Source organism: Komagataeibacter xylinus NBRC 15237 (assembly GCF_001571345.1).
Lineage (GTDB): Bacteria > Pseudomonadota > Alphaproteobacteria > Acetobacterales > Acetobacteraceae > Komagataeibacter > Komagataeibacter xylinus.
In genome coordinates this window covers 1-50,457 of record NZ_BCTP01000010.1, presented here as the reverse complement: position 1 = coordinate 50,457, position 50,457 = coordinate 1, and the positions used below count along the sequence as shown (strand labels likewise).

Annotated in this window: 79 protein-coding genes, 1 tRNA gene and 2 pseudogenes (1 of these 82 only partly in view); 56 read left to right on the top strand and 26 right to left on the bottom strand. The window is 61.7% G+C overall.

Going from position 1 to position 50,457, the window contains the following annotated elements:
• Positions 1–138: the end of a DedA family protein gene (locus tag GXY01S_RS06260; RefSeq protein WP_061273289.1), read on the top strand. The gene continues 441 nt to the left of window position 1, outside the view; only the last 138 of its 579 coding nucleotides appear in the window; its start codon lies beyond the left edge, outside the window; the stop codon is at positions 136–138.
• The gene (locus tag GXY01S_RS06255; protein ID WP_061273192.1) at positions 135–1,229 is read left to right on the top strand and encodes a hypothetical protein; all 1,095 of its coding nucleotides are present in this window, start codon (positions 135–137) and stop codon (positions 1,227–1,229) included. The genes GXY01S_RS06260 and GXY01S_RS06255 overlap by 4 nt, the downstream gene beginning before the upstream one ends.
• Before the next feature lie 363 nt (positions 1,230–1,592).
• Here GXY01S_RS06255 and GXY01S_RS06250 read toward each other — a convergent pair whose 3' ends face one another.
• The 3 genes from GXY01S_RS06250 to GXY01S_RS06240 form a co-directional block, all read right to left on the bottom strand.
• The gene (locus tag GXY01S_RS06250) at positions 1,593–2,756 is read right to left on the bottom strand and encodes a pyridoxal phosphate-dependent aminotransferase (protein WP_061273190.1); all 1,164 of its coding nucleotides are present in this window, start codon (positions 2,754–2,756) and stop codon (positions 1,593–1,595) included.
• A gap of 109 nt (positions 2,757–2,865) precedes the next feature.
• Positions 2,866–3,150: a hypothetical protein gene (locus tag GXY01S_RS06245; RefSeq protein ID WP_061273187.1), complete on the bottom strand. Its 285-nt coding sequence runs from the start codon at positions 3,148–3,150 to the stop codon at positions 2,866–2,868.
• 47 nt (positions 3,151–3,197) lie between these two features.
• The gene (locus tag GXY01S_RS06240) at positions 3,198–3,656 is read right to left on the bottom strand and encodes an MlaD family protein (RefSeq protein ID WP_061273184.1); all 459 of its coding nucleotides are present in this window, start codon (positions 3,654–3,656) and stop codon (positions 3,198–3,200) included.
• A gap of 123 nt (positions 3,657–3,779) precedes the next feature.
• On the opposite strand from GXY01S_RS06240, the gene GXY01S_RS06235 reads away from it, so the two are divergent.
• A complete protein-coding gene (locus GXY01S_RS06235) occupies positions 3,780–4,622 on the top strand; it encodes an undecaprenyl-diphosphate phosphatase (protein ID WP_061273181.1) in 843 nt (280 codons plus the stop codon).
• Between the two features lie 15 nt (positions 4,623–4,637).
• Here GXY01S_RS06235 and GXY01S_RS06230 read toward each other — a convergent pair whose 3' ends face one another.
• Complete coding sequence (locus GXY01S_RS06230; protein ID WP_061273178.1) at positions 4,638–5,867, bottom strand: mechanosensitive ion channel family protein; 1,230 nt, start codon at positions 5,865–5,867, stop codon at positions 4,638–4,640.
• Positions 5,868–6,045: 178 nt separating this feature from the next.
• Here GXY01S_RS06230 and GXY01S_RS06225 point away from each other — a divergent pair.
• A tRNA-Met gene (locus tag GXY01S_RS06225) sits at positions 6,046–6,120 on the top strand.
• Between the two features lie 30 nt (positions 6,121–6,150).
• On the opposite strand, the gene GXY01S_RS06220 is transcribed toward GXY01S_RS06225, so the two are convergent.
• The 12 genes from GXY01S_RS06220 to GXY01S_RS19185 form a co-directional block, all read right to left on the bottom strand.
• Positions 6,151–7,299: a tyrosine-type recombinase/integrase gene (locus tag GXY01S_RS06220; RefSeq protein ID WP_061273175.1), complete on the bottom strand. Its 1,149-nt coding sequence runs from the start codon at positions 7,297–7,299 to the stop codon at positions 6,151–6,153.
• Complete coding sequence (locus GXY01S_RS06215) at positions 7,286–7,540, bottom strand: helix-turn-helix transcriptional regulator (protein WP_061273173.1); 255 nt, start codon at positions 7,538–7,540, stop codon at positions 7,286–7,288. The genes GXY01S_RS06220 and GXY01S_RS06215 overlap by 14 nt, the downstream gene beginning before the upstream one ends.
• Positions 7,533–7,760, bottom strand: coding sequence for a hypothetical protein (locus GXY01S_RS06210; protein WP_061273170.1), 228 nt, complete (start codon positions 7,758–7,760; stop codon positions 7,533–7,535). Before GXY01S_RS06210 ends, GXY01S_RS06215 begins: the two co-directional genes overlap by 8 nt.
• Positions 7,757–8,110, bottom strand: coding sequence for a hypothetical protein (locus GXY01S_RS06205; protein ID WP_146222755.1), 354 nt, complete (start codon positions 8,108–8,110; stop codon positions 7,757–7,759). The genes GXY01S_RS06210 and GXY01S_RS06205 overlap by 4 nt, the downstream gene beginning before the upstream one ends.
• A complete protein-coding gene (locus tag GXY01S_RS06200) occupies positions 8,107–8,328 on the bottom strand; it encodes a hypothetical protein (protein ID WP_146222754.1) in 222 nt (73 codons plus the stop codon). Before GXY01S_RS06200 ends, GXY01S_RS06205 begins: the two co-directional genes overlap by 4 nt.
• Positions 8,325–8,783, bottom strand: coding sequence for a hypothetical protein (locus GXY01S_RS06195; protein ID WP_255210372.1), 459 nt, complete (start codon positions 8,781–8,783; stop codon positions 8,325–8,327). The genes GXY01S_RS06200 and GXY01S_RS06195 overlap by 4 nt, the downstream gene beginning before the upstream one ends.
• Positions 8,780–8,917, bottom strand: coding sequence for a hypothetical protein (locus GXY01S_RS18500; protein ID WP_169797730.1), 138 nt, complete (start codon positions 8,915–8,917; stop codon positions 8,780–8,782). The genes GXY01S_RS06195 and GXY01S_RS18500 overlap by 4 nt, the downstream gene beginning before the upstream one ends.
• On the bottom strand, positions 8,914–9,201 hold the full coding sequence (locus GXY01S_RS06190; protein WP_061273160.1) for a hypothetical protein: 288 nt from the start codon (positions 9,199–9,201) through the stop codon (positions 8,914–8,916). Before GXY01S_RS06190 ends, GXY01S_RS18500 begins: the two co-directional genes overlap by 4 nt.
• A complete protein-coding gene (locus GXY01S_RS06185; protein WP_061273158.1) occupies positions 9,198–9,482 on the bottom strand; it encodes a hypothetical protein in 285 nt (94 codons plus the stop codon). The genes GXY01S_RS06190 and GXY01S_RS06185 overlap by 4 nt, the downstream gene beginning before the upstream one ends.
• Before the next feature lie 271 nt (positions 9,483–9,753).
• Complete coding sequence (locus tag GXY01S_RS18005; protein WP_146222753.1) at positions 9,754–10,362, bottom strand: hypothetical protein; 609 nt, start codon at positions 10,360–10,362, stop codon at positions 9,754–9,756.
• Between the two features lie 238 nt (positions 10,363–10,600).
• Positions 10,601–10,957 (bottom strand): hypothetical protein, encoded by a 357-nt coding sequence (locus GXY01S_RS18000; protein WP_146222752.1) that lies wholly within the window; start codon positions 10,955–10,957, stop codon positions 10,601–10,603.
• Between the two features lie 10 nt (positions 10,958–10,967).
• Positions 10,968–11,222, bottom strand: coding sequence for a helix-turn-helix domain-containing protein (locus GXY01S_RS19185; protein WP_370664428.1), 255 nt, complete (start codon positions 11,220–11,222; stop codon positions 10,968–10,970).
• Between the two features lie 103 nt (positions 11,223–11,325).
• Here GXY01S_RS19185 and GXY01S_RS19180 point away from each other — a divergent pair, with 103 nt between their 5' ends.
• Both GXY01S_RS19180 and GXY01S_RS06175 read left to right on the top strand, forming a co-directional pair.
• Entirely contained in the window at positions 11,326–11,550 is a 225-nt protein-coding gene (locus tag GXY01S_RS19180; protein WP_146222751.1) for a helix-turn-helix domain-containing protein, read from the top strand.
• Positions 11,547–11,837: a hypothetical protein gene (locus GXY01S_RS06175; RefSeq protein ID WP_061273152.1), complete on the top strand. Its 291-nt coding sequence runs from the start codon at positions 11,547–11,549 to the stop codon at positions 11,835–11,837. The genes GXY01S_RS19180 and GXY01S_RS06175 overlap by 4 nt, the downstream gene beginning before the upstream one ends.
• Here GXY01S_RS06175 and GXY01S_RS17995 read toward each other — a convergent pair.
• On the bottom strand, positions 11,812–12,333 hold the full coding sequence (locus GXY01S_RS17995) for a hypothetical protein (RefSeq protein WP_156470291.1): 522 nt from the start codon (positions 12,331–12,333) through the stop codon (positions 11,812–11,814). The genes GXY01S_RS06175 and GXY01S_RS17995 overlap by 26 nt on opposite strands.
• Before the next feature lie 48 nt (positions 12,334–12,381).
• On the opposite strand from GXY01S_RS17995, the gene GXY01S_RS06160 reads away from it, so the two are divergent.
• Both GXY01S_RS06160 and GXY01S_RS06155 read left to right on the top strand, forming a co-directional pair.
• Positions 12,382–12,978 carry a hypothetical protein gene (locus tag GXY01S_RS06160; protein WP_061273143.1) on the top strand — a complete coding sequence of 199 codons (597 nt, stop codon included), beginning with the start codon at positions 12,382–12,384 and terminating at the stop codon, positions 12,976–12,978.
• Between the two features lie 220 nt (positions 12,979–13,198).
• A complete protein-coding gene (locus GXY01S_RS06155; RefSeq protein WP_061273140.1) occupies positions 13,199–13,543 on the top strand; it encodes a helix-turn-helix domain-containing protein in 345 nt (114 codons plus the stop codon).
• Between the two features lie 23 nt (positions 13,544–13,566).
• On the opposite strand, the gene GXY01S_RS17990 is transcribed toward GXY01S_RS06155, so the two are convergent.
• Positions 13,567–13,776 (bottom strand): hypothetical protein, encoded by a 210-nt coding sequence (locus GXY01S_RS17990; protein ID WP_061273138.1) that lies wholly within the window; start codon positions 13,774–13,776, stop codon positions 13,567–13,569.
• Between the two features lie 52 nt (positions 13,777–13,828).
• On the opposite strand from GXY01S_RS17990, the gene GXY01S_RS06145 reads away from it, so the two are divergent.
• The 26 genes from GXY01S_RS06145 to GXY01S_RS18885 all read left to right on the top strand — a co-directional run bounded on the left by GXY01S_RS06145 (position 13,829) and on the right by GXY01S_RS18885 (position 31,542).
• Positions 13,829–14,143 (top strand): hypothetical protein, encoded by a 315-nt coding sequence (locus GXY01S_RS06145; RefSeq protein ID WP_061273136.1) that lies wholly within the window; start codon positions 13,829–13,831, stop codon positions 14,141–14,143.
• Positions 14,140–14,373 (top strand): hypothetical protein, encoded by a 234-nt coding sequence (locus tag GXY01S_RS06140; protein WP_061273133.1) that lies wholly within the window; start codon positions 14,140–14,142, stop codon positions 14,371–14,373. The genes GXY01S_RS06145 and GXY01S_RS06140 overlap by 4 nt, the downstream gene beginning before the upstream one ends.
• 43 nt (positions 14,374–14,416) lie before the next feature.
• A complete protein-coding gene (locus GXY01S_RS06135; RefSeq protein WP_061273131.1) occupies positions 14,417–14,662 on the top strand; it encodes a hypothetical protein in 246 nt (81 codons plus the stop codon).
• Positions 14,659–14,904 carry a hypothetical protein gene (locus GXY01S_RS06130; RefSeq protein ID WP_082770741.1) on the top strand — a complete coding sequence of 82 codons (246 nt, stop codon included), beginning with the start codon at positions 14,659–14,661 and terminating at the stop codon, positions 14,902–14,904. Before GXY01S_RS06135 ends, GXY01S_RS06130 begins: the two co-directional genes overlap by 4 nt.
• Positions 14,901–16,433, top strand: coding sequence for a replicative DNA helicase (locus GXY01S_RS06125; protein ID WP_061273125.1), 1,533 nt, complete (start codon positions 14,901–14,903; stop codon positions 16,431–16,433). The genes GXY01S_RS06130 and GXY01S_RS06125 overlap by 4 nt, the downstream gene beginning before the upstream one ends.
• Positions 16,433–16,621 carry a hypothetical protein gene (locus GXY01S_RS06120; protein WP_061273122.1) on the top strand — a complete coding sequence of 63 codons (189 nt, stop codon included), beginning with the start codon at positions 16,433–16,435 and terminating at the stop codon, positions 16,619–16,621. The genes GXY01S_RS06125 and GXY01S_RS06120 overlap by 1 nt, the downstream gene beginning before the upstream one ends.
• Before the next feature lie 7 nt (positions 16,622–16,628).
• Positions 16,629–16,913 (top strand): hypothetical protein, encoded by a 285-nt coding sequence (locus tag GXY01S_RS06115; RefSeq protein WP_061273119.1) that lies wholly within the window; start codon positions 16,629–16,631, stop codon positions 16,911–16,913.
• Between the two features lies 1 nt (position 16,914).
• On the top strand, positions 16,915–17,865 hold the full coding sequence (locus GXY01S_RS06110) for a hypothetical protein (RefSeq protein WP_061273117.1): 951 nt from the start codon (positions 16,915–16,917) through the stop codon (positions 17,863–17,865).
• A complete protein-coding gene (locus GXY01S_RS06105; RefSeq protein WP_061273115.1) occupies positions 17,862–18,344 on the top strand; it encodes a DUF6362 family protein in 483 nt (160 codons plus the stop codon). Before GXY01S_RS06110 ends, GXY01S_RS06105 begins: the two co-directional genes overlap by 4 nt.
• A gap of 243 nt (positions 18,345–18,587) precedes the next feature.
• Complete coding sequence (locus GXY01S_RS06100; protein ID WP_061273113.1) at positions 18,588–19,223, top strand: hypothetical protein; 636 nt, start codon at positions 18,588–18,590, stop codon at positions 19,221–19,223.
• Positions 19,189–21,330 carry a terminase gpA endonuclease subunit gene (locus tag GXY01S_RS06095; protein WP_061273111.1) on the top strand — a complete coding sequence of 714 codons (2,142 nt, stop codon included), beginning with the start codon at positions 19,189–19,191 and terminating at the stop codon, positions 21,328–21,330. The genes GXY01S_RS06100 and GXY01S_RS06095 overlap by 35 nt, the downstream gene beginning before the upstream one ends.
• A gap of 487 nt (positions 21,331–21,817) precedes the next feature.
• Complete coding sequence (locus tag GXY01S_RS06085) at positions 21,818–22,567, top strand: hypothetical protein (RefSeq protein ID WP_061273105.1); 750 nt, start codon at positions 21,818–21,820, stop codon at positions 22,565–22,567.
• On the top strand, positions 22,564–22,842 hold the full coding sequence (gene gpW, locus GXY01S_RS06080) for a gpW family head-tail joining protein (RefSeq protein WP_061273103.1): 279 nt from the start codon (positions 22,564–22,566) through the stop codon (positions 22,840–22,842). The genes GXY01S_RS06085 and gpW overlap by 4 nt, the downstream gene beginning before the upstream one ends.
• Positions 22,839–24,527 (top strand): phage portal protein, encoded by a 1,689-nt coding sequence (locus GXY01S_RS06075; RefSeq protein ID WP_061273100.1) that lies wholly within the window; start codon positions 22,839–22,841, stop codon positions 24,525–24,527. Before gpW ends, GXY01S_RS06075 begins: the two co-directional genes overlap by 4 nt.
• Complete coding sequence (locus GXY01S_RS06070) at positions 24,527–25,321, top strand: S49 family peptidase (RefSeq protein WP_061273098.1); 795 nt, start codon at positions 24,527–24,529, stop codon at positions 25,319–25,321. Before GXY01S_RS06075 ends, GXY01S_RS06070 begins: the two co-directional genes overlap by 1 nt.
• Positions 25,322–25,384: 63 nt before the next feature.
• Positions 25,385–26,014: a hypothetical protein gene (locus tag GXY01S_RS06065; protein WP_061273095.1), complete on the top strand. Its 630-nt coding sequence runs from the start codon at positions 25,385–25,387 to the stop codon at positions 26,012–26,014.
• Positions 26,015–26,026: 12 nt separating this feature from the next.
• A complete protein-coding gene (locus GXY01S_RS06060; protein ID WP_061273092.1) occupies positions 26,027–26,449 on the top strand; it encodes a head decoration protein in 423 nt (140 codons plus the stop codon).
• A 13-nt stretch (positions 26,450–26,462) separates the two neighbouring features.
• Positions 26,463–27,539 (top strand): major capsid protein, encoded by a 1,077-nt coding sequence (locus GXY01S_RS06055; protein WP_061273089.1) that lies wholly within the window; start codon positions 26,463–26,465, stop codon positions 27,537–27,539.
• A gap of 2 nt (positions 27,540–27,541) precedes the next feature.
• Complete coding sequence (locus tag GXY01S_RS06050) at positions 27,542–27,745, top strand: hypothetical protein (protein WP_061273085.1); 204 nt, start codon at positions 27,542–27,544, stop codon at positions 27,743–27,745.
• The gene (locus tag GXY01S_RS06045) at positions 27,742–28,104 is read left to right on the top strand and encodes a head-tail joining protein (protein WP_061273082.1); all 363 of its coding nucleotides are present in this window, start codon (positions 27,742–27,744) and stop codon (positions 28,102–28,104) included. The genes GXY01S_RS06050 and GXY01S_RS06045 overlap by 4 nt, the downstream gene beginning before the upstream one ends.
• Positions 28,070–28,594, top strand: a complete 525-nt coding sequence (locus tag GXY01S_RS06040) for a hypothetical protein (protein ID WP_255210371.1) — start codon at positions 28,070–28,072, stop codon at positions 28,592–28,594. The genes GXY01S_RS06045 and GXY01S_RS06040 overlap by 35 nt, the downstream gene beginning before the upstream one ends.
• Positions 28,595–28,611: 17 nt before the next feature.
• Positions 28,612–28,851 carry a DUF2635 domain-containing protein gene (locus GXY01S_RS06035; RefSeq protein ID WP_061273077.1) on the top strand — a complete coding sequence of 80 codons (240 nt, stop codon included), beginning with the start codon at positions 28,612–28,614 and terminating at the stop codon, positions 28,849–28,851.
• Entirely contained in the window at positions 28,848–30,335 is a 1,488-nt protein-coding gene (locus GXY01S_RS06030) for a phage tail sheath subtilisin-like domain-containing protein (RefSeq protein ID WP_061273074.1), read from the top strand. Before GXY01S_RS06035 ends, GXY01S_RS06030 begins: the two co-directional genes overlap by 4 nt.
• 9 nt (positions 30,336–30,344) lie before the next feature.
• Positions 30,345–30,728, top strand: coding sequence for a phage tail tube protein (locus GXY01S_RS06025; protein ID WP_061273071.1), 384 nt, complete (start codon positions 30,345–30,347; stop codon positions 30,726–30,728).
• Positions 30,725–31,393: a phage tail assembly protein gene (locus tag GXY01S_RS06020; RefSeq protein WP_061273068.1), complete on the top strand. Its 669-nt coding sequence runs from the start codon at positions 30,725–30,727 to the stop codon at positions 31,391–31,393. The genes GXY01S_RS06025 and GXY01S_RS06020 overlap by 4 nt, the downstream gene beginning before the upstream one ends.
• Positions 31,394–31,407: 14 nt before the next feature.
• A complete protein-coding gene (locus GXY01S_RS18885; RefSeq protein ID WP_255210370.1) occupies positions 31,408–31,542 on the top strand; it encodes a hypothetical protein in 135 nt (44 codons plus the stop codon).
• Between the two features lie 119 nt (positions 31,543–31,661).
• Here the strand turns inward: GXY01S_RS18885 and GXY01S_RS06015 are convergent, their stop codons facing one another.
• Positions 31,662–31,967 (bottom strand): hypothetical protein, encoded by a 306-nt coding sequence (locus GXY01S_RS06015; RefSeq protein WP_061273065.1) that lies wholly within the window; start codon positions 31,965–31,967, stop codon positions 31,662–31,664.
• Here GXY01S_RS06015 and GXY01S_RS17985 point away from each other — a divergent pair.
• The 6 genes from GXY01S_RS17985 to GXY01S_RS05990 all read left to right on the top strand — a co-directional run bounded on the left by GXY01S_RS17985 (position 31,966) and on the right by GXY01S_RS05990 (position 38,283).
• On the top strand, positions 31,966–32,403 hold the full coding sequence (locus GXY01S_RS17985) for a hypothetical protein (protein WP_146222748.1): 438 nt from the start codon (positions 31,966–31,968) through the stop codon (positions 32,401–32,403). The genes GXY01S_RS06015 and GXY01S_RS17985 overlap by 2 nt on opposite strands.
• Complete coding sequence (locus GXY01S_RS06010; protein WP_061273062.1) at positions 32,400–33,137, top strand: BRO-N domain-containing protein; 738 nt, start codon at positions 32,400–32,402, stop codon at positions 33,135–33,137. The genes GXY01S_RS17985 and GXY01S_RS06010 overlap by 4 nt, the downstream gene beginning before the upstream one ends.
• A 175-nt stretch (positions 33,138–33,312) precedes the next feature.
• Positions 33,313–35,295 carry a lytic transglycosylase domain-containing protein gene (locus tag GXY01S_RS06005; protein WP_061273060.1) on the top strand — a complete coding sequence of 661 codons (1,983 nt, stop codon included), beginning with the start codon at positions 33,313–33,315 and terminating at the stop codon, positions 35,293–35,295.
• 1 nt (position 35,296) lies between these two features.
• Positions 35,297–36,595 (top strand): DNA circularization protein, encoded by a 1,299-nt coding sequence (locus GXY01S_RS06000; protein WP_061273058.1) that lies wholly within the window; start codon positions 35,297–35,299, stop codon positions 36,593–36,595.
• Entirely contained in the window at positions 36,592–37,773 is a 1,182-nt protein-coding gene (locus GXY01S_RS05995) for a phage baseplate assembly protein (RefSeq protein WP_061273055.1), read from the top strand. The genes GXY01S_RS06000 and GXY01S_RS05995 overlap by 4 nt, the downstream gene beginning before the upstream one ends.
• Positions 37,774–37,782: 9 nt before the next feature.
• Positions 37,783–38,283: a phage baseplate assembly protein domain-containing protein gene (locus GXY01S_RS05990; RefSeq protein ID WP_061273053.1), complete on the top strand. Its 501-nt coding sequence runs from the start codon at positions 37,783–37,785 to the stop codon at positions 38,281–38,283.
• Between the two features lie 3 nt (positions 38,284–38,286).
• On the opposite strand, the gene GXY01S_RS05985 is transcribed toward GXY01S_RS05990, so the two are convergent.
• Positions 38,287–38,487 carry a DUF2283 domain-containing protein gene (locus GXY01S_RS05985; RefSeq protein WP_061273285.1) on the bottom strand — a complete coding sequence of 67 codons (201 nt, stop codon included), beginning with the start codon at positions 38,485–38,487 and terminating at the stop codon, positions 38,287–38,289.
• Between the two features lie 81 nt (positions 38,488–38,568).
• Between GXY01S_RS05985 and GXY01S_RS05980 the strand changes: the two genes are divergently transcribed.
• The 12 genes and pseudogenes from GXY01S_RS05980 to GXY01S_RS16960 all read left to right on the top strand — a co-directional run bounded on the left by GXY01S_RS05980 (position 38,569) and on the right by GXY01S_RS16960 (position 45,455).
• Complete coding sequence (locus tag GXY01S_RS05980; RefSeq protein ID WP_061273050.1) at positions 38,569–39,069, top strand: phage GP46 family protein; 501 nt, start codon at positions 38,569–38,571, stop codon at positions 39,067–39,069.
• 1 nt (position 39,070) lies between these two features.
• Complete coding sequence (locus GXY01S_RS05975) at positions 39,071–40,198, top strand: baseplate J/gp47 family protein (protein ID WP_061273049.1); 1,128 nt, start codon at positions 39,071–39,073, stop codon at positions 40,196–40,198.
• Complete coding sequence (locus GXY01S_RS05970; RefSeq protein ID WP_061273045.1) at positions 40,192–40,788, top strand: YmfQ family protein; 597 nt, start codon at positions 40,192–40,194, stop codon at positions 40,786–40,788. The genes GXY01S_RS05975 and GXY01S_RS05970 overlap by 7 nt, the downstream gene beginning before the upstream one ends.
• A gap of 3 nt (positions 40,789–40,791) precedes the next feature.
• Complete coding sequence (locus tag GXY01S_RS18880; RefSeq protein ID WP_255210369.1) at positions 40,792–41,967, top strand: hypothetical protein; 1,176 nt, start codon at positions 40,792–40,794, stop codon at positions 41,965–41,967.
• A gap of 191 nt (positions 41,968–42,158) precedes the next feature.
• Complete coding sequence (locus GXY01S_RS05960; protein ID WP_146222747.1) at positions 42,159–42,413, top strand: hypothetical protein; 255 nt, start codon at positions 42,159–42,161, stop codon at positions 42,411–42,413.
• Positions 42,414–42,478: 65 nt separating this feature from the next.
• Positions 42,479–42,787: a hypothetical protein gene (locus GXY01S_RS05955; RefSeq protein WP_061273038.1), complete on the top strand. Its 309-nt coding sequence runs from the start codon at positions 42,479–42,481 to the stop codon at positions 42,785–42,787.
• Positions 42,788–42,841: 54 nt separating this feature from the next.
• Positions 42,842–43,144 (top strand): annotated as a pseudogene (locus tag GXY01S_RS05950) (structural protein); the annotation flags it as partial.
• A 1-nt stretch (position 43,145) separates the two neighbouring features.
• Positions 43,146–43,484, top strand: coding sequence for a hypothetical protein (locus GXY01S_RS05945; RefSeq protein WP_061273035.1), 339 nt, complete (start codon positions 43,146–43,148; stop codon positions 43,482–43,484).
• Between the two features lie 75 nt (positions 43,485–43,559).
• The gene (locus tag GXY01S_RS05940; protein WP_255210368.1) at positions 43,560–43,889 is read left to right on the top strand and encodes a hypothetical protein; all 330 of its coding nucleotides are present in this window, start codon (positions 43,560–43,562) and stop codon (positions 43,887–43,889) included.
• Positions 43,890–44,049: 160 nt separating this feature from the next.
• Positions 44,050–44,676 (top strand): hypothetical protein, encoded by a 627-nt coding sequence (locus GXY01S_RS05935; protein WP_061273028.1) that lies wholly within the window; start codon positions 44,050–44,052, stop codon positions 44,674–44,676.
• A 94-nt stretch (positions 44,677–44,770) separates the two neighbouring features.
• Positions 44,771–44,905, top strand: coding sequence for a hypothetical protein (locus tag GXY01S_RS18875; protein ID WP_255210367.1), 135 nt, complete (start codon positions 44,771–44,773; stop codon positions 44,903–44,905).
• Positions 44,906–45,074: 169 nt separating this feature from the next.
• A complete protein-coding gene (locus GXY01S_RS16960; protein WP_165399193.1) occupies positions 45,075–45,455 on the top strand; it encodes a nuclear transport factor 2 family protein in 381 nt (126 codons plus the stop codon).
• Between the two features lie 260 nt (positions 45,456–45,715).
• Here the strand turns inward: GXY01S_RS16960 and GXY01S_RS05925 are convergent, their stop codons facing one another.
• Together GXY01S_RS05925 and GXY01S_RS05920 are read right to left on the bottom strand one after the other, a co-directional pair.
• Positions 45,716–46,057, bottom strand: a complete 342-nt coding sequence (locus tag GXY01S_RS05925) for a helix-turn-helix domain-containing protein (RefSeq protein WP_174520922.1) — start codon at positions 46,055–46,057, stop codon at positions 45,716–45,718.
• The gene (locus tag GXY01S_RS05920) at positions 46,045–46,323 is read right to left on the bottom strand and encodes a BrnT family toxin (protein ID WP_061273023.1); all 279 of its coding nucleotides are present in this window, start codon (positions 46,321–46,323) and stop codon (positions 46,045–46,047) included. The genes GXY01S_RS05925 and GXY01S_RS05920 overlap by 13 nt, the downstream gene beginning before the upstream one ends.
• Positions 46,324–46,459: 136 nt before the next feature.
• Here GXY01S_RS05920 and GXY01S_RS05915 point away from each other — a divergent pair, with 136 nt between their 5' ends.
• Together GXY01S_RS05915 and GXY01S_RS05910 are read left to right on the top strand one after the other, a co-directional pair.
• The gene (locus GXY01S_RS05915; protein ID WP_061273020.1) at positions 46,460–47,278 is read left to right on the top strand and encodes a hypothetical protein; all 819 of its coding nucleotides are present in this window, start codon (positions 46,460–46,462) and stop codon (positions 47,276–47,278) included.
• Positions 47,275–47,886, top strand: coding sequence for a hypothetical protein (locus GXY01S_RS05910; protein WP_061273017.1), 612 nt, complete (start codon positions 47,275–47,277; stop codon positions 47,884–47,886). The genes GXY01S_RS05915 and GXY01S_RS05910 overlap by 4 nt, the downstream gene beginning before the upstream one ends.
• A 249-nt stretch (positions 47,887–48,135) precedes the next feature.
• On the opposite strand, the gene GXY01S_RS18870 is transcribed toward GXY01S_RS05910, so the two are convergent.
• Together GXY01S_RS18870 and GXY01S_RS18865 are read right to left on the bottom strand one after the other, a co-directional pair.
• Positions 48,136–48,387 carry a tyrosine-type recombinase/integrase gene (locus GXY01S_RS18870; protein ID WP_061273015.1) on the bottom strand — a complete coding sequence of 84 codons (252 nt, stop codon included), beginning with the start codon at positions 48,385–48,387 and terminating at the stop codon, positions 48,136–48,138.
• A gap of 229 nt (positions 48,388–48,616) precedes the next feature.
• Positions 48,617–48,742: a hypothetical protein gene (locus GXY01S_RS18865; RefSeq protein ID WP_255210366.1), complete on the bottom strand. Its 126-nt coding sequence runs from the start codon at positions 48,740–48,742 to the stop codon at positions 48,617–48,619.
• 98 nt (positions 48,743–48,840) lie between these two features.
• Between GXY01S_RS18865 and GXY01S_RS05900 the strand changes: the two genes are divergently transcribed.
• Positions 48,841–49,158 carry a hypothetical protein gene (locus GXY01S_RS05900; RefSeq protein ID WP_061273012.1) on the top strand — a complete coding sequence of 106 codons (318 nt, stop codon included), beginning with the start codon at positions 48,841–48,843 and terminating at the stop codon, positions 49,156–49,158.
• Positions 49,159–49,270: 112 nt separating this feature from the next.
• Here the strand turns inward: GXY01S_RS05900 and GXY01S_RS17980 are convergent, their stop codons facing one another.
• Both GXY01S_RS17980 and GXY01S_RS17975 read right to left on the bottom strand, forming a co-directional pair.
• Entirely contained in the window at positions 49,271–49,639 is a 369-nt protein-coding gene (locus tag GXY01S_RS17980; RefSeq protein WP_146222746.1) for a DUF6232 family protein, read from the bottom strand.
• Between the two features lie 83 nt (positions 49,640–49,722).
• On the bottom strand, positions 49,723–50,049 hold the full coding sequence (locus GXY01S_RS17975) for a hypothetical protein (RefSeq protein ID WP_061273009.1): 327 nt from the start codon (positions 50,047–50,049) through the stop codon (positions 49,723–49,725).
• A gap of 92 nt (positions 50,050–50,141) precedes the next feature.
• Here GXY01S_RS17975 and GXY01S_RS05890 point away from each other — a divergent pair.
• Positions 50,142–50,457 (top strand): annotated as a pseudogene (locus GXY01S_RS05890) (IS21 family transposase); the annotation flags it as partial.

Sequence of the window (50,457 nt, the reverse complement as noted above, 5' to 3'; positions counted from 1 at the left end):
CTTGTCTCGCTGCAGGTGGGGCAGTTCCTGATTGATCATCTGGGAACATGGAAATGGGCGGGCATGGGTGGTTTTGTCCTGACCATCCTTCTGATAAGCCGCATGATCGCACGTTTGCAGGGTAACGAGACCAGATGACCGACACCACCACCACCGTGAACGGCCGGCCCGATGCGCAGCCTGCTGCCCCCACGGTTTCCGCCTTCGAGTTCTGGCCCGGCTGGATCTTCTATACCCCCATCGTGCTGTACTGGATCATGCTCGGGCTGCGCTACCGCGATTTCAGCCTGCCCACCGCCGCCAACCCCCGCATCGAGACCGGCGGGCTGTGTGGCGAGAGCAAAAGCTCGATCCTGGACATGGCGGGCGACGAGGCCCGGCAGTGGATCGCCCCCTACGCGGTGCTGACCACGGGCGAGAATGACACCGCCCGCGCGCTGGCCGCCATGGAGCGGGCGGGGCTGTCCTTTCCTGTCGTGCTCAAGCCCGATGTGGGCTGCAACGGCACGGGCGTGCGCATCATGCGCGATGCCGACAGCCTGCGCGAGGGGCTGGCGGCCTTTGGCCGTGGGGTTGCGGTCATGCTCCAGCACCTGATCCCCTACGGGCATGAGGTGGGCATATTCTATATCCGCCACCCTGATGAGGCGGAGGGGCGCATCACCTCGCTGACCTACAAGGAAGTGCCCTGCCTTACGGGCGATGGCCAGTCCACGGTGGAAGAGCTGCTTCATGCCGACCCGCGCACCCGCCTTGTGCCGCACATCTACATCCCCCGCCTCAGGCCCCGCCTGAACGAAGTGCCGCCTGCCGGGCAGTCACTGCCGCTGGTCTTTGCGGGCAATCACTGCAAGGGCTCGATCTTTCATGACTGCGCCATCGACATCACGCCGGAACTGACGGCACGGGTGAACGCGATCATGCGCGATATTCCCGATTTTCATTTTGGCCGCATCGATGCCAAGGCCCTGAGTCTCGCCCATCTGCGCGAGGGCAAGGATTTCCAGATCATCGAGATCAATGGCGTCGGCTCCGAGGCCACCCATATCTGGGATGCGCGCACCACCCTGCGCGAGGCCTACGCCACGCAGTTCGAGCATTATGGCGAGACCTTCCGCATCGGCGCCAAGAAGCGCCGCGAGGGCTGGAAGAGCAGCGGCGCGATGGCCATGCTGCGCGCTTGGCTGCGCCAGCGCAAACTCATGGCCGCCTATCCACTCAACGACTGAGCACACGTGCTGCACACCGGCCATATGTGCCGGAGGTCGTCAGCCCGTGTTTGGAAATACATGATCCGGGGCGCTGGCTTTTCAGGTAAAGCCGCGCTCTTCTGAAGCTTTTTGAAAAAAGCTTCACCAAAAACTTTTGAGGCTGGCATAATTCACAATACATTTTAAAAAATTATAGAAAATATCGTGATTTTTTAAAAGATTATCCTGCAGCAGCGCACCTGCGCAACAGCCTGCTTGCCAACCAGATAGACCATAGAATTATAATAAAAATTTAATAATACCAGAACCAATTCTTGCGCTTTTCTCTACCAGCAGGGCCACCCCCCAACATCGGGCGGCCGCGCGGCAGGCCAGGCTGCATCAGGCCGTATGAGGGGCGTTCTGCACCTTTCCGGCCTGCGTGCGAAACCACGGGACCATGCGGCGGATGGCTTCCTCGATCAGGTCGGTTGCCACGGCAAAGCTGAAGCGGATGAAATGTCGCCCGTCCACGGGGTCGAAATCGACACCCGGCGCGGTGGTCACGCCTGTATCACGCAGCAGTTGCGTGCAGAAGCCGATGCTGTCATCGGTCAGGTGGCGGATATCGGCATAGATGTAAAACGCGCCATCGGGCGGGGCGATATGGGTCAGACCCATTTCAGGCAGGGCCTTGAGCAGCAGGTCACGATTGCGGCGGTAGGTGGCCAGGTGCCCATCAAGTTCGGCCTTGCAGTCAAACGCCACGAGGGCCGCATGCTGGCTCAGTGCCGCAGGGGTCAGGAACAGGTTGCCCATGCGCGCGCGGGCAGCCTCCACTTTTTCAGGCGGCACGACAAGCCAGCCCAGCCGCCACGGGGCCATGCTGAAATATTTGGAGAAACTGTTCACCACCAGCGCCTGCGGGTCATATTCCAGCACGCTATGGGCAGGTTCGCCATAGCTCAGGCCGTGATAGATCTCATCGGAGATGATGCGGATGCCGCGCGCGCGGCACACCGCGATGATGGCCTGCATCTCGCTGGCTGAAAGGATGGTGCCGGTCGGGTTGGCGGGGCTGGCCAGGACCAGCCCGTCGGGAGCCGGGTCAAGGGCGGCGATGGCCTGCGCGCTGATCTGGAAACGCTCGGCCTCCCCACACGCAATCTCGACAGGTTCCATGTGCAGTGCGCGCAGCACGTTGCGATAGGCCACGTAACCCGGCCGCGCCATGGCCACGCGCGCACCCGGCACGAAGCTGACGGTCATGGCCAGCACCAGCGCAGGCGATGCGCCACAGGTCAGGATGACCTGATCGGGTGCCAGGGTGACGCCATAGGTATCGTGATAATGCCGGGCGATGCGGGCCTTGAGCGCCTGGCTTTCCCAATACCCCATGGGGTCGGTGGCGAGCACGTGCTGGGCGCGTTCGATCGCGGCACGGGGCGCGCCGGTTGAAGGCTGGCCGAACTCCATATGAATGATGCTGCGCCCCTCGCCTGCCAGTTCATGCGCCAGCGCGCTGATGGTCATGGCATGGAAGGGATCAATCCGGGGCACAGTCATCACGACCTCAAGACAGGAAAAGCGGTTTCAGATCATGCCTGCCATACAAGACAATACCGTGCCCCGTAAGGGTAATCTGGCCAGAACCATGGTGAATGAAGCGTTACTGCTACGGTGATGGCCGCCAGATCAGGTAACGGGCGGCGTCTGACAGATACTGGTCATAACCGGGGGAGAAAGGTTCAGGCGGCACACGCCCAAGGGCACCACGCCGTTCATCAAAGGCCCAATATTCTGCATCAGGATTGCCAGGAACCTGAAATTTTCCACATTCAGGGTGGTTCAATTCCCGTAACAGAATTTCAAACAGGATCCGTGTTTCTGCCCTGCCGAGTTTGATGCAGACAGTCCCTGCCATATCATCGTTTTTTTTCAGGAACGACTGCCAATACATGACCTCCTGAATGATTTTTTTACGCCATGCCGCCGCAACAGGACCATTTAATTACTGGGCAGGCCACCATTGCCGAAGATGTAGTTGCTCACCTGCTGTTCAAGGCTGAGCGGCTCGCGCGTATTGGTAATGACCGTGCCCGGCGCAATCCGGTCGGGGGCCTGCCCGGCCTCGACCATCAGGGCGGTATCGGCCGTAAGCGTGGGGCTGCCGATTGAAATGACTGTATCTGTCGGTAGCAACACGGCGCGGTCGAGTGTAAACCCCACATTGGCCATGTAGCTGGCGGGATCAAGCGCAATGGAGGTCACGCGTCCCACGGGCACGCCATCCATGTCAACATCCGCGCCCACTTTCAGCCCGTTGGCCGAAACGAAACGCGCCACGACGGGATAGCGATCATGTGATCCACCGCTTTGTGAGGCCCGCGCGTAAATACAGAACCCGCCCGCCACCAGAAGGACCAGCCCGCTGCATATGATCGCCCCACTTCTCTGCCGTGCCATGCTGGCTCCCTGCCCGCCTGTGCGCCACACCGTCCCGAAAGCTGCCGCAATGCAGTGCGAGGGGGATACGGCGCAACACCTTGCCTTATCTTTTCATTCTACTGCGTCATGGACGGGGGGACAATGACACTCCTACAGGCTATCATTATTGCCATCATTCAGGGGGCGACCGAACAGTTCCCCATCAGTAGCCTCGGGCATGCGGCCATCGTGCCGGCCATGCTGCACTGGCCACTCGACCTGCATGGGGAGATGTTCCTGCCCCTGCTGGTCATGCTGCACCTGGGCACCTGTGCTGCCCTTCTGGTCTTTTTCTGGCGCGACTGGGTGGCCCTGTTCACGGGGGCTGCGGGCCGTCATGGCGAGACATGCCAGATGGACAGCATCCGCATCCTTGCCCTGTTGTGCGTGGCCACCGTGCCCGCCGTGCTGATTGGCGGCCTGTTCGAGCACGCCATCCGCAACCTGTTCGGCACGGCGCGTTACGCCGCCGTTTTTCTCACCCTCAATGGCGTCATGCTGCTGGTGGTCGACCGCATGCGCGCCACCCTGCGCCACCATAACGACCGCCCGCTTGCAGCCCTCGGCTTTGGTGAGGCGCTGGTGATCGGACTGTTCCAGTGCCTCGCCTTCTTTCCCGGCCTGTCGCGCTCGGGCGCGTGCATCGTGGGCGGGCTGCTGCGCGGCCTGTCGCATGAGAATTCGGCGCGCTTCTCCTTTCTCATGGCGCAACCGGTCATTCTGGCCGCCACCGTGCTCGAGGCGCTGAAGCTGCGCCATGCCCCGCCCCAGCCCGAGCAGATGCACATGGCCATCATTGCCGCCATCGTGGCGGGTGTTGTGGCACTGGTCTGCACGGGCATCCTCATGCGCTACTTCCGCGACCATGAGGACTGGGCACTGCGCCCGTTTGGCTGGTACTGCATAGGGGCCGGCGTGGTCGCGTTCCTCTACCTGTCGTTCTGACCGGCCTGCATGGGCTCAGCCATGGCCCTGCCCGCCATCGCTGTGCCCCATGCCACCACCACCCGCGCCATTGCGCGGGCCAAGATAGGCCCCCGGCGGTGGCCGCCTGACCGGGGGCGACAGCGTGGCCGGGTCCGTCATCACATCCAGCCCCGAGGTGGATGCCACATGCGACAGGCGCTCACGCGGCAGCGCCTCGGGGCATTCATCACGCAGGAAGGCGATGATCTGTTCGCGAATTTCGCACCGCAGATCCCAGCTCTGCATGGCCGAGCGCGCGCTGGCAATCACGCGCACGGTCATGACCTGAGCATTGCAGTCGGCTACCTGAACGGCGAATTCCTTGCCATCCCACAATGGTGCTGAATGCACGATCTCGCGCAGGCGCTCGCGGATGCGGTCCATCGGCGCGTTGAAATCAAGATGCAGGAACACCACCCCGATCAGCGCTGCCGAATTATGGGTCCAGTTCTGGAACGTGTTTTCAAGAAAATACGAGATCGGCACGATATGCCGCCGCCAGTCCCACACCCGCAGCACGACATAGGTGGAGGTGATTTCCTCCACCCATGCCCAGTCCCCGTTGATGATGATGAGGTCTTCCATGCGGATGGGCTGGGTCATGGCGATCTGCATACCCGCGAACAGGTTGGTCAGCAGCGGGCGGGCGGCCAGACCCACGACCAGCGATGCCGCACCGGCAGAGGCGAACAGGCTCAGCCCGTACTGCCGCACCGGCTCGAATGTCATGAGTGCGGCCCCTATGGTGAGCAGGCCGATCAGCAGGTCGCTCGTGCGGCGCAGCACGCGCACCTGTGTCATGTGGGTGCGCAGCAGGATGTCGTCCTTGTCATCCTTGCCGTTGATGCGCTTGAGGTAGGCATCGGACAGGATGCGGGTGGCCACCACGGCGGCATAACCCAGCATGAGCACGAACAGCACCACCAGCGCGTGGGTGGTGGCCTGCATGATATCATACGGCAGGCCCGACACCGGCAGCGCGGTGCCGACAAACACGATGACCAGCATGATGCGCACCGGGCGCTGCATGGCCATGGTGAACGAACGCACGAAGGCCCCGCGCTTCTGCCCCGGTATGCGCACGATGAGTTTCGTGATGAACCGGCTGAACATTTCCGCCACCAGCCCGGCCACACACAGCATGAGGATGGAGGACAGCAGTCCCGGCAGCCATCCGAACAGGTGCCTGATCTGGGTCAGAAGTGTAAGGAATTCGGTTTTCACGAAGGATGCGCAGCCTTTTGCTGGTTGTTGCCGTTTTAGGGGGTGGGTCTGCCTTAGTACCCCCTATCGGGTGGATGTACCAAATCCGGGGCTTTTTTATGTGTTTTGCAATCGAATGCGAAAACACGGGTTGACTTGCCCCATAAGCGCGGGTATCTCGCTCTCATCCTAACGCGATGGCGGTGTAGCTCAGCGGTAGAGCAGGGGAATCATAATCCCTTGGTCGGCGGTTCAAATCCGTCCACCGCTACCATCTGCGTTAGGATTGATTTCCCTACATTTTTTATGCTTTTTCAGGGTCACTAGCAGCCTCTGCTTTGCTGTGGTTTGGCACTCCATTTTCCCCCGGTTTGGCAATCCCCTGTTTCAAGCGATACTCGGCCACCTTTGTTGCCGCACTTCGCGCCTGGCGTTTCTGGCTCGCTTCGCGCACATAGCGACCGACCATGGCCGAGCTGGTGTGCCCGGTGATCGACATGATTTCTCGCTCCGAGCATCCAGCTTCAGCCATCCACTTGGCGGCTGTGGCACGCAGGCCGTGCGTGACGATTCCCTTCAGTCCAGCCGCACGGATCTGCCTGCCCATCTCATGCCGGAAATGATCGATTTTCCATGGTCTGCCATCTGCCCTGGTCAGAATTGTTTCTGCATTATGCCGTGGCATTGCGTTCAGCATCTCGCGGGCACGCTCATGAAGCGGTATCCACACGCGCGCATTGGTCTTGAGCTGGACAACATAAATCCCCTCCCCATCATAATCTGACCATTTCATCTGGATCAGGTCCTGCCCTCGCTGCCCCGTGGTGAAGGCCAGAACTACGGCCGTCCGGATATCAACCGTCGTCGTTCGGGCTCTGAGCATCTTATCCAGTTCGCTATCCGACCACGCGCGATAGCCCTCGCCCGTTTTCAGTTTAGGCACTCGCTGGGCCGGGTTGTCTGGCCGCCATTCGCGGTTGACGGCCCAACTCAGCAAAATAGACAGGACTGTGACAATGCGGTTGGCTCGCCTAGGCGTAGGCACCGGTGCAGAATGTTCTGTTTCACCCGGCCTGGTTGCGTAGCGATCACGCAGCCAAAAGACGAATTTGCGAGGCATTTCAGCGATAGATAGATGGCCAAACTCACTTTCAAGCGGTGCAAGGGCCTTGGCGTAATCCACTTTCGTGGCGGGCGCGGTCCCATACCACTCGGGTGATGCCCGATAGGCTGCGATCAGGGCTGCGAGAGAGCCCGGAGTAACTCGTGGCCTGTTGTCAGCTTTGACTTCGGCATGAAGGGCAGCATGGTGAAGGCGGGCGTATTCCTGATGGAAGAGCGGGTCCTCGGGGTTGCCCTTGATCCTCCGCCGCAACTTCCCCCTGCGATAGTAATAATAGGTCTTCCCCTTCGCCTTTACTGTATCGACATAGGGCAGATCAACGCGTCCCATAACCACCCATCAGTTGCTCGTATGCGTTGCCTCCAAGCTCCTCGCGCGCAGCACCAGTACGCCCGGCACGCACGTCAAGCCAGCGGTCAAGGTCCTCGCGCAACCATATCTGCCGCCTAACCGTCAATTTGACGGGAGGCACCTGGGGTGCCACCTGGGCAAGAAACGTGCTGACCGATAGCCCGACGTAAAGCGCGGCCTGCTCAACCCGCAAGCCGCGCGGTATCCAGGCCTCACTCATGGCTCCCCTCCTTGATCCATGCCTGCGTACCGCGTGCGCGGATGAGCTTGCGGCCGCCTTCGGTCACCAGCGGGCCACGGAATACGATGCAGCACGGGCCATCATCCTCGCGCACGATGCCCACGTAATCGCCCCGGCCGTTGCCGTGGATCTCGATGCTGTAGATCTCGCGCCCGAACTCGAGGCCCTGCAGGATCGGATGGCTGGCAAGGTCGCTCATGCCCGCCCCTCCCCGTTCAGGGCCGCATCGGCCAGGCGCATGGCTCTCATGCCAGCGGCGACCATGCTGTTGGCTGGCGTCGGTCCTTCGGCTGCCTGCAGGCAGGTTGCGCGGATATTGGCCAGACAGATTTTGAGCTGCTCTATCCTGTTGTTGAGCGCGGCGACCTGCGCCTCCATGTCGGTGCGGCGGACCACGTCCGTCCATTCGCCTTCGGGCAGCAACCTGCTGTTGAAGGTTGACCAGTCCAGATCACTGCCATCTTCGAGGTTTCGGATGCAGGCGGCTGTTTCCACGTCTTTGCAGGACGGGATGGGCACAGGATGCATCGGCATTCTGGTCTGGCTCATGCCACGCCTCCCGCTGTCCGGACGCGGATGGTGGGCCTCGTTCGCACATGCCGCATACAATCCTGGACAGCGTTGCCCCGCCGCCGGCACGCGGCGTAGTCCGGGTTGCTGAAATTGTCGTCGTGCGGGATGCCGAAACACGCCATCCCGGCTGCGCAGGCTATCGGGATAAAGGCAATCCCGATGGTGGACGCGACCTCTATTTTCATCTCGGTCATGACTGTTCCTCTGCCAGCGCACGCAGCTGCTGCGACACGGCTGTCCGGTCGGCGTGCTGCTGGGCAAAGCGGAAGGTGTTGGTGAGGCCGGTGCCGGGGGCTTCCTCCAGGCACCAGCGTTCGTGGATGCGGATGGCGCTGGCGGCTGTCATCAGGATCAGGCGGCAGGGCTCGGGCCAGATGAGGTCGGGCGGCACGTCGTCGGATCTGATCTTGCCGGTGGCGAACAGCAGGTCACCGCGCCCGTCCTCGCGCAGCTGCTCCATCACAACCCGGGTCCAGGTCGTGGAGATGCTGATGCGGACATCCTCGGCCGGAACGTGGGCGACCAGGCGCTCCCATGCCTTGGGGCGGCGTGGAAGCAGATCGAGCGGGTTGATCTGCGGTGCTGCCGCAGGCGGCACGGAGATGCCTGCAAGGTAGTCGACAAGATCGAGCTGGCGGGTTTCCATCATGGCAGGGCCTCCAGCACGATCAGGACAAGGCCACCCCACACCACGCAGCACAGCGCCGTGCAGGCTATGACTTCCGGCACGGTGGGCAGATGATCGCGGATGCGGTTGACCTGGTGAGCGGGGATCTGGATCACGACTGCACCCTCCCCGCCTGCGCCTTGCGGTACAGGTCGGCCTCGATCTCGGGGCCTTCGGCCATGAACGGGGTCATCACGATGCGCTCAAGGTCTTCCAGTCGCGCATCGGCAATGCGGGCGGCGAAGCGGGCTGCGGTCAGGCTGCCCTGCTGGCGGTAGGTCTCGGCCGCCATGAAGTTGGTGCGGAACTGCTGGTGCATGTTGATGGCCGCATCCTGATCCCTGCTGGCCAACAGGCCGACAAGATGGCTGGGCGGGATGGGCGTGAAGTCCTGCGTCATGCCACACCTCGCCCGGTGCTGGTGAGGTGGTGGGACACATGGCGGCGGGCAATGCGGTTGAGTTCCGCTTCCTCGGCATCCATCTGCCGGTTAAGTTCGGCTGTAGCGGCACGCAGGGCGCGGCGTTCGGACATGAGCAGGGCAATGCCCGCGCCCTGGCGCGGCAGGGCATTCAACACGGCGCTTTCGGCCATCTGGCGGCGGACGATTATGTCCTGCAGGGCATCAGGGGTGCCTGCTAGCGGGCCTCTCCTGATGGGAATGATCGTGATTTTGGACATGGAAATTCTCCATTACTGGACGCGGGTCAACAGGCCCGGCGATGCGGGGGAGCGCGAACAGCTTGAAAATTGGAATGTCTGGTTTCAAATGCGGGAACGGCTGTTGTCAGCCATCCCCGCACTCTCCATCATCGGGGTTGTACAGACTCGATGAGGAAACTTATGGTAAAACCACCTATGGCCCCGTCCGCAGCTCCAAGGCGTCCCACAACCAATCGTGGTGGCATGGTAGGAGATTCAGCGCCGAAGCCCGTCCCCCCTAAACCAGTCTCTAGCGGTGCAACGTCCAAGAAATAACGATAGCAGACCAGATCGCTCCGAGGACGGGTGTGAGCAAAAACCATGCCCGTCCTCTTTGTAATTTTTTCATTGAGTAATCCAGAACGGTTTCGTTTTCTTGAACACCATCGAGATAGACCGAAACAATACTCTCGATACATTCTACTTCGCTGGGATTGTCCCAGTCCTGCATAAGCCACTCGGCATCCGCGCCTACAACGGTCCACACTTTTTTCTTGAAAACACGAGATAGGTAAATGGCTGATATTACCATTGGTAATATAAAGCCGACAGAACCTAGCATCCATATCTTGGTGGTTTCCCAATGCGATGCATCTAGGCCGCCCGTTCGAGAAATAACTGCGCCGACCGTAGCTAATGCCTCGGCACTCAACCAGCCCAGTAACGACGATGTTCGTGTTTCGTAAGCCGATAATGTAGTGGTCTGTGATGACAGGCGCTTTTCCACTTGTGCAAGCGCTTCTTTCGCGCGCCAAAGACGAAAATCGTGTCCAGTAGCGCCCCAATTCGGTTCCGTCGCATCTTCCTTTGAGCACAGTCTGATTTCGAATGTGCCAGACTGACCTACTTTCTCGGACATGCGACCCTCCCTGTCTGGATGCAATCATAGCAGTGATCGGGAGGCCAGGCATCGATGGATCGCGGTGCGTTACGCGCGGAACCTCATAGAGCTTGGTGAGCATGAAAAACCTCCATCACGTGGTATGATGAGAGATTAATCCAACATTTTGTTTTTCATGTAAACAACAAAATGTTGGATAGTGTCTGCTTTTTGTTCGACTCTCCCCTTCCGGGAGAAAGAAAGGGGCGCTTACAAATTAGGGAATCATGCTGAGTAAGCTATCGATGCTATCTTCTTTTGTGGGCAGAAATCGGTCTTGTAGATCGTGTGTATCTATGTTCGTAAGGGTTGCCTGGGCTGTAATTTGATATTCATCAATTTGCATAAGTGCTCGATTTAGGGACTTTCCATCAATGCCGACATCAATAATGAGCATCTCTATAATTGAATACATAAAAATTGTATTTTTAAAATTAGAATTTTGACCATTATATCTATTAAAAGAAAAACTTTTTGGATATTCTTCAGTTTTTTCTTTTATTTGATCCCACTCGCCAACTAAAAATTCTTTTGTATCGGCATTCCAAACAATGCCAGCATCTTCGATATACATTTTAATTACCCTATGCGGCTTTATCGATATCGCCAGCAATTAAGCCATTTAAATTAACGCTGGTTAGCGCTCTGATTGATGCCAAAACGCTTAGGGGCGGCTCGCGTGTTCCCCGTTCATAAGTGGAATATCGCTCTGTTTCTAACCCAAGCATTTCTGCAAATTCTCGCTGCGTAAGGCCGGGGATACCGATCTCACGACCATAAGCTTCTCGGAGCATGCGGAGACGGACAGCAAAGGCTGACCGCGTCTCTGATGCTGTCATGTGCCTTGAGCGTTTCATGTGTAAGAGTCTGGCAAACATGCGCTTTCATTTCACGTGACAAGATGCACTTGCCTTATCCAACGTTTTGTTGGATAAGGCTGATATGAGAGCCCTAGACGAACTGCTGAAACGGAAAGTCCTAACCTCTCGGCAGATAGCTGAAGAGGCAGGGGTATCCACGGAAACTGTCCGGTTATGGCGCTCCGGGAAAAGAAAGATTGCCGTAGGACGATTAGGCCAGGTTGCACGTATTACCGGCCTTACTCTTCATGATCTCCGTCCCGATGTTTTTGGCCCCGAAACAACACAAGAGCGAGGTGCGGCGTGACTGATAAATCCCCTTCTCTCGAAAGCCCGGTCCAGTGCGCGCTGGACCGGGTAGACGCTGCGAAAGCTGAAATTGCCAAGGCCGAGAAAGGTCTGGCCCAGGCAAAGGTGGACCTTCTCAATGAGAAACTGCGTGAGATCGAGGCGCTGCGCTGTGATCTGGAGTGTCCGGAGACAGTGCTCGTCATCACGAGGGGCGGTCCTGTTTACGCTCGGGTCGATCCGCGCGCTGGAATGCTGAGCCAGTTTTCCGATCTGCTGATTATCGACCCCCGTACACCTGACTGAGAAAGCGTATTGCCGTGTCGCAGGCTGCATCTACCTCTGCCAGGATTCTATCAATCATGTCGCCTTCCTTTATGCCCACTGTCAGGATGTCGCCTTTCGCTTCGATGTTCAGGCAAACGTCTGAATACGTGCTGGGAGCATCTCGGTCTGCGGCCAGCTTGATTTTCAGTTCAAGGTTTCCGTCTGCGTTCCGGCGCATGCGGGCAATCCGACGGACAGCATTACGCCAGCATATGCTTTTAATGGTAGTAAAAGCGTTATTTACTGTGAAGGCGTGGCGGTTTTCTGGCTCTGACTTAGCTGCTGAAAGCACAAGATTAGCTTTCATGGATATGCAGGAAAGATATGGCAATCTATTAGGTGCCGGAATTTTTGTAAACACTTCCGGCGGTATTTGGACGGTTACTTTCAAGTCGCCGTCTTTCTTCCTGTGCATCCTCTTAATGGAGCAGCTTAGGGCATTCTTTATCGTTTCCGTTTCATTGCTTTGGGGCATGTTCTTTCCTTTTAACTGTAACAAAACCACTTATACCCGAGGTGCGGCATGAGCGCGATCCGCGTCATTGATGTGCAGGCTGTCTGGTTTGCCGAGGCGGCTACCGGGGGCAACGCCCTCAATCTGCGCTGCCCGACCGAGGGCACGCGGTTGCGGGCGTTCTGGGCTGACATCGCACTCGACCGCCCGCGCCGCATACGGTTTGAATTCGTGGAACTGGTTGACGGTTTGCCGATCTATCGGGCGACGGAAAGTCGGCCGGATGTGTGCTGGATTGCCGCCCAGGATGAGCCGCTGGTCAAACTGAGGATGATGCCTGCGCGAGATGGTGGCAGCCATGAAGATCCCTTTTCGTCAAATCGGGATGCAGTGCGGCGCCAGATCGAAACGGCAACCGTCGTGTTTCCCGGTAATCAGGGAGAGGCAACCGACGGTTCCCCTGTTTCTGCCGATTATATCAATCGAATACAGGACGAAATCATGCAGATGATTTCGGGTGATTGTGCATCACGCCATCGGCAATCCGTTCCAGAACGCGTGCGCTTCCGGGCAATGCATGTTTGGGCAGTTTGTCTGCTGTTGACTGCAGGTGCTGCGCTACTGCTGCATGCGAGGGGCCGCCATTCTTCGCGTAAAAGTCGATGAGACTTGTAATGGCGAGTTCCAATCCGACCAGCGTTCCGGCCAGTGCCGTTGCATCCGGCGTTGCGGCTGTTTTCGCATCGGAAGTCATTCTCGAATCCTCCATGATTGGTTGTGGTGACTCCATGGTGGTCCGCGCGGGTCGGCCTGACAATAGGCTGACCCGTAAGGGCGGATATTTCCAGTCTGCCGGTAACGGCAGGTATTCATCGGTGAATACCTGATGGCCGCGAAGGTTGATTGGGATGCGGCGCGGGCCGAACTGGTGCCGCTGCTGGCCGACGGCCTGCCCTATGCCGAGATCGCGCGCAGGCTGGGGCTGACCTATTCGGCGGTCAATTTCCGCGTGGGGTTCCTTGGCCTCACGCATCTGCGTCAATGCGGGCGCAAGGGGCGCGGGCCGAACCATGTGGCCTCGAACCTGATCACCGAGGCCCTTGGCACCGAATATGCGCCGAAGGTGAAGAAGGAGCGCATCAAACGCTCCTGCTCTCGCTGCCGGGCGCCGTTTGTGGCCGAAAGCCGCTTCCTGTTCCGCTGCGCGCCGTGCCGCAGGGTGGCTGAGTGATGCCTGTGCTTTGTCATGTCCATTCAGGGTGGGCAGGCCGCCAGCTTTCCATGCGTGTCCAGCGCGCTGGCGGCCTGCCCTTCCCTGCCCTGCTCGTTACCCGAGGGAAACGCCCCTCTGACATCCATGAAGATGTCAGGGAGGGCGTCCGAGGTGTCGGGTATTTTGCCGTTTTTGTCCGAGCGCGCGGGTATTTTGGCCGATTTGTCCGAGCGCTCGGACGTTTTGCCCATTTCACCCGCGCGCGCGGGTGCATCCAGTCCGGATCGGGAGGCCAGATCTAAGATGTGCGCCGATGCGCTGCGCGATGAGTTCCAGAATCTTGTCAGTGCCGAGGTCAGCGCGCGCCGCGACCGGCTCGGGCTGGCTGGTGCCTTTGCCGAGGTGGCGCGTGCGCTTGGCTTTACCGTGCGCCGCGTGCGGGCATGCTGGCACCATGAGGTGCGTGCGGTCACGCTGGCCGAATGGCAGGCCGTGCGCGCGCTGGGTGCAGCCCGCCTGGCGCAGGAGGAAAGCCGCCTGCGGCATGAAGATGCCCTGATCCGCCAGCGGCTTGAAAACATCCGGCAGCGGCAGGCCGCATTGCGGGACCTGCTGTGACGCACACCTTTTACATCTGGATCAGCGCATCCGTTTTCGGCGTGCCCGTGTGCCTGGTGCTGGTCATGCGCCGTGGGCGCGCGTGGATCGTGTTGAAGTTTTTCCGCCTGCTCGTTGGCACGCTCGATGCCTGGGCCTTGCGGGAGTCCGCCATTCTCGAGCGCAGGACCGAACGGCTTGAGCGCATTGCGCGCCTCAAGATTCGGCTGCGCCGGAACCTGTTTCACTGATGGGCCGAGGGCGCTGCCTGCGCCCGGCCTGTGCCAGGAGAAGATGATGCCAGCCATATCGATTGACTGGGAAAGGCTCGACCCCATGCTGCGCCAGCTGGCGGGCATGGGTGTTTCGGTTTCCACCATGGCGCGGAAGATGGGCGTCTCGGCCCGCGCGGTGCGCTCGCGCATGCAGGTGCTGGGCGTGAGCAATCAGGTCAGTGTGTCCATCACGTCCTCTGGCCGCACCTATCTGGGCCGGGCGCGCGCGACGTATTCCTTCCGTAGCGGGAGGCGTTCGTCATGAGCGGCCCCATGCTGACCACGACCGAAATGTATGTCGTGCTGAACGCGCGGGTGCGCGAGGCTGGCGGCGTGCAGAAACTGGCCAATAAAACCGGCCTGAACATGCGCACGCTGGCCAACGCGGTGAATGGGCACAAGGGGCTTGGCACATCGGTGCCGCTGGCACTGGGCTATCGCCCGGTCACGGTCACCATGTACCAGCCATTCTTCCCTGTTCCGGCCAAGACGGATGAACAACCATGAACGGCTCGGCTCCCCTGTTCGGCTCGGCCATGCGCGAGCGCCCCACCAACGTCCCGGCCGAGCAGGCGCTACTGGGCGCGATCCTGACCAATAACAAAGCGTTCGGGCGCGTGGAGGAAATCCTCCAGCCCGAGCATTTTTATGTGCCGCTGCATGGGGCGATCTTTGCCGCCATGCGCACGCTGATCTGGGCGGGCAACGTGGCCGATCCGATTACGCTGCGCCCCCGGTTTGAAAATGACCCGCTGCTGCCCATCGACATGACGGCAGCCAAGGTGTTCGCCACGCTGCTGGGCAGCATGGTGGGCATTACCAACGCCGCCGATTATGCCCTTGCCATCCGCAGCGCGTGGTTCCGGCGCAACCTGTTTGATGTATGCGCCGAGACGGCCGATCTGTGCTGCATGCCCGGCGAGCGGCCTGACAGTGCCCTGATGGAAATGCTGGAAAGCCGCATCACCCGCATCGCGTCCGGCAGCGTGGAAATCCAGCCCACGGTGCAGATTGGTGATGCCATTGGTCAGGCCATCCTCAACGCGCGCGCTGCGGCCGAGCGTGGCGATGGGCTTGCGGGCATCACGTGGGGTTACAGGGCGCTCGACCGCATGACTGGCGGGCTGCATGCCGGTGACCTGACGCTGCTTGGCGCGCGGCCCGCCATGGGCAAGACCGCGCTGGGGCTTGGCATTGCCGTGCGTTCGGCGGCAGCGGGCAATTCGGTGCTGTTCTGGTCGGGCGAGATGCGTGCGGCCCAGCTGGGCGCGCGTGCCGGTGCGGCGTGGGCCGGGCTATCCACGCTGTCGGTCTTTACCGGCCGGCGGTACGACATTCCGCCCCATGCCGACACCACGCAGCGCGAGCCGCTGGCGGAATACCAGTGGCGCGAGCTGGAGGAAGGCGAGCACGCCGCCGCCAGCCTGCCGCTGCGCATCGATCACCGCTCGGGCATCACGGTGGCGGAGCTGCGCACGCAGGCCCGCGCCATGAAGCGCTCGAAACAGGGGCTGAACCTGATCGTGGTCGATTATGTCGGGCTGCTCAGTGCCTCGACTGATTCGCGCTCGTTCAACCTCACGCACAAGATGACGGAAATCAGCAAGGATCTGAAAAACCTTGCCGGTGAGCTGGAGATCCCGGTGCTCGCCCTGGCGCAGCTCTCGCGCGAGAGTGCCAAGCGCGAGGACAAGCGGCCGGAACTGACCGACCTGCGTGACAGTGGATCGCTGGAGCAGGATGCCGCCACCGTGCTGTTCCTGCACCGCGACCATTATTACCTGAACAAGCAGCTGGGCGACGGCAACATCCCCCGCAATGACCGCGAGACGGATGAGGCCTACAGCGCCCGCTGCGCCAGCCTGATCCAGCGCACGCGCGACAGCAGGGGCAAGGCCAGCGTGTTCATTGCCAAGAACCGCCACGGCGCCACCGGCGGCTGCGCGCTCCAGTTCCAGGACGAAACCACGTGGTTCCGCGATGTGGATGAGAGCGAAAACGGTCCGGCCTGGACCATTACGGCGCCGGAGTTCTGATGATGCGGTATCGCGTACTGGCATCGCTTGCCGACTGTGGCCGCGCGGCCCTGCTGGGCACCGTCTGCGGTCTTGCCGGATGTGAGGTGACAGGCAGATGGCCTGCCGCGCTCATGATGATGTTCGGTTTCCTGCTGGGCTATGGGCTGCTGTCAGCCCTCGTCCAATGGGGCCGATGGAAAGGATGACCTTGCAATGAAATCGCCGCGTCAACGCCCCGGAAAACATGCCCGCGTGCTGATGACGGACCGTCGTTGGCGGCTGCTTGGCCTGTCAGCCCGCGCCATGTGGCTGGAGCTGACCGACGCGGCCGATCTCATGCCGGAACTGCGCGCGCCCGTGCGCACGGCACCCGACAGGGAACAGTTCACCCGGCTTGTGGCGGCTGATGCCGCCGAAGTCGGCACCGCAATCGAGCAGCTGGTGCAGCTCGACATTCTGGAACCCTTCCGGAATGGCTACCGCCTGAAAGCTTACTGACATGGCCCGCGTGACAACCGAACAGAAAATGCTCCAGATGGCGACGCACAACATCCGCCTGCGCGCGCTGGGCCATGCCGCCATCGGGATATGGGTGCAGCTCATCTCCTACATCATCGAATATGGAACCGACGGTGTGCTGGTGCCCGGCAATGGCGGCGCGCCCACGCTGGAGGAAATCGCCGCCGTCGGTTTGCGCATGGATGTAACCGAACTGGTAACCCATCTGGAAACCTACGCGGAAACCCAACTGATAACCCACGACCGCACGGTCGGCACCATCGGGCTTCCGGGTGCGCTCATGCCGTCACGCAAGGCGCTGGCCGCGCGGGAGAACGGCAAAAAGGGCGGAAGGCCGCCAAAACATCACAATCCGAAGCCGCAGGACGATCCGCGCCAGCGCACCGCTATCATGGGCATTGCAGGAGGAAAAGACATGGCCACCGAAACCCAATGCGAAACCCACGACCCTAAGCTTAGCTTAGAGGTTAATAATAACCTTAAAGCTAAGCCTGCGGCACAGGACGTGGATGCGGTGTTCAGGGTTTTGGGGCGCAAGGCATGGGAGCGCGCGGGTTTCGATCCGGCCCGTGACCGTGGCAACTGGGGATTGGTGCGGCAGTGGGTAGCCGATGGCATGGCCGAAGGTCTGAGTGCATCCGAAATTGAGCGTCTGGTCATGGACGTTGTTGGTCGACTGGCAGATCGGGAACGTGCGAGGGGCAAGGACGGTCAGAAAATCGACCATATGGGCTACTTCAACAAGGCGGTTGCCAAGGCGATCGCTGAACGTGATATTCCTGCCTTGGTCTGCACCACGGAAGCCGAGTTCGCGGCGGACGCGGCCTATCAGGAAGCGCATCGCCAGTGGGTGCTGGATGCCGCAAACGGCAGCGATGCGCCACAGCCGCGCCGGGAAGACTTCATCGCCCGCGCACGGGTGGCGGCATGAGGCCTTCCCTTACCATCCCCGAAGGTCTGGCCGTGGCCGATGTGGTCGGCCAGCGGCTGTTTGAGGCCGGATGCACGCTGGCAGCACTCCCCGCGCATGGCCTGAAACCCGGCGGTGTGCGCGTGGCCTGGCCCGAGATGCTGGAAGATGCCGACCTCGACTGGATCAACGCCTGCCCGGCCGAGGACATGCGACCACCCCGCCCCGGCTCGGCTGCGATCACGCGCATGGATGAAGCCCTGTCATGGATCGGCCTGATCGGCGATGACCGGCTGAACTGGCGCAAGGTGGTCTGCCTGCGCCTGATCGTGCATCCGATCTCGCATCGATACCGCTGGATGTGGCGGAAAATCGCCAATCATCTGCATATTGATCATCACACTGCCAAGTCATGGCACCAGTTGGCCGTAGCGGACATTGCCAGAAAAATCGCACAATCTACATTTTCCACTTCCCATATTCCCCATTTTGCCGCATAGCGATTGTTATGTTGAGGCGGCGTGCATCCTTCGGGGTTCACGCCGTTTTTCGTTGCGGGACTGGTCGCCTCTCCTGCCGGTTGCATGCCGCCGACCCATGCGCATGGCGCATTGCCTGACCCGCAATCACATGCCCTGACGCATATCTCGTGGGTCCCTCCTGGGAGGGTAGCCCACCGGGGGTAATTCGCACCCTGGTGTGTCTCTGACTTTTATAAATTTTACAAAGGCTTGGTGTTTCCAATGGTATTGTTGTCAGACAATGCTGATCGGCAGGATGATCACATCACTGCACCACGCCCGACCGTCAATAAACGTGAACTGGCCAATCGGCTTCGTATCTCCCTACCGACGCTGACCAACTGGCTTGATCGGTGGCCAGAGTTTCCTGTGGTCGAACGCGGCCGTAACGGCGTGAGCTGGACCTTCCATCTTGATGACGTCCTGGCGTTCCTGACGGCGCGCCGTGAGGAAGAGGCCGCAAAAGAGGCTGGTCGTGACGCCGAGTTGATGAAGCTCCAAATGGCGTTATGGCCGGAACCGGTTGCTCAGCCTTCCGCCCAGCGGATCCCGATCAAGGAACGGCTTGATCTGGCACGCCTGCAGGACCTGCAGATGAAGCAGGCCAAAGAGGCAGGCAAGCTGGTCAATGCCGAGGAGCTACAGGACCTGTTCACGTCCGTGTTCGGTCGCCTTGGACGCGACATCAATGTTTTCATTCGCCAGCTTGGACGCGAACAGTCATGGCCGGATGCCATGATCAGGCAGGCTGAAAGCAAGCTGGCAGACATGCAGCGCACAGCTGTCCAGAAGGTTCTGGACGATATGAAGGTAGACGAAGCCGATGATGACGGACCCCAACCTGATCTCCTTGGATAAGGTCCGGTTTGTCGATCCGCGTACAATCATCTCGAACGCCATCGCGGCCTTCCTGCCGCCAGAGCAGATCGATGTGGCTGACTATGCGGCGTTACATCGTTATCTCGATAACCGTGGCGGTGGCTATGTCGGTCGGTGGAACCATGATGAGGCCCCCTACCTGGTCGGGCCGATGCGGATGCTTACCAGCCGGAACCACCTGACGGTTGCCGTGGTTGGTCCCGCACGAAGCGGCAAGACAGCCATCGGCCAGAACTGGATGTGTCAGTCCATTGATGCTGACCCGGCGGATATGCTGGTCTACAGCGCAACCGACGCGATGATCGAGGAATATGTAAAGGCCGAAATCAATCCGCTGATCGACAGCCACAAGCGGCTGAAAGACAAGCAGGGGAAGTTGCCACGCGACAACTCCATGCACTTCAAGAAATTTTCTGGCATGTGGGTGCAGTTCCTGGCTGCCAGTTATCGTAACCTCATTCAGAAATCTGCCCCGCGCATCATCATTACCGAGCTGGATGCATGTGACGGCAATACCTATGAACTGGCCAGCGTGCGTCGCCAGTCGTTCATGTATGAATCCATGGTGCTGGCTGAAAGCCACCCAGACATGGCAGCGGGTGCCGAGCCGGAAAAATGGACGGCAGGTGTCATGTCCCTTTACCGGGATAGTGACAGGCATATCTGGTACTGGCCCTGCCCGAACTGCAATGCTTACTCAGCCCCAAATCCCATGGGCGAGCGCGTCATGACACTGGACTGGCCGCAGGACGCGCCCCTGGATGAAATCAAGGAAGCTACGCGCCTCGTCTGTCCGTCCTGCGGTTCGCTGATCGAGGATAAATGGCGACGCGCCATGAACCGGGACGGTGTATGGGTCGGTGCAGGTCAAAGCATCAATGAAGCCGGAGACATATCTGGCGAACTGATCGCCAAAGAAACTGCCGGTTTCTGGATCACTGGCGTTATGTCGCCTTTCGTCATCGGGGGAATTGGTTCCCTTGCATACGAGATGGCCAAGGCGCGCCGTGCTGTTGAAAACGGTGAAGAAGACGCCGTCAAGAAGCTGAAGGATGTGACCGTCAAGCGCTGGGGGCTACCCTTTGAGCCACCAAAGGCGGTTGGTAACCTCGATGCCAAAGCCCTGGCCGACCGCGCCGAACCCGGCCTGCGCCTCGGCTATGTGCCCGAGGGCACGCGCTTCATCACGGCTGCGGTCGACATTCAGGGCAACCGCTTTGAGATCCTCGTCCGCGCCTGGGGCGTGGGCGGCGAAAGCTGGATCATCGACTACCGCAAGGTAACCGCAGATCCCGCGACCAGCCCCGGCGACTGGGATGACATGCTCAAAAGCCTGGAGGATGCGCTCTACCCCCTGACCGACGGTTCAGGCCGCGCCATGAAGATCATGGCCATCGGCTTCGACAGTGGCGGGCAGGAAGGCGTGACCCTGCAGACCTATGACGCCTGGCGCCGCGCGCGCAAGCGCCGCACGGCCCGCAAATACGGCAGCATCGACGGGCGTCACGCCTGGTCCATCCTGCCGCTCAAGGGCAATGGCAGCGTCAACGCCCCGCTTCTGAACCTGACCTACCCCGAGAGCAAGCGCCGTGACCGCACGGCAGGCGCGCGGGGCGAGGTGCCGGTCGGCCTGTTCAACCCGAACGCCTTCAAGGATGCCGCCTCGACCCAGATGCAGGTGGCGGAGCCGGGACCGTGGTGCGTGCATTTCCCCGCCGCGCTGCGCGCAGCCGAACCCCCTCACCCGTTCTTCGACCAGCTGGTGGCCGAGCAGCGTTCCAGCGACGGGCGCTGGGCCAAGGTATCGCCCAACGCCCGGAACGAAGCGCTCGACCTCATGACCATGACCAACGTCATGGCCTTCCTGTTCGGCCTCCCCCGCATGCCGTGGGAAAGCCCGCCCGGCTGGGCCGCGCCGTGGGATGTCAACACCTTGGTCGTGTCCATGGAGGAAGAGACGGCGGCACGAAACGCCACCGCCCTGGCGACCGGAATTAAAGCGGTGGCGCAGGTTGTTACATCTGAGCCATCAACCGCATCCCGTGAGGAGCGCAGAAAGCGACTAGCATCCCAGTTGGCGCGGTGAGCATGTATTCTGTGTGAAAGGAATTATGACTTCTTAAGAAGGAAATCTATGACTTTTGATTTTTTATCATTGGGTATGAAGTCGCTCCCAAAGTAAAGACTGTAGGTCTCGCTCGGCAGTATGAACCAGGTAGGATAGCCGCGAGAAAGTGGATTTCCCTTATCCCCCTCATCGCCATTCCATCGCTGGGCCAGAACAGGACGCTTCCCTTCTTCATCCGTCCAATAACCTATAGCCATTGACCACCACCGACCTTCATGCAGAACGTCGACCAGTTCCCACTTGTCCCGAGGTGATAGAACTTCACGTGGGTCTAGCCCTTTATTATTTCCTGGCATGTAATCTTCCTTCTGTAACTAAGTATGGAATGAAGCATGTCATAATATATGAGGCAAGGCACATCGTGTTATATACAAAAATACTGAATAAGAGAGATTTACCATTCTGAAAAATGGTATGATTTTCGTATTACCACAAGGAAGAGGGTATGCCGCTCGATCTCAAGGTATCCGTCGATGGCTCGGCTCTGTTCCAGGCGTTCGCCCAGCTCACGAAGGATGAACTGCCCGGCGCCATCGCCCACGGCCTGAACCGCGTGGCAGGCGTTGCCAAGCGCGCGGTCCAGTCCCGCATGGAAGAAGTGTTCAACAACCCCAAGCCGTGGACGAAAAACGCCTTCTTCGTGCGCACGGCAACCCCGCAGAACCAGACGGCATGGGTCGCCACCCGCGACTTCGCCCCTGGCGGAACCGCAGCCTACGACTACCTGCGCCCCGAAATCTTCGGCGGCCCGCGCCCCATGAAGAAATCGGAAAAGGCGCTCCGCCCCATCGTGGGCGACCAGTACTGGGTGCCCGGTCGCGGCGCGCCGCTCGATGCCTACGGCAACATCCAGCGCGGCGAGATCGTGCGCATCCTCAGCCGCCTGGGCCTGATGCAGGACCCGCTGCAGAACATGACCGACCGCACGGCAAAACGGCTGGCCCGCAAGGGCCAGAACGCCCGGGCCCAGCGCTCGGAATACTTCATCGCCCGCGAGAAAGGGAACGGCCGGGCCAAGGGCATCTACAAGCTCATCGGCCCCGGCAACGTGGTGCCCATTCTCATCTTTGTCCGCCAGCCTACCTACCGCGCCGTGCTGCCAGTCGAGCAGATCGTGCAGGACGCGGTCGACCAGAACACCGAAGCCATGATCGGCAAGGCCGTTCGCTACGCCATACGAAAGCGCCTCGAATGACATTCACAGCCTATCCGCCCATCAGGCCGCAGCAGACCATCCTGTCGGGCCTCACGCGCGAGCAGCTACAGGCCAACCTCGCGGCAGCCCAGCAGGCCATGCATGACCTCATGATCGGCGGCAAGCCAGTCTCGGTGTCCTTCTCACAGGTCAACGGGTCGCGCTCCGTCACCTACACCTCGGCCAACCGGGCCGACCTCACCGCCTATATCCAGCTTCTCCAGACCACCCTGGGGACCAACCGGCGCAGGCCTGTCAGGTTCATCTACCGATGACACAACCCACGGTCAGGATACTCGGGCCGGATGGCAGGCCGCTGCCGCCGGTCCAGCGCCCCCGCCCGCGCCCGCGCCGGGCTTCGGCCCTTTCCGGCGGTTTCGGCCAGACCCCGTATGATGCGGCGGACATCACCAGCCCGCATATGGCGGCATGGAACCCGCTGCTCTGGTCGCCCGATGTCGAGCTGAACGTCTACCGCGACCGCATCGTCTCGCGCATCCGCGACCTGGTGCGCAACGATGGCTGGGCCTCGGGCGCCATCACCCGCGTGCTGGACAACGCCATCGGCGGCACGTTCCGCCCGATCAGCAAGCCCGACTATCGCAGCCTGCGCGTGCGCACCGGCTACAGCTTCGATGCCATGTGGGCCGAGGAATGGGCGCGCGAGGTCGATGCCCACTGGCGCTGCTGGGCCGAGGATGAAGACCGCTTCTGTGATGCCGGCCGCCGCCTGACCTTCACCCAGATGATGTGGGTGGCCTTCCGCCATCACCTCATCGATGGCGACTGCCTGGCGCAGGTCTGCTGGATCCCCGAGCGCGTGCGTGCCGGTGGCGCGGAATATGCCACCGCCTTCCACCTGATCGACCCCGACCGCCTCTCCAATCCCCAGTATAACTGGGACCTCAAGCACATCCGGGGCGGTGTCGAGATCGATGATTACGGCGCGCCCGTCGGCTACCACATCTGCCGCGCCCACCAGGGCGACTGGATGCAGGCCGCCGATACCGTAATCTGGGATTACATCCCGCGCGAGACCGACTGGGGCCGGGCCAACATCGTCCACTACTTCCAGACCGAGCGCGCTGACCAGCATCGCGGCGGCGCGGGCATCCTCGCTCCCGTGGTCCAGCGCCTGAAAATGCTGATCAAGTATGACGGCACCGAACTCGATGCCGCCATCATCAACGCCATTTTCGGCGCGTTCGTGGAATCACCCTATGACCCCGCCCTGGTGGAAGACGCGCTGGGCGGCGATGAGGTGGTCAGCGGCTATCAGGCCCTGCGCACGGATTTCCACGGCGGCAATTCTGTCATGCTGGGTAACGCCCGCATGCCGATCCTCGCCCCCGGCGAGAAAATCGGCACCGTGTCCGCCGCCCGGCCGGATTCCAATTTCGAGCAGTTCGAGAACGCCATGCTCCGCAATGTCGCATCCGGCGCGGGCATGGCCTCCATGCAGGTCAGCAACAACTGGTCGGATGTGAATTACAGCTCGGCACGCGGTGCGCTGGGCGAGGCCTGGAAAACCCTGTTCCGGCGGCGTGAGAACGTCTCCAAGGGCTTCGCATCCGGCATCCGGGGCGCGTGGCTGGAGGAATGCGTGGCGCTGAACGACCTGCCGCTGCCACGCGGCTGCCCGCCTGATTTCCTCGCGCGCTACTTCGCCGCCATCAAGACGCCGCTGGCGCGCTGCCGGTGGCTCGGTCCGGGCCGTGGCTGGCTCGACCCCGTGGCCGAACGGCAGGGCTCAATCCTCGGCATGGATGCGGGCCTGTCCACGCTCGAGAATGAAGTGGCGGAAAACGCCGGTGGCGACTGGGAGGAATATGTCGACCAGCGCGCCGTCGAGGTCCGCAAGTTCCAGGAGTGCGGCCTCACCCCGCCCGACTGGTCCGGCGGCCAGAACCAGACCGCCACCCAGGCCGCCACACCACCACAGAAACCGGATGCAAGCTGATGCACCCCTCTACCCTGCTGCTCAACCAGCCGCTGGCGCTCTCGGCCAGCCGCACGGCCATCATGGCCCGGCTGTTCCGTGATGGCGCATCGGCTGAATCCTTCTTCGGCGACAAGGTGAATGACGATACCCCTTACGAGATCCACAAGGGCATCGCCGTCATCCCCGTCTCCGGCGTGCTGCTGCCCGGTCGCGGCTGGTCATGGTCGGGTGTCACCTATTACAGCACCATCCGCTCATCCCTGGCCGATGCGCTAGACAACCCCGACGTGACCAGAATCGCGCTCCTGATCAACAGCCCCGGCGGCACGGTGTCGGAATGCGCCGACACGGCGGATGTCATCTACGCGGCACGCGGCAAGAAACCCATCTGGGCCGTGCTGGATGATACCGCCTATTCCGCCGCCTACGCGCTGGCCTCATCGGCTGATTTCATCACGGTGCCCCGCGTGGGCGGCGTCGGCTCCATTGGCTGTGTCGGCATGCATGTCGACATCACCCAGGCGCTGGAAAAGGCGGGCATCCTTGTCACCACCTTCCAGTATGGCGCCCAGAAGACTGATGGCGCCCCCACAACCCCGCTCACCGATGGCTCGCGCAAGCGCATGCAGGCCATGATCGATGAGATGGGGGAGCTGTTCGTCTCCCAGGTCGCCCGCAACCGCGATCTCGACCCGGGCACCGTCCGCGATACGCAGGCCGGGACCTTCCTCGGCGGTCGCGGCATCGATCTCGGACTGGCGGACCAGATCGCCACGCCCGAGGAGGCCATCGCGGCCTTCATGAAGCTCTGACTGCTCTCAGTCACCCCACCATGCAGGCCCCAAACGGGGCCTTTTTTTACGGAGCCCATACCCATGTCCATGCGCAAGACGTCCCGGTTTGCCCATCTGTTCGGCACGCCCCGCGCCGCCACGGATGACGAGGACGAAGACCAGAACGCCCGCCGCGCCGAAGGCGAAGACCCCGAGGACGGTGAAGACGAAGACGGCGAGGATGATCCCCCGCCCCGCAAAAGCCGCAAGCCCAAGAAGGCGAAGAAAGCCGGAAAGGCGAAAAAGGCCGAGGACGACGGCGAGGACGCAGGCGACGACGATGCAGGCGATGATGACGCCGATGCGGAAGATGAGGACGATGAGGAAAAGGCCAGCGCCCGCGCCCGCGAGCGTGGCCGCTGCGCCGCCATCTTCAGCGATCCCGCCGCAGCCCTGAACCCGGTCGCAGCCGCCGAACTGGCGTTCAACACCAACATGCCCCGCTCGGCCGCCATCAACCTGCTGCGCGTCACCGCCAGCGCCATGCCGCAGGCCCCCGTGCAGTCCAGCGCACCCTCGGCGCTCAACCGGCTTGATGAGCGCATGGCCAGCAGCCGGGTGCAGCCCGTGCCCACGCGGCGGGAATCAAGCCGTCAGAACGGCAGCGGCAACGACGCCACAGCCCTCGCCAACCGCATGATGCAGCGGCACAAATCCCTCACCGGCAAGTAAGGACCCCAGATCATGAGTGGTTCCACCACAGTTAATGGCATCTGGCCGCAGACCCCTGCCGCCTTTGACGCCACCTACCAGCCCGACCAGCTGATCGCGGGCGTCTACCCGCGCGTGACCGAAAACGTCACCCTTGCCGGTGCCCAGGGCGTGCTCGTGCGCGGCACGGTGCTCGGCGTGGTCACGGCCACCGGCAAATATGTCGTGTCCACTTCGGCTGCGACCGATGGCAGCCAGACACCCATCGCCGTGCTTGCCGATACCTATGACACTGCGGCAGGCGATGTGGCCGGTGCTGGCTGCTACTTCAGCGGCGAGTTCAACCAGAACGCCGTCACCATGGGCACGGGCTGGACGGCCGCCACGCTGGCCGCCGCCCTGCGGCCTGCCAACATCTACCTCAAGAATGCCGTGACCGCGGCAGACCCGACCTGACGGAGCAAATGCGGTGAGCTTTCCCACAATTTATGACACCAACGTGCTCGTGCAGGTCGTCAGCAACCTCAAGGTGGCCCAGACCTTCCTGCTCGACACGTTCTTCCCCAACATCGTCGAGAGCGATACGCAGTATGTCTCGATCGACGTCGACATTGGCAAGCGGCGCATGTCGCCCTTCGTCAGCCCGATGGTCGAGGGCAAGCTGGTCGAGCAGCGGCGCATCGCCACCTCCACCTTCGAACCACCTTACGTCAAGGACAAGCGTGCCCCCGACCTGCTGCGCCCCGTGCGCCGCATGCTGGGCGAGCGCATCGCGGGCGGCGAGATGATCAACGGTGGCGGCGAGATGACACCGCAGGAGCGCATGGAGGCCAACCTGGTCTTTGAGCTGGCCGACCAGGTCGACATGCTCAAGCGTCGGCAGGAATGGATGGCCGCCCAGGCGCTTGTCACCGGCAAGCTGACCGTCTCGGGCGAGGGCTTCCCCACCAGCGTCATCGATTTCGGGCGCGATGCCAGCCTGACCGTCGTCAAGACCGGCACGGGCCTGTGGGATGCCGCAGCCACGGTGGCCAACCCCACCGATGACGTGCGCCTGTGGCAGACCATGGTGCTCAAGATCAGCGGCGCACGCGTGACCGATCTGGTGTTCACGAACACGCCCTACAACACCCTGATCAAGGATGACGAAGTCAAGAACGCCATCCTGAACACCTCCATCCGCGCCAATGACGAAGCCCGGCTGATCCTCGGTCCTCTGGCCGATATGGGTGCCGTGCTGATGGGCTACTGGGGAACCTACCGCGTATGGCTGTATAATGACTGGTTCGTCGATGACGACAACGTCGAGCAGCCCATGATCCCCGATGGCACCGTGCTCGCCGTCTCCAGCCAGATGAACGGCACCCGTGCCTATGGCGCGATCAAGGATCCCGCCTTCGCTTATGGTGCCATGGCCTACGCGCCCAAGTCGTGGCTGCAGCAAGACCCGGCCCAGCGGTTCCTCATGCTCCAGTCAGCACCCGTCGTCATCCCCAGCCGGGTCAATGCGTGCCTGGTGGCCACTGTCACATCATCGGCGGACTGATCATGCCCGAACCCACGAAAAAAGTCGTCAAGATGCCCGGCCGCACCCTGTTCAACGGCAGGAAAAAGGTCCCGGTCGGGGTGCCCTTCGACCTGCCAGCAGATGAGGCGGATCACCTGATGCGCCTCGGCCACGTGCGCCTGTATGAGCCGGACCTGCCGCCGTTGCGGGAGGATCCGCCCCCCGCGCCCGAACCCGATGCATGAGCATTGATTTCGATGCCCTCGCCCTTGGTCCCTGCATGGGCACCTTTGGCGAGGACATCGTCTATCAGCCAGCCGCAGGCGGCTCATACACCATCACCGGCATACCGGACGTGCCCTACAAACCGGCCTTTGCTGACCAGATCGATGGCCTGACGCCTACCAACATCATCAGCGATGATGCGGTCGTGGGCATCCAGCTGTCGCAGCTCCCCTTCACGCCCACGCAGGGTGACCTGCTGACCATGCGGGGCATCCTGTACCGCGTGCGTGAAACCCAGCCCGATGGCCGGGGCGGCATGCTGCTGACCCTCAACAACGCGGACCATGAAAATGACCCCATACCGGGTAATCCTTCGTGAGGCAGCGGCTGCGGTCCTGCTGAACGCGGGCACCATGGCCGGGCAGAAAATCTATACCGCCCGCAGCCTGCCCTCCACGATCGAGGACCTGCCCAACGTCTACCTGCAGGTGCCCATCGATCAGGGCACCAGCCTCGGGCGGTCGCAGCCGGGTTTCCGCCGCGTGGCCTACCTCCAGATCGAGGGGCGGGTCACCGGCGGTACTCCGGGCAAGGTCGAGGACACGCTCGACCTGCTGGCGGGACAGATCGAATACGCCCTGATGCAGGATGCCAGCTTTCAGGCCCAGATCCAGCAGGTCACGGAAATCGATACCCGTATCTCGATCGACAGCAGCGGCTCGCGCCATCTGGGCGTGGTCACCATCCGCATGGGGCTGGAGTTTGATGAATATTATCAGGCCAACGGCCCTGCCCTGACCGAGATCACCGGCACCATGACCGCGAACGGCAACACGGATTTCGCCGGTATGCAGGTCCCCACCACCTAGAACCGAGGCTCTGCCCCATGTTTGTAAAACCCGCCCCGGGCCGCGCAGTGCGGTGGCCCGGCACTATGCGCCTGCTCAAGGCGCAGGGCGAGACCGTGCCCGAAACCGGCTTCTGGCTCCTGCTCCTGCGCAATGGCGATGTGGAACAGGCCACGCCGCCCGCCGCATCCGCAGCACCGGCCATCCCGGCCCCCTCGCCTGCGCCCGCCAGTGGCGACGCAACCGCCACCCCTGAACCTGCCGAGGCCCACGCATGAGCGGCTCCATCACGGTGCCGGGCTACCCGACCAATAACCGGGTGCCCGGCTTTTATTTTGCCCTGGACAATTCCAAGGCGAATACCGCCTCCTATGGCCGCCGCGTCCTGATCGTCGCCCAGACCACCACGGGCGCAGCCCTTGCGGGCACGGCGCGCCTGTCCGCAGGCATCACCGATGCCGAGGGCCTGTATGGCGTGGGCTCGCAGGCCGCGATCATGGTCGCGCAGTATTTCGCCATCGACCCGCTGGGCGAGGTCTGGGTGCTGCCGCTGGCCGATGACGCCGCAGCCGCAGCAGCCAAGGGCACGATCGCCATCACCGGTCCCGCATCCGCATCCGGCACGCTGTGCCTGTATGTGGGCGACCAGCTCATCCCCACGCTGGTCACGGCAGGTGACACGGCAGCCACCATTGCCGAGAACGTGGTCACCGCAGCCCAGGCAGTTACCGGCCTGCCGGTCACGCTGGCGGTCGATGCCACCACGGCAGGCCAGATCAACGTCACGGCGCTGAACAAGGGCCTGTGCGGCAATGACATCCTGCTCGGCGTCAACCTGCTCGGCACCGCTGGCGGCCAGTCCCTGCCCACGGGCATTGCCGTAACGCTAGGCCAGATGGCAGGCGGCACGCAGAACCCCACCACGCTGGCCACCGCACTCGCCGGGCTGGGTGACCGGGTCTATGACCTGTTCATCCATCCCTATACCGACACGGCCAGCCTGACCGCGTTCAAGAACGAGTTCAACAATACCGACGGCCGCTGGGCACCGATGGAGCAGCTCTACGGCCACGGCATCACCGCCTACCGGGGCACGTATGGTGAGGCGACCGCCTTCGGCCTGACCCAGAACGACCCGCACACCACCATCATGCCCATCTCGGACAGCCCCTCCAGCCCCATGGTCTGGGCGGCGCAGATCGGCGCGCAGGTGGCGGCCAGCATCCGCATCAACCCGGCCCTGCCGGTCACGGGCGTTGCCCTGACCGTCATGCCGCCCACCGATGCCGGGCGCTTCACCCTACCCCAGCGCAACAGCCTGCTGTGGGATGGCATGAGCACGTTTACGGTGGATGACAGCGGCACGGTCAACATCGAGCGCCTGCTGACCACCTACCAGACCAATGCCGAGGGCGTGCCCGATAACAGCTACCTCGACATCGAGACGCTGATGACCGCCATGATCTGCCTGCAGGACATGCGCATCTTCCTGGCCTCGATGTTCGGCGGCTTCATCCTGGTAGCCGATGGCACGAAGATCCCGGCAGGGGCAAAAGCCACCACTGCCCAGCTGATCGGCAAGGCCTGTGCCGCGCGCTACCGCTGGCAGTGCACCCAGTTCTGGGCGCAGAACGCCGCCACCTTCGCCGCCAACCTGCAGGCGCAGAATCAGGGCGGCGGACAGGTCTTCCTGCTCATGCCCTATGACTTCGCCAACCAGCTCTGGGTCATCGCTGGCAACTGCCAGTTCGTCAAATCGTAAGGAGCCGCCATGTCCGGAACCGTCTATCGCGGGCCGCTTGGCGGCCTCGCAACCCTCACCATCAACGGCATCCCCTTCAATGTCGTGGGCGAAGCCCAGTGGCAGGCCTCGGGCGATGTCAATGAAACCGCCAAGGGCCAGACCATGGTCGAAGGCTTCACCGTCATGCCCGGTGAAGGCTTCATCCAGGCCACCCTGCGTGACCGGCGGGACTTTGCCGTCAGCTCCCTGCAGGGCGCATCCGGCCTGACCGTCGTGCTGGTCAACGCCAACGGCAAGGTCATCACCGCCGATGATGCCTGGCACACCGAACGCATCACCGTGAACACGCAGGAAGGCACCTTCGAGTTCCACGTCGACAGCGCCACCGTAACCGAGGACACCGTCTCGTGACCCATCCCCACCATAAAGCCCCGACAGACGCCGAAGTCATGGCAGCGCTGGGCCAGCCCGATGAAGAGCTGCCCGCGCGCACGGATGACAGCGTAATCGTGCTCGATGACCCGATCACCCTCAAGGATGGCCGCGAGTATGACGAGCTGGACCTGCGCGAGCCCAACGTCTTCCACATCCTCTCGGCAGCGCAGGTCATCGGCAAGCGTCCGAATCTGGAAACGGTCTACAGCTCCCAGATCCGGCTGGTCGAACTGGTCAGCGGCTGGCCGCCGCTGGCTACGGGCGAACTGCCCAGCCACGTGCTGGACCGCGCCGTCGCCTACGTCACGCATTTTCAGGATGAGGCTCGTCGGCCGGACGACGTGCCGCCCGACCTGTCCCCGTCCCTCACTTTAATTTTCGATGAACCGATCGAGGCGGTGGGCCGCACCTTCACCACCATGGAGCTCCGCCCGCCCAAGGTGAAGGAACGCCGCACGGCGCAGGCCTTCGAGGCACGCGGCACGCCGGAAGGCTTCATGCTGGCCGAGATCGCCCTGGTCGAGGCCATAGGCGAATGGCCCAAGGCCGCCGTCCTCAAGATGCCGATCAGCAAGTTCGCGCGGGCGGCGGATTACCTGACCGGTTTTTTTCGCAGTGGCCTGACAACTGGGCCGACATAGGCCCGGATCTGTGCGTGTTCTGCCCGGGCTTCACGCTCAGGGATGTCGAGGACCTGACCGGTGAGCGCATGCTCGACCTGTTCGACAAGGCCAGCCGGATAAACGAACACCGCAAGCGGGAGGCTGCACGTGGCAAACAGCGGCGTTAAGGTTGTTCTCATCAACAGGCCAGTGAGAACTCAGGAGTAACTCAACTGCTGCTGCACACTGTGCGTGCGGTAATGATGATTGGCATGCCAATAAAGGCGAAGGACTGCGTAAAAGTCATTCAAGATTCCCCATTCGAAAGTTCTTGGCTGGCAGCCTCAAGTCCCTTCTGGGTCAAGCGGCGAATGGCTTCGGGGCGTGTGACGTATGGAGGACCGTTCTCGGCGATCCACCCATCTATCAACGCAAGTTCCCGCTCATCCACGCGTACCATGATGGGGGTTGTCGCGCGCTTGGGTCTGCCGCGAATTGATTTCTTGGTATCAATTGTTGCATCTTTCATGTTGCGATGATACCAAGAAAGCAGGCCGGAAGGAAGCGGGAACTCCCAACCGGCCCTAACCTCCAGCAAGGGAACAGACCCCATGCCACAGGCTAATGCCTTACCTACCACAGATCGGCGTACATTTCTCGGACGTATCGCAGGAGTATCAGCACTCACGACTATCGGTGTAACGCATGCATCATTAGCGCGAGGGCAGGCCGAAGACGCTGAGTTGATCAGCCTTTGCCGCAAGTTTGATGCGCTTGAAGATGAGTTCTTGTCCTACTTCTCGGGCGGCGTGAATCATATAGAAGACGATGAAGAGCGCGATCTTTACATTGAACCACTCCATTGGCGGCAGGCCACGCTTCTGGACCGGATATGCGAATTAAAAGCTACTACTGTAACAGGTCTCGTAACTCGTCTTCGTGTCTTGGCAAGACTGAACAAAGATGCATCGGGTATTTCAGGACCCGTATATTGGGATGAGCGAATGCTCCATGCCGTCCTTCGTGATGCAACGGAGATTACCATATGACCGACAATCTCATTCCCTTCGCATTCGGGGAAAAGCTGGTTCGTGTCGTCAGCCGTGACGGTGAACCATGGTGGGTTCTAAGCGACGTATGCGCCGTGTTGGAAATTCGCAATCATAAGGACGCATCCACTCGATTAGATGTTGATGAGAAGTCGGGGGTCGGCATTACCGACCCCCATGGGCGTGAACAGGTTACAACCGTTATCAACGAGTCCGGCCTGTGGTCCCTCGTCCTGACCAGCCGCAAACCCGAAGCCAAGCGCTTCAAGAAATGGGTCACGGCGGAAGTCCTCCCATCAATCCGGCGCACCGGCTCCTATCGGCACGCCGCCCAAGCTGTGGAGGCGGACGGGGCTGAATGGTTCAGCCGCCTCTCCCGTGTTGTCCATGCGTGGTATTCGCCCGGTGGTGAGGCCGAGGCCCGACGTGTCTGGTCCGAACAGGCAATGCCCTTCCCCATGCCGCGACTGGATGGCGTGCTGCTACTGATGGAGGCTGCATTGGGCGATGGAGAAGCCGCCGGAATTTCAGGCACCTCTGCCTTGCGCCGTATTTCATCGCGCCATAACGGGGCGTTGGGTGGTCGGCCCCGCAAGGGAGAAAATGCTGCGCAGGCACGGGTTCGACGGCTGCACCTTGTTGAAAAGGAAGTCATCCCTTCGGAGAATGGTCAGGAGGCTACTGTCATGACCTATTCAACCCAGCCGCAGGAAAAGGCTTTCAGCCGCGAATAATGTTTCCGCTGCCGATTACGAAGCTGATTGGCAGCGGCGAATGACACAAACAATCATTGGGGTATCCGGCAGGCATCAACTTGAGGCCGTGGATGCCCCTTTTTTATGGCTGCCCTACATCTGGCAATCGAGATTGCGGATCAGATTGCAGCGGAACTGAAAGGGGAGGCTGCACGTGGCAAACAGCGGCGTTAAGGTTACCATCTCGGCAGCCGACCGGGCCAGCTCCACGCTGGAAAAGATCAACAAGCGCATCGCTGGGCTACAGGCCCCGGTGCGCCGCGCGCAGGCCGCCTTCGGGCGGTTTGCCTCGCTATCCGGCCTCACACGCCTGAAAAACGGCTTCGTGGGTTTGGCTCGCGAGGCGCTGGGTGCGTTCCGCTACATCGGCCAGATCGTGCCGGTGCTGGGCGCAATCACGGGCTCTGCCAGTCTTGCGGGCATGTATCGGCTCGTGGGGGCATGGGGGCAGTTCGGCACACAGCTGCGCACGGTATCGGGCAGCATGGGCATGGCACCGCAGAAACTGCAGGCCATGCAGAACGCCGCCCGCCTGTCCGGCAGCTCAGCTGAGGCCATGACCGGCGCGCTCCAGACGCTATCACAGACGCGCTGGAATGCGCTGAACGGGATGGACCCACGCGCTGCAGCGCAGTTCAAGGCGATGCACCTTGACCTCGATAAGCTATCCAAGGAACCGGTAGACAAATTCTTTGATCGCGTGGCGCATTCCATTCGCGGCCTGCGTGATCCGGTCGCCCGTACAATAGCGGCAACCACGCTTCTGGGCGGTGCTGGTGAGCAACTCCAAGCAGTCCTCCAGCAAAGCGATAAAGAATGGCAGCGCAGCCGCGAGGAAGGCGAGCGCCACGCGCATATGACAGCGGAAGCCGCGCGCCAGGCCGATGAGTATCGCCGCTCGCAGGAAGGCCTGACCCAGTCGGTCGAGGATTTCGGCAACAGCATTGCCCAGGCAGCAGCCCCCGGCCTGATCGATCTCAATCACTTCCTGACCGACCTGATCGACACCAACCGCGACTGGATCGCGCAGGACATTGGCAGCTACGTCAAGCAGTTCTCCTACTGGTTCCGCAATGGCGGCTGGGACAAGATCAAGACCGACATCGAGGACGCGGCCCATGCCGTGTCTGATGTGGTTAAAGAGCTGGGTGGCTGGGAGTCCGCAGGCAAAAAGGCCCTGGTCGCCATCGGGCTGCTCTATGCCGCCCCGGTTCTGGCCGGGCTGTTCAGTCTGGCGGCAGCCGTGCTGGGCATCGCCACCGCCTTTTCCAAAGTAGGAACGGCGGCAACGGAAGCGCAGGTTGCGGCCCAGTTTTCGTCCGCTCCTGGTGGGCGCGCGCCATTCCGCCCCTCTGCCGCAGGCATGTTCGGGCTGCTGAATTTCGCCACCACTCTCTATCAGGCCCACAGGGATGGCGTTCAGATTTCAGGCGAAGGGGAAGGTCTGCTTGATCACGTCCCCGGCTATACCCGCTTCAGCCGGTGGTGGGATCGCATGTCCGGCGCGGCTGTTGCCCCACTCGATCAACCAGTGCAGGCCGCAGCGCTTCAGGCCGCCCAGAAATATGGCCTGGACCCGGATCATTACATTGCCCTGCTCCGCGCGGAGCATGGCGGGACGCGTAACGTCTCGCCAGCGGGTGCCTTCGGCCCCAGCCAGCTCATGCCAGATACCGCGCGGGGTTTGGGATTGCCAGCCTCGGTCGATGCCCCGGGCTATAGCTGGCAACAGAACCTTGATGGCGGCGCACGCTATTACCGCCAGCTGCTGACCCGCTACCAGGGCGATTATGCTGCCGCCGATGCAGCCTATAACGCTGGCCCCTACAGCAAGTCGGTGCGGCAATTTGCCCAGACGCATGACCCGTCGGTACTCCCGCAAGAGACGCAGAATTATATCAGTTCCATCGCCAGAATGTCCGGTTTCAAATCCGGGCCGCCCATTTCCCTGCCCTCCAGCGGCAACGGCACTAATGGCGCGGATGGCGCGCCAACAACCGTCAATGTCGGCGTTGCAGTGCATGCCCCGCCTGGCACGAAAGTTCAGGTCACCGATGCGCCGCCCGGCGCGAACATACGGCCCCAGATCCAGACCCAGCGGGCCATGCCGCCCGAGATAACCGCAATAGGAGGCTGACATGTCCGGCACCCTCACCACCCTGGTCGGGGAATATCTTCAGGCCTCTTTCCGGGGTGTTCCGTTCGTGGTGGTGGGCAGCGGTGGGCAGAATGGCCGCAATACCGCCATGCATGTCTATCCCTACAACCCCAAGCCGTGGGCGGAAGACATGGGCCGCGCACCGCGTCCCTACCGCTTCCGGGGCTTCCTGATCGGGCCGGAATGCTGGGCGCAGCGTGACCTGCTGGCCATGGCGGCCGAGACCAGCGGCACGGGCCTGCTGATCCACCCGGTCATTGGCGCCATACAGGCCAGCCTGCTGCGGTGTGACTGGTACGCCCGTGATGGGGTGATGCATGTCATCGACATCGAACTGGAGTTTATCGAGGCCAGTTCCTACCTTTCCAGCACCATCCTGCTGGCACTGCATGCCGCCATAGCCGTTGCCGCCGTGGCATTTGGCGGCGCCATCTCGTCTGATTACGCCGCCACCACGCTCACCCCCTACAGCTACGGCGCAACCGTGCTGCATGCCGGGCGCGATGTGGCGTCCGACTGGGGCAGCCGGGCCAACGGTGCCATCCGCTCCCCCCGCGCCTTCGCTGGTGCCATGGCGGCGCTCCCCGGCAATATCGGGCGTTACGCCAACGGCAGCGGGGCCGTGGTGGATGACAGCGCTACGGTGGACACCATCCTCGCCGGGCTGACCGCCAGCGCCCAGACGGTCAGCAATAATGTGGCTGCCCTGGCCGATGCAGGTGATGCATCCACGCTGGCTGCCGCCATCCTCGTGGTGCCTGAATCCATCCGCTCGGCCATAGCCGATCCCGCCGGGCAGATTGCGGTGCTCCTGCCGCTGGCCACCTACAGCCCGGCAGTGGTGGCCTCGGGCGCACCGATCGGCGGCGCGATTGCAACGGCACAGACCGCGACTGCAACGCTGTGCCGTCAGGCGGCCCTGCTCTCGCTGGCCTACGCCCTGGCCGACTGGCAGCCCGCCACGTCGGATGAGGCGCAGGCCATGCGCTTACGCATCGGCACCATGCTGGATGATGAAGCGGTGATCGCGGCGGATTCCGGTGACGATGCCACCTTTCAGGCCCTGCGCAATCTGCGCGCCCAGGTGCTGCAGGATCTGGCCGACCGCGCTGCCCGCCTGCCCGATCTGGTCACCATCACCCGCAATGCCCCCCTGCCCGCGCTGGTGCTGGCCCAGCAGGTCTATGCCAACGGCTCCCGTGCAACAGACCTGATCCGGCGGGCAAACCCCATCCATCCGGCATTCATGCCCACGAGTTTCGAGGCGTTATCGTCATGAGCGGAACCCTGTCTGCCCTTTCCGACTTCGTGGGGTGGACACCCCAGCCGTCCGACCAGGTCTCGGTCATCATCCTGCGCGGCACAAAGGCATGGGCCATCAGCACATGGACGGGTGCGACCATCCGCATGGGCGTGGAAATCATGCCCTGGACGGCAAACCTGTCCATGACCACACAGGGGCCGAACGCTGCGACCACGATCGACCTTGCCGAAGGTGACAGCTGCCAGCTGCTGATCGGCAGCACGCTGGTGTTCACCGGCTATGTCCAGACCATCGTGGAGGACATCGCACCCGGCCAGCACAGCATTGAGGTGCAGCTGGCCTCAAAGAGCATTGATCTGGTGGAATGTGCGGCGGAGTTCTCTACGTTTCAGATGAACAGCACGAATGCGCTGGCCATCGCCCGCGCCGTCTCCGCCTTCGCTGGCATACAGGTGATCTCGGTGGCTGGCGCGGGCAATACCGACATTCTGGCCTTCTCCGCCATCCTGACGGAAACGGCCTACGAAGTTATCGAGCGTGTGACGCGCCTTGCCGCCGTGCTGTTCTATGACCAGCCGGATGGCAATATCTGCCTGTCACGGGTCGGCTCCCGGCATGCGGCCAGTGGATTTGTGGTGGGCGGCAATGTCGAGCGCATGCAGCGCGTGCGCAGCATGGCCGGGCGCTTCTCCAGCGTGCAGGCCCTGAATATTGCGGCCATCACGCTGTTTGAGTCCCCGCAGGCTGACAGGGCCGTGGAGCAGATGAGCGCCAATACTGCACCATTCGATGCGCAGGCTTTTGACAGGGGTGTAAAGCGCACCCGCAACATGCTGATCCCGGTCGAGATCGGTGACAGTAACGCCACCATTGCTCGCCAGCGCGTGCAGTGGGAAGTCAACCGGCGATATGGCCGCGCCTATCCGGTTTCAGTGACATGTGACAGCTGGCGTGATGATGCAGGCAACCTGTGGTTGCCGAACACACTCGCGCCGGTCTCCTTCCTTGGCGGATCAAAACAGGTTGACCTGCTGATCGGCGAACTGGTCCTGCGGCAGGCCATTGGGGAAGGCACGCATGCCGATGTCACGCTGATGGACCCCGCCGCCTATGCAGTTGAACCGATCATCAATCCGCTGATGCAGAGCGCCTTTTTCCAGGCGCTGGCATCGGGTCAGGGCCAGTCAGGCTAAGGGTGCCAGATGTCATTTCTTCCCCGCGTCGCCCGTGGCGTGATGATGCTCATCGGCATCGGGCGGCAGACCGCCGATACGGATGAGGCGCCCGCTACGCCAACCGTGCAGGCTACGCTGCTCAAGGGCGAAATCCACAGCGACATGCCGCTCATGCAGCACGCAGGCTTCGCCTGTCGCCCGCTGGCGGATTCCGATCATGTCATCGTCTTCATCGGTGGCAACCGCCAGCGCGGCGTATCCATCGCCAGCAATGACCAGAACAGCAGGCCGAAAGACCTGCAGCCCGGTGAGACATGCATTTACAGCCCCGCCACCGGCAGCCGGATCTGGCTCAAGGCCGATGGCTCCATCGCGCTGCTGCCTGCCAATAACAAGGTCACCACCCCCGGCGATTTCACGGCCGGGGGCATCATCACCGGCAATGAAGTCGTGGCGCAGGGCAAGAAGCTGTCCAGCCACGAACATTCCAACGGCAACAACGGCGCGGATACGGGTCCGCCCGTCTGATGCTTACTCCGCCGCGACCCCATGAATGGGGCGCGACGTGCGCTCGCGCACATCAAGCACCTCGATGCCGATCAGCGCGCCATCGGCATCGTAATCCAGTATCACGCAGGGGGAGACTTCGCGGGTTTCCACGGATTTCGCCCCTTCCGGCCCAACCCAGATGAACATGGCGTCGGCCTCGGGATCGTAGCTGGTTTTTATCATGACCTTGCTCTCCATTCCCTGCCCGGCAGGCATAGCACACAAGGCGGCGGCCTCCACGCCCATCGATCTCACGGGAACATAATGGATATCGCAATCATCTGGAACGTCCGCGAAGCCCGCGGCGACTGGCCCATCGTGTCCGGTGACCTCGCACTCGACAACCCGCTGCGCTCGGCCGTCATGGTTTCCCTGTTCACCGATCGCGTGGCCCCCGAACAGCCATCCTCGGCCGATACGGCAGCAGGCATCCAGTCTCCCAACGGCGCACCGGGTTCGGCTGCGGCCGACCGGCGCGGCTGGTGGGGCGATGCCTTTGCCGACCTGCCCATCGGCTCGCGCCTGTGGCAGCTCAAACGCGCGGTGAAGGTGGGCACGCGGGCCATCCCGCGCGAGATCGAGAGCATCTGCACCGAGGCCCTGCAATGGCTGGTCGATGATGGCGTGGTGCGCTCGATCGCGGTCAGCGCGTGGTGGAGCGCCACCATCCCCACCATGGCCGAGTTCTCGGTCACCCTCACCCAGCCGGGCAACAGCACGCCTCAAACCTTTACCTTCTCATGGGCCTGGGAGGGCCTGACCTGATATGGCCTATCCACGCCCCACCCTGTCGCAGCTGCGCCAGCAGGCCCTGCAGGATGTCGTCAGCGGTGGCATTCCCGGCGTCGTGGCCGTGCTGCGCTTCTCCGTGCTGTACGTGCTGGCCATGGTGCTGGCCGGGCTGGCGTGGCTGCATTACGGTTATATCGACTGGGTTTCCCTGCAATCCGTGCCGTGGACGGCCACGGATGAATATCTGGCCGCATGGGGCGCGCTCAAGGGCGTGTACCGCAAGGGGGCCACGGCCGCGACCGGCACGGCCACGTTCCCGGCCACCGGCACCAGCACCATCCCCGCAGGCACGCAGTTCGCACTACAGGGCGGCGTGCTGGCCACAGCCACGGCCGAGAGCGTTACGGCCGATGGCACGACCGTGGTCAGCTGGACTGCCAGCACAAGCGGCAGCGCAGGCAACGTCACGCTGGGCACCATCGCCACCCTGTCCAGCCCGGTGCCCGGCATCCAGACCAGCGGCACGGTCACGGGGGTGACGGTCAGCGGGGCCGACATCGAGGATGAGGACGATTTCCGCACCCGCGTGATGGACGCCTTCCAGGCGCAGGGGGAGGACGGCAAGCAGGCGGATTACGTGGACTGGGCCGAGGCCGTGACCGGCGTCACCCGCGCCTGGTGCGTGGGCAACGGCTTCGGCGCGGGCACGGTGGTGGTCTACGTCATGCTCGATGAGGCCAACGCCGCCACGGGTGGTTTCCCGGTCGGCACCGATGGCACGGCGGCAGGTGATCCCCGCTACACCACGGCAACGGGCGACCAGCTGACGGTAGCCAACGCGATTCAGGCCGAGCGGCCCGTCACGGCGCTGGTCATTGTCTGCGCGCCCATCGCCCAGCCGGTGGACTTCGTCATCACGGATCTCGGCACGGGCGACACCACGGCCAACCATGCCGCCATCAAGACCGCGCTGGCCGACATGTTCCGGCGCAAATCCGCCCCCGGCGGCACCATCAACCCCAATGACTGGCAGGAGGCCATTGCCGCCATCGGGCTGGACAGCTTCGAGGTCCAGTCCCCGACCGATCCCGTGGTCGGCGCCAATCAGGGTAGCATGCCGGTGCTGGGCACGGTCAGCGGCGCGGATGGCGTGGCATGGTAGCGCCCATCTTTGCCACGTCGGATTTCCGCACGGCCCTGCTCAACCTGCTGCCGCGCGGGCGCATCTGGTCGCGTGAGCCGGATGGCATGCCCTACCAGATCGCGGGCGTGTGGGCGCCCACCTTCCAGCGCAATGGGCAGTCGGCCGGTGAGCTGATCGCCGATGCCTTCCCCTCCACCACGGCCAACCTGCTGCCGGAATGGGAGGCCACCCTCGGCCTGCCCGATCCCTGCGCAGGGGAAAGCCCGACCATCGAGCTGCGCCGCGCGCAGGTGGTGGCCCGGCTGACCGATAATGGCGGGGCTTCCGTCGCCTACTTCATCGCGTTCGCCAAGACGCTTGGCTTCGACATCACCATCACCGAGTTCGCGCCCAGCCGCTTTGGCCGCAAGTTCGGCACGCCCTTCGGCGGCGATGCCTGGGCGCATACGTGGCAGGTCAACGCCCCGCAGTTCACCATAACGCCCCTGCGCTTCGGCAACGCCTTTGGCGAGCCCTTCGCCACCTGGGGCAGCACGGTCCTGCAATGCGAGCTGACCGCGCGCAAACCCGCCCACACCATCCTGATCTTCAACTACAGCGAAGGATAACCGATGGACCTCATCATCGGCACCGGCACGGTCACCGAGGCCAGCCGCGACACGATGCCAGCCACCGGCACGCCCGGCTGGGCCACGGATGGCAACCCGGCGGCCACCATCCCCGCCACCGACTTCCCGGCCGCGCACTACAACATGCTCATGGCCGAGGTCATCCAGCCCATCCTCGATGCGGGCCTGACGCTGGACCCGGCCAACTGGGGGCAGCTCTCGGCCGCCATCAAGGCCTTGGCCAAACAGGCTGCCTCGGGCGCCGTGCTCGGCTCCCCCGGCGTTCTGGCCACGGGTGATGTGGCGGGCAGCGTGCTCTACTATTCCGCTGCCCTCGGCGCGCCCGCCTTCACCTACGGCACCACCACGGTCAGCCTGCTGACCACGACCGCGCTGGACGGCTACGTCACCACCGGGGCACTCACCACGGCGCTGGCGGGCTACCTCTCGCTGGGCGGCGGCAACGTCACCGGCGACATGGACTGGGGCAGCAAAACCACTGCGGGCACGGTCACGCACCAGTTTTGGTCGGCAGGGGCACCCGCTGCCGGTGATGCAACGCCTGATGCTACCCTGACCGTAACGGGCGGCACGCCGGGCACGGCCAATCAGGGCACGTTTCGCCTCTCCACTGGCACGTTCGATCTGTCCGGGTCGGGCAAGGTTCTGGTGCCTGACGTAGTGGATTTCACCACGCAGGGCGCGCTGGGCGCACGGGTGGCCGAGGGACGGTACGTCGGGTCGGTTCTGGCGGCTGGTACCACCAACGTCCGCATCACGGACATTCAGGAGGATGCCAGCGGTAACCTGATCGCCACGATGTCGGACGGCACAACTGAAAGTTATGCCCCGTTCAGTTGCGGAGTTTTTGAAGCGTCCGGTATCCTGCTGGATGGGTTCTGGACTAAGCAAGGTAATGTTTTGCGGCAAATGCTGCATGTTTCTCAGACTTCTTCCGAGCAGCAGCAAGATATTATTTTCCCGTTCGCATACACTGGTGTTCCGGTGGCACAGGTTACTGGACGGGTTTCCGCCGGTAGTGCTGTCAGTTCATGGGTAAACATAACATCAGGATACCCTACCGCTACAGAACTAAAGGTTTATTACAGGTCATATCTTAATAGTTCATACGACGCAGCCGGTGAATTGTGGATTACAGTTGAGGGAATACTGTCGTGACAGATTGGAAAACGACTTATACAAGCCGATACTATGCGCTTTATGATACTGCGGCTATGCAGCCCGCCCCCGTCACCGGCTGGATTGATATCAATCTGTTCCGGTCCCAGCCTGCATGGCTCCCCGCAGCGTCGGCCCTTCTGCCCCTGACGGCAGAACAATGGGCTGCCCGGTCCCCGTCCGGACAGGCCGTGCAGGGCGCAAATATCGTGGCCTATCCCGCATTGATGGCGCAGGCGCAATCGACCTATGCCGCAGCCAATGCATCGGCGAGCGTGGCCTATACGGCGAAAAATGTAGCCATTCCCGATGATGTGGCCGCCTATCTCAAGGCGCTGCTGGCCATCGCCAACGGCACGGACATCACCAGCACGGCATTGCCTGCGGCTCCGGCTGACCTTAACGGCACGACAACGGCGGCCAGCACGGCCACCACCACGACCTGACCCAGCCGCACAACCCGCGCCTGCCCGACCGCCCTTGAGGCGGTTTTTTATTGCCTGGAAATCTGATGTTCATTCTGTGGAGAGTGCTGGGGTTCGGGGACGACCCCCAGCTGCGCGACCGGCTGGTCCGCGTCGAGACCAAGGTCGAATCAACCGAGACCGACCTGCGCGCCCTGCGCGGCGAGGTGCGTGACCTGTCGACCGAGATGCGCGAGTGCATGGGCCAGATCATCGGCGGCATGAAGGCCATCAAGCAGATCGGGGCGGCCATCGTCGGCCTGATCACCGTGATCGGCACCGTCGCCGCCGCCCTGTTCGCTTACCCCCCATTCTGTGACTGGTTCGGCCAACTCCTGCACGGTGGACATCCATGAGCCCGGGCAATCCCCCTGAACAAGGAACCTGACGCCATGAGCGAACTCCCGCGCGGCATCCGCGCGCTGCGCCGGGAGCTGCTGCTGTACGGGCAGCGGGGCCTGACCACGGTAGCCAGCATCATCTCCGTCTATGCGCCCACCAGCGAGAACGCCACCGGGGCCTACATCAACCTGCTGTGCAGCCGGATGGGCGTGCAGCCCGGCACCACACTGGACCTGAACGACGCGCAGACCATGCGGCAGATGATCCTTGGCATCACGCTGATGGAGAACGGGCCGGGGCACATCACTCTGCCCCAGATCGACCAGGCGCTGCACGGCCTGCCTGCCCTGCCCCAGCCAGCCGAGGCCTGACATGGATCCCTTCTCGCTGCTGCAGGATGTGCTCTCGATGCTCCCGGCCCAGTATGCCGGGGATGTCGTGGTCATCCTGTCCTTCCTGATCTCGACCTGCGCCCTGATCGCGCGGTTCTGGCGGCCGCCTGACCCCACCTCGAAATGGGTGCTGGTCTGGACCATCGTCACCGCCATTGCCCAGGCGCGCGGGTGGAACCTGCCCGCCTACCAGCCGGGCAAAAAGGCCGCGATGGTTCCGGCTACCGTGCCCCGGCAGGAAGTCGAGCAGCGCCTCGATGTGCCGCCCGGCTCCACGCGCCCCGGCAAGCCACCGGCACGCGCCTCCCCGCCAGCCTGACTGGCTGGTCCCGGCTCAATCATCCTGATTCCGCAACCGCCTTTGAGGCGGTTTTTTTGTATGGAGACGCCTCTCATGGCTGACGCAACCACCGCCATCCCTGCCCTCGAGACCCTGATCGAGACCGCGCTGGGCAGGAAAGACACGGCCACCGCGCAGGCCGACATCGCACTGGCAGGCACCCTGCTGCAGACGCTGGTGCCGGTGATCGTGGCGCGCGCCGCGCCCAACCTCGACCTGGCGGGCATCGATGCCGCGCTGACCAAGGTGCTGACCGGCATCACCGACCTGAAAACGGCGATCGAGACCAAACCCGCGACCGCCAGCGCGACCTCGGCCGCAACACCTGCCCCGGAAAAGGTCGAGGCTCCGCGCCCGGTCGTGCCCGGCCAGCCGCTGCGCTGATCTGTCAACCGGATAGGGCCGGTCTGTAAACCGGCCGCCGGGCAACCTGATCGCTCCAAACCCGTAAACTGGTCCACCTGAACCATGAGAAAAATGCCGGTTTCCTACGGCATCATGGCGCGGGTGGACTATTTTCATATCCAGACTGGAAAGCTAGTCCATGACCCAGCATATCAACCTCGTGGCCGTCGATGGCGGCCGCCGCCGCTTCCTCGGCAGGGCACTCATGTCTGCAGCCGCGATCGCCGCCGCTACTGCCCTGCCTGCCTGCACGGTCACGAAGAACGGTGATATCACCACCCTCACCCTCAACGTGGCAGCCATCAAGGATTACGGGCAGGCCGGCCTCAATGCCGTCTCGACCATCCTGAGCATCGCAGCCCTCGCCAGCGCCATCGGCGCGCCGACCGTGGCCATCATCAATGCGGGTGATACCGCACTTGACGCAGCCCTGAACGCCTTTTCCTCGGCGGCCGGATCCACGCTGACCATCACCTACGATGATACGGACTGGAAAAGCCGGGTGGATAGCGTGCTCTCTGCCCTCGGCACGGTCGAGAAAGACCTGAGCGCCGCCATCACCGGGGTGGAGACCAAGGTCGCCAGCACCGACCTTTCCAACGCCAACACCGCCCTGAACGCGCTGGCCACCATCGTGTCGGCCTTCAAGGCCCTGCTGGACAGCGTGGCCGTGCGGCGCCCCGTCGGGGCCATGGCCAGCGCCACACCTGCCCCTTCGCAGGCGCAGGTGCAGCAGGCGCTCAGGGTGCTGGGGGTGACGGCATGACGCCCGTCGGCATCTTCGCCCTCTGGGCCGCCAGCACCATTGGCGGCATGCTGGCGGGCTTCATCCTGCTGGCCTATCTGGCGAGCAATTCACGATGACGCCCTTCATGGAGGGCGTCATCTCCGGTGCGGGCGGCACGGTCGTCCTCATCGGGTTGCTGGTTGCGATCCCGCTCAAGCTGCATGCGCTTTATGTGGCGGCGCAGTTGCGGAATCGTGGGCTGGAGTAGCGGTTAAAAATACCGCCTTTGCTACCACCTCGTTGTGGATAAGGTGAATATCGATACGCTCCAATACCGATGAGAGGCACCGCATGGAATACTCATGTTGCTACCCTTTCGTAACAGATGTAAAATTCTATGCCAGTCGTTATGTACTGGATCAAAAAAAGGACTGATCGTGAACAAGAAAAATATACCGGTAAGTGAATATAAAAATGTTCGAGATCTCCTTGAAAGATATGTCGAGGCCTTACGCACTGGCAGTGTCGATATGATGTCCGGCATATTTCATAAGGATGTCGTGACGCATGGCATTGTCGATGGTGAACTTGTGGGGGGAACGGGCAATCTGGCAGCAGAATTTGTCAGGATCAACGGAGCTTCCCCAGAAATTACATCTCATATCGATATACTCGACATAACCCCTGTCACGGCGGTGGCACGCATTATCATCGAAAATGATGCTATTGGCTCCGACTGCTGTGAATATGTCAATCTGATCAAAACAGACGGAAAATGGTCAGTATTTTCCAAAGCTTTTCTTCAGTTCGACAAGTAAAATACCTTGGGAGGCGCTCAGGATGTTGGGGGGGGGGGACGGCATGACGCGCACCGGCATCTTCGCCCTCTGGGCTGCCAGTACCATTGGCGGCGTGCTCGGGGGCTTCATCCTGCTGGCCTCTCTGGCGCGCAATTCACGATGACTGTTCACGCACTCGGCAGAGTGGCAGAAGGCCCGGCGCAAACGCCAGATTGACGACACGCTTGGGCCGCCTGCGCCAGAACCATCGAACGATTGAGAAGAATGTAGCGTCCGCGCTATTCCGCCGCCATATCCAATGCCCGGCGCGCCGCATCTGGTTCCCGCCCCAGAATACGCAGCAACGCCTGCACAGCCGGATCCAGCCCCACACGCCCCTGTTCCCAGTTGCGCCATGTCGCCACAGGTATGCCGGTCAGATCCGCGATCTGTTTCTGGGTCATGTGCAGGGTCTTCCGCACGGTTGCGGGCGTCGGGTATGGGGCGGACAGATGGCTTGTATCATTCGTCCCATCCTCACGGGCCTGACGGTCGATATCAGCTTCCGTGGTGGCGTTCACCTTGTCCCGGTCGATGGTTCCACCGTGCCGGGCGATCTGATGCAATGTCATCCTTGCCATTTCTTCCACTCCTTCTCGTGCATGCGGCGCGCAGAGATGATCCACGTCACATCGCCGCGACGCGTGTAGACGACCATGTAACGGCATCCTTCGATCATCCCGACTGCCTGAATCCGTGTTTCACCGTAATCCTTGCGGGTGTCTTCGCGTTCGATCACGTCCCCAAGAAAAATGCGGGCAGCGTAAATGAAATCGAAACCACGGGTGGAAAGGCACGCTGCGCTTTTTTCATCGTGCCAGTCAAAGGCGTGATGTGTTGCCGTCATAGGCATCCTATACGCTAGAAGCGTATAGTTCGCAAGGGAAACAGTACGCTAACGGCGCATGTCCGATCAGAACAATCAATCGTATTATACAACCACAAGGCGGCTCTCCGGAGCTGCCTTTTTTATTGGAAACACCATGACAAATCGCAAACTTGCGCAAATCCGCAAGCTGGGCTGCCGCCCTGCGCAGACGCGCCCGGGTCAGCCCTCCATGTCGGCCATGCGTGGCTTCATGGCCCGGCAGGCCCCTGCCCGGCTGGACCGCAGCCATATCGATCCTGCCCCACTGCTGCTGGGTAATGACGTGCTGGGAGATTGTACCTCGGCCGGGATTGGCAACCACATCCGCGCCACGTCCGCCCTGAACGGGTTCCAGACCGGCATCACCACGTCACAGGCCGTGGCGTTCTATTCCCGCTCCACTGGCTACGTGCCGGGCAACCCGGGCACGGATCGCGGCGGCGTGGAGGTCGATGTACTGACCACCGCGCTACGCGATGGGTATGCCGTGACCAACCAGACCCTATTCCCCCTCTGGGGCAGCGCGGATCCGGCTGACCTGAACGGCGTGCGCAATGTCATGGCAGGCCTATCGACGGCCTATCTCGGCGTGCAGCTGGCCGACGCCGATCTGTGGGAGGATGAGAACGGCGCGCTGGCTCCGGTGTGGGATACAGACATCCCGGCCGGACACGGTGACCCGAACCCCAACCCCGCGAACGGCCATTGCCTGCTGGGCTGGGATTACACCGGCACGGATGACACGGACATCGTGACCCTGCTCACCTGGGGCACCACGCAGCGCGCGACCTGGCGCTGGGTGCGCAGCAGGATCATGGAAGCCCATGCGCTGGCGTGGCGCCAGTTGCTGCCCGCCTCGACTCTGGCACCGAGCCAGCCGGACTGGGAGGCGCTGGTTACGGCGAATGATGCGTATCTGCGGGGTGTAGCGTGAGGGCGGTTCTGGCGCTGGCCTGCGCCCTCGGCCTGTCCGCCTGCGCTCATCAGGCGCCCGTGCAGACCACGATCCCGGCCGCCATGGCAGGCATCCAGTCCAGCCTGGCGCAGGCCGGGGTGGTATCGGTCTCCCATGCGGGTGACTGGACGGCGGAGCAGGACGCCCGGTTTACGCGCGCCGTGCGCGCTGCCCAGTGCAGCCAGCACACCCCCGACCCGGTGGTGGGGACGATTGCAGGTGACGTGACGCTGCAGCTCTCCGGCCAGTTTACGCAGGGCGGTCAGTTCAGCGTGGGTGCGATCACGACGGCACCCACGTTCGGGGTGCAGGGTGACGCCAGCCGGACGCGAGGGCAGACGGTCAGTCTACCGGTGGCATATGCCCCTCTGTCCTCAATGCCTGACGTGGAGATGTCCAGGCAGATCGGATACGAGACCGAGATGCTCGCGCAGAACGATGAGGCACGGCATGCCGAAGCCGCGAGGTTGATTGCGGATCGTGAGGAATTAAGAGGCCGCGTGCAGGCTATGATCGATAGCTGGGCCACAGACGGTTGCAGCAGCCACACGGCAATCGGCCCGTTTGTGGGAAGCCACGGCAGGTGACCCGAGCATCGATTCGAAAGCCAAGTGAGAATCGACGATCAGATTTAGCATGCCAGCGCTAACCCCTTGATTCCAAACGATTGGAACAGAGTAAGAAAATTGCTAAATAGCATTGTTTTTGTTGGCTTATATAGGAAATCATAATCCCTTGGTCGGCGGTTCAAATCCGTCCACCGCTACCATCTGCGTTAGGATTGATTTCCAATGATTTAGCAGAATGAGACGGCCCTTTAACGGAGCCGATGCTAGTCACTTGATTTCCCCCTTTTCAAAAACGCTAGTCACTCCCCTCGCCTTCTCCCTTGCATCAAGGGCTCGGGCAGAGAACTTTGCAATGGCGTTGACGGCATGGGTTTTCTGCTCGGCATGGCGCACATAGACGCTCACTGATGCTGCCGTCGCGTGGCCCGTGATCGACATGATCTCCCTCTCCGTGCATCCCATCTCCGCCAGCCATGAGGCTGCTGTAGCACGCAGACCGTGCCAGACGATGCCCTGCACCCGCTCCACCCTGCTGGATGATGGCACGACGTGCACAGAGGTTTTCCGTGTCCGCCGGATCCAGGAGATCGATGGCCGGAAGCGCTTTGTGATTGTGGAATGTGAGGAAGAGAAAAACAGCTGATGCCCCCCCCCGGCATTCAGATGAAGGTCACGCTTTCGGCGGACCTGCTGGTCTTTGACAAAAATGAACTGCCCCGGGTTTACCGGAGAGCGATTTGTTCAGTAATCAGGCAGCGATATCAAGCCTGCTCTGATCTGCATAATCCGAGCGATTCTCGTCCAGAAGGCGCACGGCGCGCTCACGGAACTCAGGCGAATAACGCGATGTCTTCTTCTCTACCGTAGGGCTCATCCTCCGAGAGCTTTACTCTCCGGTAAACCCGGGGCAGTTCATCCTCACGAAGCCAGATCCCGGCCAAGGTTACGGGCACGCTGGCCCGATCGATCAAGGTGCGCCCGTTCCGCTCAGGTGAAGGCGTTGCCATCCGCGATACGGCTTTCTACGCGCTGTTTCTTGAAGCCGGTGCCCACGGCAGCGGTCGCAGCAGTTCAGGCGATAGCGGGGGACGAGGCACCAAGGGCGGCCAGATCACGGGCCGCACCTACCAGCGCGGCAGGCACGGGATTGGCAAATCCCGCGTCCTGACCGCCTGCCCCTTCCTCGAGGTCGCCCTGGCGCAACGGGAAGCCTCTCTCGGCCCGCGCATCCGGCGGGCCGTTCAGCAGGGTATCAAGCTGGAAAAGGCACCATCTGCTGCGCCCAAATAATCACCTGACCGCTGCCATCGGATGATCCAAAAGACGAAAGCCGCCGGTGCAGGCACACCGGCAGCTTTTTGTTTCACCCCTATCTATAACAGAGGAAGAACGTGGCTTAATTCTAGCGAAGGGAGATTGCCTGTTCAATCGCGTGATGCAATTGCACGGCATACGTTTGGTCAGAAGTCTGAAGTGCGGGATGATCGCCTGAAGAGTTTTTGATCAGAACGGTATATTTATACCAAGGTGCTTTTTTTGCCAACTTGTACCATATGAAAATAAATATAAGGCCTGGTATCACATAAAACCCAAGGCCAATAAAGATTATGACAATTCCACAAATTGCAAGAAACACCTGAACAGGATCAATTTCTTTGTTGATGATCGTACTTCCTATCGATCCAACAGAATAGCTTGCATTACCAATCTTAATCAAAGATTGATCCACACTTATATCATTCTGTTTAAATATGACTTCGTTATTATTCATAATATTTTCTCCATATACGAATTTCCATCATATCAAAATTTAGAATAATTACGCAATATGCTCGGTATAAAAGACGCTATTACCTAATCATCTTTTTGGGGCACAGAAGCCGACGCATTGAAACTTTTATTCTTTGTAATCCGGCTACTGCCAAGTCGCATGAAAATCCCGGATAATTCCAACCATTGAACATAAATACGATCATCCGTCAGATCCGGGCAAATGCCCCGATCTTCAACGGGAACGTGGCGGGTGCGGCCGAATACGCCCTCGCCCAGGATCAGGCATGGATGCCCGGCCCCTGCGGCTACGTCGTCCCGCTTGATGATGAGCCTGTGAGTGCTGGTTGTAATCTCCCCAAATGTGCTGGTTGAAAATTCCCCAGTTTGAGGACTGTGCGTGATCGTCATGGGGGCATGCCCCCATGACGATCACGCGGCACATTTATCCCTGCTGATGCCAAAGGAAGGGCGAGCAGGTGATAGGACTCAGGGAGGTCGTTTTGATCCAGGAACTCAAAAGACAGGGGCTCAGCATCAGCGCCATCGCGCGCCAGACAGGGCTCGATCGCAAGACAGTGAAGAAGTATCTGGCCAATGGGCTGGAGACTCCAGCCTATGCACCGCGTAAACCGGTGGCCAGCGCAGCAGAACCTTATCGAACCTATCTGTTGGAGCGGATGGCAAGTTATCCCGGACTTTCATCGCGCAGGCTGCATCGTGAAATTCGCGACATGGGATATGACGGTGCCTATTCATCGCTGACGGAATATCTCCGGCAAATCCGCCCCCCGCTGCCCAGGCCTTATGAGCGGCGCT

Excerpts from the sequence above, each read along its gene's own strand:
- GXY01S_RS05940 (WP_255210368.1), top strand. The coding sequence starts at position 43,560 with ATGGCTGACGCAACCACCGCCATCCCTGCCCTCGAGACCCTGATCGAG.
- GXY01S_RS06205 (WP_146222755.1), bottom strand. The coding sequence starts at position 8,110 with ATGAGCCAGACCAGAATGCCGATGCATCCTGTGCCCATCCCGTCCTGC.
- GXY01S_RS06210 (WP_061273170.1), bottom strand. The coding sequence starts at position 7,760 with ATGAGCGACCTTGCCAGCCATCCGATCCTGCAGGGCCTCGAGTTCGGG.
- GXY01S_RS18875 (WP_255210367.1), top strand. The coding sequence starts at position 44,771 with ATGACGCCCTTCATGGAGGGCGTCATCTCCGGTGCGGGCGGCACGGTC.
- GXY01S_RS05985 (WP_061273285.1), bottom strand. The coding sequence starts at position 38,487 with ATGATAAAAACCAGCTACGATCCCGAGGCCGACGCCATGTTCATCTGG.
- GXY01S_RS18880 (WP_255210369.1), top strand. The coding sequence starts at position 40,792 with ATGGACCTCATCATCGGCACCGGCACGGTCACCGAGGCCAGCCGCGAC.
- GXY01S_RS06050 (WP_061273085.1), top strand. The coding sequence starts at position 27,542 with ATGCCCGAACCCACGAAAAAAGTCGTCAAGATGCCCGGCCGCACCCTG.
- GXY01S_RS05920 (WP_061273023.1), bottom strand. The coding sequence starts at position 46,323 with ATGACGGCAACACATCACGCCTTTGACTGGCACGATGAAAAAAGCGCA.
- GXY01S_RS06220 (WP_061273175.1), bottom strand. The coding sequence starts at position 7,299 with ATGGGACGCGTTGATCTGCCCTATGTCGATACAGTAAAGGCGAAGGGG.
- gpW (WP_061273103.1), top strand. The coding sequence starts at position 22,564 with ATGACATTCACAGCCTATCCGCCCATCAGGCCGCAGCAGACCATCCTG.
- GXY01S_RS05975 (WP_061273049.1), top strand. The coding sequence starts at position 39,071 with ATGGCCTATCCACGCCCCACCCTGTCGCAGCTGCGCCAGCAGGCCCTG.
- GXY01S_RS06110 (WP_061273117.1), top strand. The coding sequence starts at position 16,915 with ATGGCCCGCGTGACAACCGAACAGAAAATGCTCCAGATGGCGACGCAC.
- GXY01S_RS05925 (WP_174520922.1), bottom strand. The coding sequence starts at position 46,057 with ATGGCAAGGATGACATTGCATCAGATCGCCCGGCACGGTGGAACCATC.
- GXY01S_RS18865 (WP_255210366.1), bottom strand. The coding sequence starts at position 48,742 with ATGAGCCCTACGGTAGAGAAGAAGACATCGCGTTATTCGCCTGAGTTC.
- GXY01S_RS05990 (WP_061273053.1), top strand. The coding sequence starts at position 37,783 with ATGTCATTTCTTCCCCGCGTCGCCCGTGGCGTGATGATGCTCATCGGC.
- GXY01S_RS17980 (WP_146222746.1), bottom strand. The coding sequence starts at position 49,639 with ATGAATAATAACGAAGTCATATTTAAACAGAATGATATAAGTGTGGAT.
- GXY01S_RS06135 (WP_061273131.1), top strand. The coding sequence starts at position 14,417 with ATGATGCCAGCCATATCGATTGACTGGGAAAGGCTCGACCCCATGCTG.
- GXY01S_RS17995 (WP_156470291.1), bottom strand. The coding sequence starts at position 12,333 with ATGCCCCAAAGCAATGAAACGGAAACGATAAAGAATGCCCTAAGCTGC.
- GXY01S_RS06185 (WP_061273158.1), bottom strand. The coding sequence starts at position 9,482 with ATGTCCAAAATCACGATCATTCCCATCAGGAGAGGCCCGCTAGCAGGC.
- GXY01S_RS18000 (WP_146222752.1), bottom strand. The coding sequence starts at position 10,957 with ATGTATATCGAAGATGCTGGCATTGTTTGGAATGCCGATACAAAAGAA.
- GXY01S_RS05980 (WP_061273050.1), top strand. The coding sequence starts at position 38,569 with ATGGATATCGCAATCATCTGGAACGTCCGCGAAGCCCGCGGCGACTGG.
- GXY01S_RS06010 (WP_061273062.1), top strand. The coding sequence starts at position 32,400 with ATGACCGACAATCTCATTCCCTTCGCATTCGGGGAAAAGCTGGTTCGT.
- GXY01S_RS06030 (WP_061273074.1), top strand. The coding sequence starts at position 28,848 with ATGAGCGGCTCCATCACGGTGCCGGGCTACCCGACCAATAACCGGGTG.
- GXY01S_RS06125 (WP_061273125.1), top strand. The coding sequence starts at position 14,901 with ATGAACGGCTCGGCTCCCCTGTTCGGCTCGGCCATGCGCGAGCGCCCC.
- GXY01S_RS05955 (WP_061273038.1), top strand. The coding sequence starts at position 42,479 with ATGTTCATTCTGTGGAGAGTGCTGGGGTTCGGGGACGACCCCCAGCTG.
- GXY01S_RS18005 (WP_146222753.1), bottom strand. The coding sequence starts at position 10,362 with ATGTCCGAGAAAGTAGGTCAGTCTGGCACATTCGAAATCAGACTGTGC.
- GXY01S_RS06015 (WP_061273065.1), bottom strand. The coding sequence starts at position 31,967 with ATGGGGTCTGTTCCCTTGCTGGAGGTTAGGGCCGGTTGGGAGTTCCCG.
- GXY01S_RS06240 (WP_061273184.1), bottom strand. The coding sequence starts at position 3,656 with ATGGCACGGCAGAGAAGTGGGGCGATCATATGCAGCGGGCTGGTCCTT.
- GXY01S_RS06075 (WP_061273100.1), top strand. The coding sequence starts at position 22,839 with ATGACACAACCCACGGTCAGGATACTCGGGCCGGATGGCAGGCCGCTG.
- GXY01S_RS06250 (WP_061273190.1), bottom strand. The coding sequence starts at position 2,756 with ATGACTGTGCCCCGGATTGATCCCTTCCATGCCATGACCATCAGCGCG.
- GXY01S_RS06025 (WP_061273071.1), top strand. The coding sequence starts at position 30,345 with ATGTCCGGAACCGTCTATCGCGGGCCGCTTGGCGGCCTCGCAACCCTC.
- GXY01S_RS05935 (WP_061273028.1), top strand. The coding sequence starts at position 44,050 with ATGACCCAGCATATCAACCTCGTGGCCGTCGATGGCGGCCGCCGCCGC.
- GXY01S_RS06115 (WP_061273119.1), top strand. The coding sequence starts at position 16,629 with ATGAAATCGCCGCGTCAACGCCCCGGAAAACATGCCCGCGTGCTGATG.
- GXY01S_RS06155 (WP_061273140.1), top strand. The coding sequence starts at position 13,199 with ATGGCCGCGAAGGTTGATTGGGATGCGGCGCGGGCCGAACTGGTGCCG.
- GXY01S_RS06065 (WP_061273095.1), top strand. The coding sequence starts at position 25,385 with ATGTCCATGCGCAAGACGTCCCGGTTTGCCCATCTGTTCGGCACGCCC.
- GXY01S_RS17985 (WP_146222748.1), top strand. The coding sequence starts at position 31,966 with ATGCCACAGGCTAATGCCTTACCTACCACAGATCGGCGTACATTTCTC.
- GXY01S_RS06160 (WP_061273143.1), top strand. The coding sequence starts at position 12,382 with ATGAGCGCGATCCGCGTCATTGATGTGCAGGCTGTCTGGTTTGCCGAG.
- GXY01S_RS17990 (WP_061273138.1), bottom strand. The coding sequence starts at position 13,776 with ATGGGCAAAACGTCCGAGCGCTCGGACAAATCGGCCAAAATACCCGCG.
- GXY01S_RS06095 (WP_061273111.1), top strand. The coding sequence starts at position 19,189 with ATGATGACGGACCCCAACCTGATCTCCTTGGATAAGGTCCGGTTTGTC.
- GXY01S_RS06190 (WP_061273160.1), bottom strand. The coding sequence starts at position 9,201 with ATGACGCAGGACTTCACGCCCATCCCGCCCAGCCATCTTGTCGGCCTG.
- GXY01S_RS19180 (WP_146222751.1), top strand. The coding sequence starts at position 11,326 with ATGAGAGCCCTAGACGAACTGCTGAAACGGAAAGTCCTAACCTCTCGG.
- GXY01S_RS19185 (WP_370664428.1), bottom strand. The coding sequence starts at position 11,222 with ATGACAGCATCAGAGACGCGGTCAGCCTTTGCTGTCCGTCTCCGCATG.
- GXY01S_RS06145 (WP_061273136.1), top strand. The coding sequence starts at position 13,829 with ATGTGCGCCGATGCGCTGCGCGATGAGTTCCAGAATCTTGTCAGTGCC.
- GXY01S_RS17975 (WP_061273009.1), bottom strand. The coding sequence starts at position 50,049 with ATGACGATCACGCACAGTCCTCAAACTGGGGAATTTTCAACCAGCACA.
- GXY01S_RS06045 (WP_061273082.1), top strand. The coding sequence starts at position 27,742 with ATGAGCATTGATTTCGATGCCCTCGCCCTTGGTCCCTGCATGGGCACC.
- GXY01S_RS05995 (WP_061273055.1), top strand. The coding sequence starts at position 36,592 with ATGAGCGGAACCCTGTCTGCCCTTTCCGACTTCGTGGGGTGGACACCC.
- GXY01S_RS06195 (WP_255210372.1), bottom strand. The coding sequence starts at position 8,783 with ATGATGGAAACCCGCCAGCTCGATCTTGTCGACTACCTTGCAGGCATC.
- GXY01S_RS06120 (WP_061273122.1), top strand. The coding sequence starts at position 16,433 with ATGATGCGGTATCGCGTACTGGCATCGCTTGCCGACTGTGGCCGCGCG.
- GXY01S_RS06235 (WP_061273181.1), top strand. The coding sequence starts at position 3,780 with ATGACACTCCTACAGGCTATCATTATTGCCATCATTCAGGGGGCGACC.
- GXY01S_RS06100 (WP_061273113.1), top strand. The coding sequence starts at position 18,588 with ATGGTATTGTTGTCAGACAATGCTGATCGGCAGGATGATCACATCACT.
- GXY01S_RS06130 (WP_082770741.1), top strand. The coding sequence starts at position 14,659 with ATGAGCGGCCCCATGCTGACCACGACCGAAATGTATGTCGTGCTGAAC.
- GXY01S_RS06245 (WP_061273187.1), bottom strand. The coding sequence starts at position 3,150 with ATGTATTGGCAGTCGTTCCTGAAAAAAAACGATGATATGGCAGGGACT.
- GXY01S_RS06070 (WP_061273098.1), top strand. The coding sequence starts at position 24,527 with ATGCACCCCTCTACCCTGCTGCTCAACCAGCCGCTGGCGCTCTCGGCC.
- GXY01S_RS06255 (WP_061273192.1), top strand. The coding sequence starts at position 135 with ATGACCGACACCACCACCACCGTGAACGGCCGGCCCGATGCGCAGCCT.
- GXY01S_RS06060 (WP_061273092.1), top strand. The coding sequence starts at position 26,027 with ATGAGTGGTTCCACCACAGTTAATGGCATCTGGCCGCAGACCCCTGCC.
- GXY01S_RS06040 (WP_255210371.1), top strand. The coding sequence starts at position 28,070 with ATGAAAATGACCCCATACCGGGTAATCCTTCGTGAGGCAGCGGCTGCG.
- GXY01S_RS06215 (WP_061273173.1), bottom strand. The coding sequence starts at position 7,540 with ATGAGTGAGGCCTGGATACCGCGCGGCTTGCGGGTTGAGCAGGCCGCG.
- GXY01S_RS06200 (WP_146222754.1), bottom strand. The coding sequence starts at position 8,328 with ATGACCGAGATGAAAATAGAGGTCGCGTCCACCATCGGGATTGCCTTT.
- GXY01S_RS06105 (WP_061273115.1), top strand. The coding sequence starts at position 17,862 with ATGAGGCCTTCCCTTACCATCCCCGAAGGTCTGGCCGTGGCCGATGTG.
- GXY01S_RS05945 (WP_061273035.1), top strand. The coding sequence starts at position 43,146 with ATGGATCCCTTCTCGCTGCTGCAGGATGTGCTCTCGATGCTCCCGGCC.
- GXY01S_RS06085 (WP_061273105.1), top strand. The coding sequence starts at position 21,818 with ATGCCGCTCGATCTCAAGGTATCCGTCGATGGCTCGGCTCTGTTCCAG.
- GXY01S_RS06035 (WP_061273077.1), top strand. The coding sequence starts at position 28,612 with ATGTTTGTAAAACCCGCCCCGGGCCGCGCAGTGCGGTGGCCCGGCACT.
- GXY01S_RS05915 (WP_061273020.1), top strand. The coding sequence starts at position 46,460 with ATGACAAATCGCAAACTTGCGCAAATCCGCAAGCTGGGCTGCCGCCCT.
- GXY01S_RS06000 (WP_061273058.1), top strand. The coding sequence starts at position 35,297 with ATGTCCGGCACCCTCACCACCCTGGTCGGGGAATATCTTCAGGCCTCT.
- GXY01S_RS05970 (WP_061273045.1), top strand. The coding sequence starts at position 40,192 with ATGGTAGCGCCCATCTTTGCCACGTCGGATTTCCGCACGGCCCTGCTC.